Genomic DNA, 55,955 nt, shown 5'->3' with positions numbered 1-55,955 from the left:
GCATGGGCTTCGCCGAGCTGAAGCAGGTCGATCCGCGCGAGTACCGCGCGTTCGCGCGCGAGTTCGGCGAGGTGATGCGGTCGCTGCCGTTCCAGCTGCCGGAGGATCTGCTGCTCATCATCCGCGCCGGCTCCCTCACCTCGGGCGTCTGCAGCGCGCTGGATGCGAGCTTCAACGTGTGGGATGCGGCCGAGCCCTACGCGGCCGGGCTGCTGCGCGACGAGGCCGGCGGGCTCGCTCGCTCGGTGCTCGACGAGGGCGTGGCCGTGGCGCGGATCGCAGCGCGGCTGCCCAGGCGGCTCGACGCGCTCGCCACCCGCGTCGAGGAGGGGCGGCTCGAGGTGACGACGCCGCGACTCTCGAGCCGCGTCGACCGGCTGCAGCGCACGATCGGCCGGCTCTCCTCCGCCGTGGTCTTCGCCGGCCTGCTGCTGGCGGGCGCGCTCGTGCGCCCCGATGACCTCGTGCTCGGCACGGTGCTCATGGTCGGCTCGGCCGTGCCGCTGCTGCACGCCGCTCTCGGCGGACTGCTCGACCGGCGCTGAGGCACTGGCGACGACGCGTTCCGTCGGCCCGCGGTGCCTGGGCGGGTCAGCCTGCGAACGCGCGGACGGGCCGGCCGCGCACGCCCGGCTCGACGACGAAGAGCGCACCGGACTCGGGCTCTGCCTCGACGTCGATGTCCTCCTGCGAGGTGGTGATGAAGAGCCGGTCGAGGTGCTCGCCGCCGAAGGTGCACGCGGTCACCTTCGTCACCGGCAGCTCGATGCGGCCGTCGAGCACGCCGTCGGGCCGGTAGCGCAGCACCGCGCCGCCGTTCGCGACCGCGACCCAGACGCATCCCTCGGCGTCGACCGTCAGCCCGTCCGGGGCGCCGTCGTCGGGCAGGGTCGCGAAGACGCGTCGATCGGTGAGCCCGCGATGGGCGTCGTAGTCGAACACCGACACGGCGCCCGTCTCGGTGTCGTCGTAGTAGGCGAGCGAGCCGTCCGGGCTCCACTCCAGGCCGTTCGAGATCGTCACGCCCGCGAGCACCTCGTCGACCTCGCCCCGCGCATCCAGGCGGTAGAGGGCGGCGGCGCCCGTCTCCTGGTCGTAGGCCATCGAACCGCAGTAGAACCTGCCGTCCGGGTCGCATCCGCCCTCGTTCATGCGGATCGTCGGAGACGACCACAGCTCGGGCAGCGCGCGCACCGAGCCGTCCGGCTCCTCCAGCGCGAAGCCGCGCTCGACGCCGATGACCGCGCCGCCGTCGCGCCGAGGCCGCACCGCCGCCGCGACCGTGCCGACGTGCCGGCGCTCGACGCGCTCGCCCTCGCCGAAGGAGAGGATGTCGCCGGCGAGCATGTCGACCCAGCGGAGCCCGCCCCAGCTGCTCGACCAGCATGGCCCCTCGCCGTGGTAGGCGATCGGGTCGGTGATCTGCTCGGCGCGCATGCGGCGCTCAGGCTCCGGGCGCGAGCGGCTCGACCGTCAGGAACAGCCCGCCGTAGGGCGGCAGGCTCACGCTGAAGCTGTGCAGGTCGTCGACGATGCCGATGCTCTCGCCCTTGGCGGCGTCGATCACCTCGCACTGCGTCGGCAGGGCCTCCGAGTGCACGGTGCCCTCGATCTGCTCGCGCGAGAAGTTGAGCACCGTCACCTGCATGCGCGCATCCTCGGCGCTCGCGTCGCCCTCGTCGAGGCGGTGCACGAGCACGAGCATGCCCGGATGCGCGACGTGCGGCACATCGAGCTGCGTCGCGGTCGCGATGCCTTGCTCGCGGCGGATCGTCAGCACCTCGGCGAGGCCGTTGACGAACGAGTCGGGCTGCTCGATCTGCGAGGGCAGCGAGCCGTAGAGCGAGCGGCCGCGCGGCATGCCGGCGGACGACGTCGTGGCGTCGGGGGAGGCGCCGAGCAGGTCGTGCGCCCCGCGCTCGATCCAGCGGGTGTCGCCCGAGGCGATGAGCTCGTCGACCTCATCCGCGGGCACCGTCAGCATGCCGGTGAGATCCCAGCCCGAGAGCGCGAACACCCCGGGCTGCCACGCGTTGTACTTCGCGAGCAGCAGGTGGGCGTCGCGGATGGCGGGGATCGCCTCCTCCGTGATGTCGTCGAGCCGCTCGAAGCCCTGCGTCGCCGCGATGAGCGAGGTCGTCGTGCACGCGATGCCGTTCTGCGTGAACACCCGGTTGAAGTCGGCGCTGCCGGTGAGCGCCTCCGTCAGCTCTGCCCGGATCACCTCGGCGAGCTCGCCGCCGGTGACCTCCTCGTGGCGGAAGGGATAGACGTCGTCGCGGTGCCGCGTCGCCCAGTGCACGAGCTCGTAGGTGAGCTCGTCGTGGTTCTGCAGGCCGTGCACGAGGCCGACCGGCTCGACGCCCAGCTCGAGCGAGGTCATGAGCGTGAGTCGCAGGAACTCCGTCTCACCGGTCGCGAGCGCGTGGTGGTAGCCGGGCCGGCTGACGAAGTCGTAGGAGAGGTCGGCGCCGACCGCGCTGGTGTCGCGGATGTCCTCGATCGTGAGGTTGAGCTCCTGGAAGGTGAAGCCGCCCACCTTGCGCACCATGCCGGCGATGATGTGGTTCGCCGCCTGCGACAGGGGGTGGCCCTCCGACCAGGCGGGGAGCCCCTCGGCGCTCTTCTCGACGCCGAGGAAGCCGTTGGCGTCGAGGCGCAGCGCGCTCGTGCCGAGGTCGCCGAGCGAGTGCAGCGCATCGCCGATCACGAGCCGCATGCCGGCGAAGGTCGGATCGAGCCAGTTGATCGACGGCTGGCCCTGCTTGAAGTAGTGCAGGTAGACCCAGCGGCGCTGGACCCCGTCCACGCCCAGCACGGGCGCGGTCGCGCTCCAGTTGGTCTCCTTCACGCCCGGCGTGTAGAAGATGACGCGCTGCAGCTCGCCGATGATGTAGCCGCGGTCGCTGAGCTCGCGCTCGCTCGCGGCGTCGAGGTTCTCGGCGTCGCGGCCCTCGCGCACCTCGGGCAGCAGGTGCCAGTCCTCCGGCGGGATCTCCACCATGTGGTAGATCCCGGGGTAGTCCTTGAACGCCATCTCCGCGAGGCGGAAGTCGGCGCCCTTGCCCGTGTGCCCCGGGACGATGTCGTCGATGACGCTGCCGCCGTGCGCATCCGCCACGTCGGAGAGCCGTCGGAACGCTTCCTCGTCGCCGAACGCAGGGTCGATCTGGGTGCTGATGCGGTCGAAGTGGCCGTCGACGCTGGGCGTCTCGCGCCAGTCGGTGATGCCGCCGGCGCGCTTGACGGGGCCGGTGTGGAGGCCCGTGATGCCGATGTGCTCGAACGCCGACCAGAGCGCCTCGTCGCCGAGCGCCTCGAGGAAGGACTGGCCGGGCTGCGTGATCAGCGAGATGGGGTAGGCCGTGAACCAGACGTCGGTGACGCCGATCGCCCGCCGCGCGTCGGGCCGGGCGTAGGGGTTGCGCCACATCGACGGCTGCCCCGAGAGCTGCCGGCTGAGCACGTCGGCGTCCTTGAGCATCGACTGGCGGACGAGCCACTCGATGTAGGAGGGGTTCGAGGCGTTCGCCGTGCGGGGGTCGTTGCTGAACCGCCGCAGGCTGCCGCCGCGGATCTGATCTCGCGGGCGCAGGCGTCGGGGACGAGCGGGGTATCGCTGCTCGTCGTAGGAGATCTCGGTGCTGTGCTGGTCGGGCGCATCCACGCCTGCAGTCCTATCACGCCCGCGCGCGCTGTCGGTGTGCACCGGGCCGGTGCGGAGCGGTGCGAAGGGTCAGCAGAGCTCTCTGCGGGTGATGTCGTGCGACAGCGTGGTCGGGCTGCCGAGCAGCCAGACCTCGGGGCTCCCGAGCCTGGTGTGCGCGGCGACGACGTGCGGCGACAGGCACGTGCTCGGCGTCAGGAAGAGCGGGGCGCCGCGCATGCCCGCCACGGCACCGGTCGCGAGCGCGTCGGGGAAGCCCTGGCCGCTCGCGACGTAGAGCGCCGGCGGCGTGGGGCCGAAGACCCGGTTCACCAGCGCCGCGGTCTCGTAGCGATCGCGGCCGTGGACCCGCGTGAGCGCCCGGCCCTGGCCGAGCTCCTCGCCCTGCTCGGCGCTGACGCTCGGGAGCCCGCCGACGAGGATCACCCGGCTCGTCCCCAGCGCGTCGAGCGCGTCGAGCGTCGCCGCCTCAGCCGGCCTGCCCGCGAGGCCGCTGACGATGAGCACGGGCGCCGCGGCGCGAGCGGCAGCCGGGGCGGAGGCCAGCGCATCGGCGAACAGGCGGCCGCTCGCCACGTACGCGGTCGCCGCGCCCTCGGGGAAGGCGAAGGCTGCGATGGCGGCACTGGTCTCGTAGCGGTTCGCGCCGCCCAAGCGCCGCACCGGCGCGATCTCGGCGAGCTGCTCCTCGACCGCTGCGGAGACCGACGCGGTGCTGCCGGTCAGCACGATGCCCGTGGGGCGCAGGCGGTCGAGCTCGGCCCTCGTGGCGTCGGGCAGCCATCCGTTCGCGGTCAGCAGCAGCGGCGCTCGGCGGTGCGCGGCTGCCGCCCCCGCACCGAGCGCGTCGGCGAAGCCCTGGCCGCTGGCGACCCACACCTCGCTCGCGCCCCTCGGATGCCCCTGGCGCGACACCATCGCCGCCGTCTCGAAGCGGTTGGCACCCGCGAGGCGAGCCGGGGCGGGCATGGTGAGGGAGGCGTCGGTCATGATCGTCGCGCCGCTGGCGCGCAGCGCCGTCTCCAGGTCGACCCAGCTGCACCGGTTGATGCCGAGGTCGTAGCCGGAGGCCGAGATGATGCCGAGCGCGAAGACGCCGCCCTCGGGGCGCGCGCGGAACGCCGGCCCGCCGCTGTCACCCGGGAGGCAGGCGTAGCCGGCGCTCGTCGCCGGCGCGCTCGACGTGGCGCGGAGGATCGAGCACGCCCAGTAGCCGAAGTCGAAGCAGCCGGCGGGCTCCCACGTGCGCGTCGCGGTCCGCTCGCCCTGGCGCGCGCCCGAGAAGTCGACCCGCTGCCCGGGGCCGATCTGGGTCGTGCCGTGCACGGGCGCCTCGGCCGAGCCCTGGCAGGCGCTGCCACGCCACATCGTCGGGCGTGCCGAGGCGGTGCGGATGAGCATCGTGTCGATGCGTGCGGAGGTGGCGAGGAGGTTCTGCGAGACCGCGCCGATGTGCGCGCCGCTGCCGGTGCCGCAGAGCGCGGGAGCGTGGCCGCTGACGACGATCGCTCCGTCGCCCCCGCTGCGGCCCGGGCAGTGGCCCGCGCTCATGACGGCGGGGGCGCCGTCGGCGGTGCGGACCGCGAACCCGGTCGTGCAGGCGAGGCCGAGGAGCCCGCCGCCGGCGCCGACCCGGATGGCGTTGCCGCCGCCCCAGCCGTCGGTGTCGTGGAGGCGGCTGACCGCGGAGTCGGCGCGGTCGGCGATGAGCTCGATCGGCGCCGCGAGCGCCTCGAGGTCGAGCGCGGAGACGAGGTCTGCGGCGGCCGGCGCTGCGGCCTCGCCCTCGGCGGCCTCCGGCAATCGCTGGATCGAGCCGCGCGCAGCGGGCGCCTGGCGCGCGAGCGTCGCAGCGTCGACCCCGATGCGGAGCACGCCCGCGCGATGGTCGACGGCGGCCGAGACGACACCGTCGGCTGCGCCGGTCGTGGTGAGCACGTGATCGAGGCTGTCGCACAGGATGCGGAGCGGCTGCTCGGCCTGCCCCGTGACCGCGACGTCGGACGCCTGCACGAGCGCGCGCGCCGCGGCCGGGAGCGTCGGGACGACGGCGGCAGCGACCCTCCCGGCAGCGCCCGGCTGCGACTCGACGACGTCGAGCCCCACGATCACCCCTCCGGAGCCGTGACGGAGCTCGGCACCGGCCAGCTGCCCCTCCCCGGCAGTGAGCAGCGCGTGCTGGAGCGTGCGCATCGCAGCGGCGCGCGCGACGGCCGCGTCGCCGGCGGGATCCACGGCGACCGGAACGATCGCCGAGCGCATCAGGCACTCGTCGATCTCGGTCGGCGGCACCGACGCCGCGGCGAGGGCGTGGCCCCTCGCGGTGGCGGGTTCGGCCGACGCGGCTGCGCCGGGCAGCGGCACCACCAGCAGGCTGCCGAGCAGCGCGGCAGCGCTGACGAGGCAGAGCGCGGCCCGCCGCCACGGCCGCCGGGTCGACGCGGAGCGCGAGGGCAGCGCCGGTCGCACGGGCACGGAGGGTCGAACCGGCAGGGCAGGTCGCACGGGCATCGGGACTCCTCTGTGCGCGCACTCCACCGTGTCGCGCTGCGCCCGAAGGCTATCGGAGGCGCGCGACCCGCGAGCGACGATGCGCCCGGCAGGACCGAGATCGGGAGCGGCGGCGAGCCGGGCACCCGGTGCCAGACTGGGCCCGTGCGAGTGGCGGATGCGATGGTGGCGCACGTGCGCGGCGACCGGTCCGCGGCGGACGACGCACTGCGCGCGCTCGTCGCATCGCTCGCGGGCGTCGACGACGCATCCGAGATCGTCATCGTGCAGCGCTGCCCCGACTGCGGCGGCGCGCACGGGCGGCCGGTCGTCGCGGCACCCGCGGCTGCGCGCGGGATCGGCGTCTCGCGCTCGCACGCCGGCGCGGCAGGCTCGGCGCACCACGTGGTGGCCGCTGCCCCGGGCGTGCGCGTCGGCATCGACGCCGAGCCGCGGGACGCGCCGGCTGCGCGCCTCGACGCCGTGCGGGCGCTGCTCGCGAGCCCTGCCGAGCCGCTGCGCCGCTGGACGCAGATCGAGGCCGTGCTGAAGGCCGATGGGCGCGGGCTGCGCGTCGACCCCGCCGCGGTGGTGCTGGAGGAGACCGCCGCAGGCCTCACCGCATCCGCCCCGGGGAGCGCCCGCCGCTACGCCGTGCACGACGTCGCCCTCAGGGACGAGCACGACGCGGACGACGAGCCCGACCTCGTCGTCAGCCTGGCGATCGAGGTGCGGCGGCGGTGATCCGTCGACGCTGAGCGAATCGGGCTGAGCGAATCGGGCTGAGCGAATCGGGCTGAGCGACCCGGGCTGAGCGACCCGGGCTGAGCGACCCGGGCGGGAGCGCCGCCTCAGCGCGAGCGACGCGCGCGCCGGCCGCCGGTGCGCGCAGCGGCGCCCGGGAGCGGCGGCAGCGCGGTCTCCTGCAGCCAGGCGTCGAACAGCGCATCGAGCGGCGCGGGCGCGACCTTCGCCGCGAGGGCCCGGAAGTCGGCGGTCGTCGCCGTGCTGTGCGGGTGCAGCGCCGTCCAGTCGTGCAGCAGCCCGAAGAACCGCACGTCACCGAGGGTGAGCCGCAGCGCGTGCACGAGCAGCGCGCCGCGCTTGTAGACCCGGTCGTCGAACATGAGCGCGGGGCCGGGGTCGCCGAGCACGAGATCCTGCGGCAGCCGCCGCAGCCGCTCGTGGTGCTCGCGCGCCAGCGCATCGGTGGTCGCCCCGCCCGCGGCCTCGGACCAGAGCCACTCGGCGTAGCAGGCGAGGCCCTCGTTGAGCCAGATGTGCTGCCAACCGGCCACGCCGACGCTGTTGCCGAACCACTGGTGGGCGAGCTCGTGGGCGATGAGGCGCTCCTCGCCGCCCTCCCCGTCGATGAGGTTCGCCCCGAAGGTGGCGCCGGCGAGGGACTCGAGCGGGATCTCCAGGTCGTCGGCCGTCACCACCACCGTGTAGTCGTCGAAGGGGTAGGGCCCGAAGCGCTCGACGAAGCACGAGAGCATGCGCGGCAGGGGTTCGAGGTCGGCGCGCACGCGCTGCTCGAGGGCCGCCGGGTAGTAGGCGATCACGGGCACCTGCGCCTCGCTCGACGCGCTGCGCATGTAGCGGCCCATCTGCACGGTCGTCAGGTAGGTCGCCGTGGGCGTGCGGCAGTCGAAGGTGCGCGTGGTGCGGCCCGAGCGCGTCGACTCCTCGACGAGCGAGCCGGTCGCGACGACCCGGTAGCCCTGCTCGGTCGTCACGCGGATGCGGTAGGTCGCCTTGTCGCTCGGCCGATCGTTGCAGGGGTACCAGGTGGGGGCGCCGGTGGGCTGCGAGGCGACGATCACGCCGTCCTCCAGCTCCTCCCAGCCGACCAGCCCCCAAGGCGTGCGCCGAGGCGTCGGGGTGCCGGCGTAGGCGATCTCGAGCTCGAAGGCGTCGCCGGCGGCGATGGGCGCCGAGGGCCGCACCACCAGCCGCCCGGGGCGCTGCGCGTGCGCGGTGCGTCGCTCGCCGTCGAGGGAGACCCTGCTGGCGCGCAGCCCCACGAGGTCGAGCGTCAGCTCGGTCAGCGTGCGCTCCGCTCGGCCGGCGATGCGGGCGACGGCGTCGAGCCGGTTCGTGGCCATGCGGTACTGCAGGTCGAGGTCGTAGTGCTGCGCGCTCCACGAGAGGTCGCCGGAGCCTGCCGCATAGGGCTCGCCTCCGCGAGGCGCGGCGGGTGCAGCTGCCGTGGACCCCGCCTTCGCGCCCTTCGCGGGGCTCACGTGCTCACCGCGTGGTAGTCGGCGACGGTGACCTCGCGCCACGGCCCGATCGGGTTGCCGCTCCAGCGGCTGCGATCGGGCACGAGCTCGCCGCGCATCACGAGCGAGGCGGGGCCGACCGTCGCGTGCTCGCCGATGCGCGCCGCGGGAAGGATGACGCTGTGCGGGCCGAGCGTGGCGCCGTGCTCGAGCTCGACGGTGTCGATCGACATGATGCGGTCGTGGAAGAGGTGCGTCTGCACGACGCAGCCGCGGTTCACGGCGGATGCGTCGGCGAGCGTCACGAGGTCGGCCTCCGGCAGCCAGTAGCTCTCGCACCACACGCCGTGGCCGATGCGCGCGCCGAGGCTGCGCAGCCACCAGACGAGCGCGGGCGTGCCCGCCGCCGACTGCGCGAACCACGGGGCCGCGACCATCTCGGTGAAGGTGTCCGCCACCTCGCTGCGCCACACGAACGATGACCACAGCGGTGTGTCGCCCGCGCGGACGCGGCCGATCAGCAGCCACTTCGCGGCCGTGCTGACTCCGGCAGCGACCGCACCGGCGACGAGCATGACGACGCCGCTCAGGAGCACCGCGGCCCAGCCGCCCCACGCATCCGTCACCCACAGGAGCGCCCCCATGACGCCGATGCCGATCGCGACGGTGACGAGGACGGGCACGATCCGGCCGAGCTCCCAGGCTGCGCGCGCGAGGCGCAGCCGCACCGACGGCGCGTAGGTGCGGGCGGCGTCGACCTCGACCGGTGTGCGCCGCAGGCGCACGGGCGGCGAGCCGAGCCAGGATGAGCCCTTCTTCGCCTTCCGCGGCGCCGCCGAGAGCACGGCGACCAGTGCGTCGTTCGGGATGCGGTTGCCCGCGCCCGCCATCCCGGAGTTGCCGAGGAACGCGCGCTCGCCGATCTCGGCGTACGCGATGCGCACGCGTCCGCCGCCCAGCTCGTAGGAGGCGACGAGCGTGTCGTCGGCCAGGAACGCGCCCGTGTGCACCGTGGTCATCTTCGGGATGAGCAGCACGGTGGAGATCTCGGCATCGCGCCCCACGCGTGCGCCGAGCAGCCGCAGCCACATCGGCGTCGCGAGGGAGGCGTAGAGCGGGAAGAGGATGGTGCGCGAGAGGTCGAGCAGTCGCTCGGTCGCCCACACCCGCCAGCCGCTGGCGCTGTGCACCGGGAAGATGCCGGCGGTGAGGCCCAGCGCGAGCAGCCGCACGACGAGCACGATGAGCCCCGCCAGCACGATCCCGGCGACGAGGGTCGCCGGCACGAGCCACGCGAGCGATCGCAGCGCCGCATCTCCCAGTCCGTCGGCGCCGCGGATGCCGGTAGCGAGCACGGCCGCACCCGCCACGAGCGCCAAGAGCGGCAGGAGCGAGAGGCCGATCGCCGAGAGCCCGTAGGCCCATGCCCACGAGGTCGAGCGAGCAGGGCGCTCCTGCGGCCACCACGACCTCGCCGAGCCGACGCGGCGCGCGGGGGAGCCCGACCAGCGCTCGCCCGCGCGCACGCGACCGAAGACGGCGGAACCCGGCTCGACCACGGCATCCTTGCCGATGCGGGTCCCGGGCGCGAGCGTCGAGCGCGCGCCGACGGCGCTGCGGGCGCCGATGCGGATCGCGCCGATGCGCACGAGGTCGCCGTCGATCCAGTAGCCGGTCAGGTCGACCTCCGGCTCGATCGAGGCGCCGTCGCCGATGCGGAGCATGCCGGTCACCGGCGGCACCGCGTGCAGGTCGACGTCGTCGCCGATGCGCGCGCCGAGCGCTCTCGCGTAGAGCGTCACCCAGGGGGCGCCCGCGAGGCTGATCGCGCCCGCCTGCTGCGCCACCTGCTCGGCGAGCCAGAGCCGCAGGTGCACGCTGCCGCCGCGGGGGTAGTCGCCGGCCTGCAGACCGGCGAGCAGCGCGCGCGCCGTCGCCACCGCGATCGCCATGCGACCGAAGGGCGTGGCGAACAGCGCGAGGCCCGCGATGAGCGCGAGCGGATGCGCGCTCGGCAGCGCGTCGAACCCGCTCCACGCCTGCAGCAGGGTCGAGGCGGTGAGGGCAGCCAGCAGCCAGCGCATGCCGCTGAGGATGAGCAGCGGCACGCCCAGCAGCGTCTGGATCCACTGCGTGTTGCGCGGCGTGCGCACGATCTCGTGCGTGGAGGCGAGCCCGCGAGCGGCGGTCGAGGTGCGGGATGCCAGCTCTGCCGCCATCGCGCCGAGCCGCGGATACGCGTAGATGTCGGCGACCGTGAACTCGGGATCGCGCTCACGGATCCGCGTCACGAGCTGCGCTGCCGCGAGCGAGCCGCCGCCGAGGGCGAAGAAGTCGTCATCCGCATCGGTCGCCGGCAGGCCCAGCACTGCCTGCCAGTCCGCGGCGAGCGCCGCGAGCCCCGGCGCCGCGCCGTCGTCGTCGAGCGCGCCGGGCTGCGCGAGCGGCCACGGCAGCGCCCGCTTGTCGACCTTGCCGGAGGTGCGCACCGGCAGCTCGGGCAGCAGCGCGAGCACCGGCACGATGGCGGCGGGCAGCGCCTGGCGCAGTTGGCGGGTGGCCGCGTCGCGGTCGAAGCCCTCCACGTCGCAGCCGAGGTAGCCCACCAGCACCCGGTTGCCCGCATCCGTCTGCTGCACGACCGCGGCCGCTGCGCTCACGCCGGGCAGCGCGCTGAGGGCCGCTTCGATCTCGCCCAGCTCGATGCGGCGCCCGCCGACCTTCACCTGGTCGTCGGCGCGGCCGGCGAAGAAGAGGCCGTCGCGGTCGAAGCGCACCAGGTCGCCGGAGCGGTAGGCGCGCTGCCAGCCGAGCGAGGGGAGCGCGGCGTAGCGCTCGGCATCCTTCGCGGGGTCGAGGTAGCGGGCGAGTCCCACGCCGCCGATGATCAGCTCGCCAGTCTCGCCCGCTGCCACCGGCGCGCCGGCCTCGTCGACGACAGCGAGATCCCAACCGTCGAGCGGGAGGCCGATGCGCACGGGCTCGCCCGGCACGAGACGCGCAGCGCACGCGACCACGGTGGCCTCGGTGGGCCCATAGGTGTTCCAGACCTCGCGGCCATCGGTCGCGAGCCGCTCGACGAGCTCCTGCGGGCACGCCTCGCCGCCGAAGATCAGCAGCCGCACGCTCTCGAGCGACGACGCGGGCCAGAGCGATGCGAGCGTCGGCACCGTCGAGACGATCGTGATGCCGCGCAGCGTCAACCACGGCCCGAGGTCCATGCCGCTGCGCACGAGCGATCGCGGGGCGGGCACGAGGCACGCGCCGTGCGCCCAGGCGAGCCACATCTCCTCGCACGAGGCGTCGAAGGCGACCGAGAGACCGGCCAGCACGCGGTCGCCGGCGCCGATCGGCTCGTCCTGCAGGAACACGCGCGACTCGGCGTCGACGAACGCGGCCGCCGAGCGGTGGCTGACGGCCACGCCCTTCGGCGTGCCGGTCGATCCCGAGGTGAAGATGACCCAGGCGTCGTCCTCCGGTGCCGGCTGCGTCGGGATCGGCATGCCCGCGGTGCTGGGATGCGCGGGAGCGCCTTCGAACAGCCCCGTCGCGGCGCGGGGGTGGTCGGCCGGCACCGGGCTGCCGGAAGCGTCGGCGGGCGTCGGCAGGTAGCTGCCGCCTGCCGTGACCACGCCGCGCACGCCGGCCTCCGCGAAGACGAGCTGCGCGCGCTCCTCCGGGTCGTCGGCGTCGACGGGCACGTAGGCGGCACCTGCCGCCATGATCCCGAGGATCGCGACGTAGAGCTCTCGGGTGCCGGAGGGCATCCGCACCCCGATCCGGTCGCCCGGGCGCACGCCCTCGATCGAGAGCCGGGCCGCCGTGCGGATGACGGCTGCCATGAGCTCCCGGTAGGAGAGGGCACCCGCGGCATCCTCGAGCGCCGAGGCGTCCGGGTGCGCGAGCACGGTCGCCCGCAGCACGTCGAGCAGCGTGCGCGGCGGCGGTGCCAGGTGCCCGCTCGCCAGGACTCCCGCTTCGGTCTCGCTCACTCGTCTCCCGGTCGTCGCACGCGCGGAGGCGCCGCGGATCCCGAGGATATCGCGGCGCCTCCTGCCCGCCGGCGAACGGCGGGTGTCGATCGGATGACGATCAGGGCACGTCGGAGCGGTCGGCGGCTGCCGGCGGCGTGGCTGCAGCCGCAGCATCCGCCTCGCTCGCGCCGCGCGTGGTGCTCTGCGTGACGATCGCCCCCGTGCGCGTGAACTCCTCGTCGACGCCCGCGACATCCTCGGCGGCACCGTTCTTGAGGGTGATGTGGCTGACGACCACGGCGACGATCAGGTTGAAGACGAAGCCGGGCAGGATCTCGTAGAGCGAGAAGACCTCGAAGCCGGCGGTGATCTGGCCCTCGACGGTGTTCGCCTTCTCGATCGCATCCCAGATGAAGACGGTCGCCGCGCCGACGATCATGCCGGCGAGCGCGCCCCAGTTGGTGAGCTTGCGCCAGTAGAGGCTCAGCAGCACGATCGGGCCGAACGCGGCGCCGAAGCCCGCCCAGGCGAAGCCCACGAGGCCGAGGATCGTGCCGGAGCGGTCGAGCGCGATGATGCCGGCGATGAGCGCGACGAGCAGCACGCAGCCGCGACCGAGCAGCACGAGCACGCGCTGCGAGGGCGTGCCCTTGGAGAAGACCTGGTAGAGATCCTCGACGAGCGCGGACGACGTGACGATGAGCTGGCTCGAGAGCGTCGACATGATCGCCGCGAGCACCGCCGCGAGCACGAGGCCGGCGACGAAGGGGTGCAGGAGCGCCTGCGACATGGCGAGCACGACGGTCTCGGGGTTGATGTCGAGCGTGCCTGCCTGCTGCATGTAGGCGATGCCGATGAAGCCCGAGGAGACCGCGCCGACGAGCGAGACGATCATCCACGAGATGCCGATGCGACGAGCGGGCTTCGCGGCGGCCACGCTCTTCAGCGCCATGAAGCGCACGATGATGTGCGGCTGGCCGACGTAGCCGAGCCCCCAGGCGAGCGAGGAGACGATGCCGAGGATCACGAGGCCGGTGAGGTCGGCCGGGAACAGCCCGGTGAGCTCGACGCCCGAATCGGCGATGCCGTCCTGCACGCCCTGCAGCCCGCCGACGGTGAAGAAGGCGATGACGGGCACGGCGATGAGCGCGATCAGCATGATCATGCCCTGCACGACGTCGGTCAGCGATGCGCCGAGGAAGCCGCCGAAGAGCGTGTACAGCAGCGTCACGCCGGCGACGAGCACCATGCCCCACACGTAGTCGAAGCCGTAGGACGACTCGAAGAAGACACCGCCGGCGACCATGCCGGAGGAGACGTAGAAGGTGAAGAAGACCAGGATGATGAGCGCCGAGACGATGCGCAGCATGCGCGAGCGGTCGCGCGTGCGGTTCTCGAAGAAGCTCGGGATGGTGATCGAGTTGTTCGACACCTCGGTGTAGGCCCGCAGGCGGGGCGCGACGAGCTTCCAGTTGAGGTAGGCGCCCACCGTGAGGCCGATCGCGATCCAGCCCTCGATGAGACCGGCGGCGTAGATCGCGCCGGGGAGGCCCATGAGCAGCCAGCCCGACATGTCGGAGGCGCCGGCGGAGAGCGCGGCCGTGAAGGGGCTCAGCTCGCGCCCGGCGAGCATGTAGTCCTCGTGGCTCTTGGTCTTGCGGGCGGCATAGACGCCGATCGCGATCATCGCCGCGAAGTACAGGCCGATGGCCAGCAGCTGGAATGTGATGTCGGACATCGGGGTCTCCTCGGATTCGACTGGCGCCCAGCCTACTCATGGCAGAACCACAGCGCGATCTGCGCCCGTCACGATAGGGCATCGATCGGGGCGCAGGCTCGCACCGCAGCGGCGTCACCCTGCTGGGACGGCCTCCCGGGCTCGCTGCGCGGCCTGCACCAGGCCCCGCAGGCTCGCGACGGTCTCGTCGTAGCCGCGCGTCTTGAGCCCGCAGTCGGGGTTCACCCACAGCAGGCCGTCCGGGATGCCCTCGGTCGCCGTGCGCAGGAGTCGGTCGAGCTCCTCCGCCGCCGGAACGCGCGGCGAGTGGATGTCGTACACGCCCGGCCCGATGCCCCGACCGAAGCCGTGCTCGACCAGCGCGCCGACCACCTCCATGCCCGAGCGCGCCGCCTCGATGCTCGTGACGTCGGCGTCGAGGCCGTCGATCGCGTCGACCACGGTGTTGAACTCGGAGTAGCAGAGGTGGGTGTGGATCTGCGTCGCCGGCCGCGCGCCCGCCGTCGCGAGCCGGAAGGCCCCGACCGACCAGTCGAGGTAGGCGGCCCGCGCCTCGCGCCGCAGCGGCAGCAGCTCGCGCAGCGCCGGCTCGTCGACCTGCACGATGCGGATGCCCGCGGCCTCGAGGTCGGCGATCTCGTCCGCGAGCGCGAGCGCCACCTGGTCCGCCGTCTCGCCGAGCGGCTGGTCGTCGCGCACGAACGACCATGCGAGGATCGTCACGGGGCCGGTGAGCATGCCCTTCACGACGCGATCGGTGAGCGACTGGGCGTAGGCGATCCACTCGACGGTGAAGGCCTCCGCTCGGGAGACGTCGCCCCACAGGATCGACGGCCGAGTCGCGCGAGAGCCGTAGGACTGGACCCAGCCGTGCTGCGTCGCCGCGAAGCCCTCGAGGTGCTCGGCGAAGTACTGCACCATGTCGTTGCGCTCCGGCTCGCCGTGCACCAGCACGTCGAGCCCGAGCTCCTCCTGCAGCTCGATGACGCGGCGCACCTCGGCCCGCAGGGTGTCGCGGTACTCGGTCGCACCGAGCTCGCCCCGCGCGTGCCGGGCGCGCGCCACGCGGATCGCATCCGTCTGCGGGAACGATCCGATCGTCGTGGTCGGCAGCGGCGCGAGGGCGAGCGCCTCCCGCTGCACCGCAGCGCGCTGCGCGTAGGCCGCGCGCTCGCGCGCGTCGGCAGGTAGGGAGGACAGTCGCTGCCGCACCGAGCCGTCGCGCACCCCGGGCGCGGCGGCGCGATCCCGCACCGCGTCGCGGGCAGCGGTGAAGGCCTCCTCGTCGACGGTGCCCGCCAGCGCAGCCGCGAGCACCACGACCTCCTCGACCTTCTGGTCGGCGAAGGCCAGCCAGGATCGCAGCCGAGCCGGCAGCGACTCCTCAGCATCCAGGTCGTGCGGCACGTGCAGGAGCCCCGTGCTGGTCGCGACCGAGACGGGCCCGCGGGCCGCGAGGGCCCGGAGCTGCTGGAGGGCCGCGTCGAGGTCGGTGCGCCAGACGTTGCGCCCGTGCACGACGCCGGCAACGAGCGGCGTCGCCCCCGTGTCGGGCGCCGTGCCCCGCACCAGGTCGACCGCGAGCGCGTCGACGACGTCGGCCAGCGGCTCGACGCGGCCCGCGGCATCCCCGTGGCCGACGTGCAGCAGCACCGAGAGTCCTGCCGCGCGCAGCGCTTCGGCACCGGCGCGCGCGACCGCCTGCAGCTCCCCGACGCTCGCGCTGTCGAGGTCGGCGATCAGCGCCGGCTCATCCAGCTGCACCCAGGTCGCCCCGGCCGCCGCGAGCGCATCCCCGAGCGCGCCGTACGCGGGCACGAGCCGATCGGCGAGCTCGATGGGGCGGATCCCCGTCGCCTTCGCCAGCGCGAGGTAGGTCGCGGGACCGACGATCACCGGGCGACCGTGGACGCCGGCCTCTCGAGCCTCCACGAAGCGGTCGACGATGCGGTGGTCGGCGAGCGCGAACGTCGACTCGGCATCGAGCTCCGGCACCAGGTAGTGGTAGTTCGAGTCCAGCCACTTCGTCATCTCGAGCGGCGCGTCGTCGCCGTGGCCGCGCGCGAGCAGCCACTCGCCGGCCAGGCCCCGGGGCAGCCGCCCGCGGAGCCTGGGCGGCACGGCGCCGAAGGTCACGGTGGCGTCGAGCACGTGGTCGTAGTGCGCGGCCTCGATCGGGATCGAGCCGTCGTCGCCGCGCAGCCCGAGCGAGCGCAGCCTGGCGAGATCCTCGAGGCGATTGGCAGCGGCGGCCGCGTGGAAGGCCGCGTCGTCGATCGTGCCGCGCCAGTGGGCCTCCAGGGCTCGCTTCAGCTGTCGGCGACGACCGATGCGGGGGTAGCCGAGGATGGTGCCGCCGGGGAAGGGCTGCGCGGTCGTGCTGGTCATGATGCTCCTGTCGTCGCGGTGCTGCTGATGGGCAGTGCGCCGACGCCCTCGAGGACGTCGATCGCGGGTCGGTGGTCGTTGAAGGTGTAGAGGTGGACGCCCGGCGGGTCGTGCTCCGCGAGCGCCGAGATCAGCGCGACCGCTGCGTCGACGCCGATGCGGACCGCATCCGTCGGCGTCGCGCGCTCGAGCCGCTCGGCGAGCACGCGCGGCAATCCTTCGCCGGCGAGCTCGGCGCTGCGGACGAGCCGCCGGTGCGATGTGGGGATGGCGACGCCGGGCACGATCGGGATCGTGACCCCCCGCGCACGGGCGAGCTCCACGAAGCGCGCGTAGTCGTACGGGTCGAAGAAGAGCTGCGTGATCGCCATGGTGGCGCCCGCGGCCTGCTTCGCGAGCAGCGCGTCGATGTCGGAGCGGTGCACGCCCGCGCCCGGGTGGCCGTTCGGGAACGCGGCGACCGCGACCTCGGTGGCTGCGCGCCGGGCCGACAGCGACGACGCTCGCAGCCCCGGCAGCCGCACCTCTGCGTAGGGCACCCGCTCGGACTCCACGCGCTGGATGAGCTGGACCAGCTCGGAGGCCGATTGCAGCGAGGTGCGCGGCAGGGGTGCGCCGTCGCGCGGCGGATCGCCGCGGAGGGCGAGGAACCGGGTGACGCCGGCATCGAGGAACTGCCGCACGAGGGTGGCCGTCTCGACCACGCTCAGCCCCGTGCAGGTGAGGTGCGCCATCGGGTTGGCGCCGCCGTCCAGCAGGCGCTGCAGGACCGCGAGCGAGTGGCGAGAGGTCGAGCCGCCGGCGCCGAAGGTGACGGAGACGAACTCGGGCGCGAGCGCGACGAACGCGTCCACGGCGGCGTCGACGCGAGCCGACGCGGCCGGGTCGCGGGGTGGGAACAGCTCGAAGGAGTAGCGCAGGCTCATGACGGGATCCCCTCGAGGGCCTGCAGGAGATCGGCCACGATGTCCTCGGCGCGCTCGAGGCCCACCGAGATGCGCACGAGCCCCGGCGCGATGCCGAGCTCGCGCCGCTCGGCCTCCTCGAGCTTGCCGTGGATGGTGCTGCCGCTGTGGATCGCGAGGGTGCGCACATCGCCGATGTGCGTCATCTGGCTCACGAGCCGCAACCCGTCCAGGAAGGCGCGCGCCGCCTCCACCCCGCCCGCGAGCTCGATCGAGACGATCGAGCCCGCGCCGTCGGGCAGCAGCCGCTCCACGACGGCCGCCTGCCCGTCGTCGAAACCGGGGTGGTGCAGGCGCGTGACGGCGGGGTGGGAGCGCAGCGCCGTCGCGACCGCGTGGGCGTTGGCGACGTGCCGCTCCATCCGTAGCGAGAGCGTCTCGATGCCGTGCAGCAGCAGGAAGGCGCTCGTCGCGGGGAAGCTCGGGCCCTGCTCGAGCACCACCACCGAGCGCAGGTAGGCGACGTAGGCGGCCCGACCGAAGCGCTCGGCGAACGACGGCGCACCGTGCGGCCGGGGCGCGTGCAGGTGGGGGAACCGCTCGGCCGCCGCCGACCAGTCGAAGGTGCCGCCGTCGACGACGGCGCCGCCGATGACCGAGCCGTGGCCGCTGAGCCACTTCGACGTCGAGTGGATGACGATGGCAGCGCCGTGCTCGATGGGGCGACAGAGGAACGGGGTGGCGACGGTGTTGTCGACGACGAGCGGCACGCCCGTGCGCCGCGACACGCGCCCCAGCAGCGCGAGGTCGGCGACCTCGCCCAGCGGGTTCGCGATCGACTCCGCGTAGATCGCTCGCGTCTGCGGGCGCACGGCGGCGATCCAGGCCTCCTCATCGGCGTCGATCGCGACGGCTTCGAACGCGATGCCCTGGCGCCGCAGCGCGCCGCGCATCATCTCGCGGGTGCCCTCGTAGAGCCGGTCGGTCGTGAGCACGTGATCGCCGGCCTGCGCGAGCGCGGCGAGCGCCGCCGCGATGGCGGCCTGCCCGCTCGCGACCAGCACCCCGTCGATGCCGCCCTCGAGGTCGGCGATGCGCTGCGCCGCGACGACGTTCGTCGGGTTGTCGTTGCGGGAGTACGCGCGGCGGGCGCTGCGCCCGGCGAATCGCTCCGCGCCGTCGTCGAAGCCGTCGAAGACGTAGCCCGCGCTCTGGTAGATCGGCGTGACGCGCGCGCCCGCCTCCGCGTCGACGATCGCGCCGGCGTGGATCTGCCGCGTCTCGAAGGCCCACGCGCGCTCGCTCATCGGTCGGCTCCTGCGGCGATGGGCGACAGCGCCGACGCGATGCGGTCGACCGCATCCTCGAGCACGGGCGCGGGGGTGGCGAACACCAGGCGGACGTGCTGCTCGAAGCCGACGCCGCACCGAGCGCCGTCGGTGAGGGTGACCCCCGCGCGCTCGCGCAGCAGCGTCGCCGGGCTGTCGGTGTCGAGACCGAGCCCGCCGAGGTCGAGCCAGGCGAGGTAGGTCGCCTCGGGTGCGCGCCAGCGCACGCCGGGCAGGCGCTCCGCGAGCCGCGCGCCGAGGAGGTCGCGGTTGCGCTCCAGATAGGCGCACGCCTCTATGAGCCACGGCCCGCCCGCTCGGTAGGCAGCGGTCGAGGCGATGACGCCGAGCGTCGAGGCACCGTGCACCACAGCGAAGCCGAAGCGCTCGTAGACGGCCTGATCGGCCGCGTTCGAGGTGATGAGCTGCGCTGCCTTGAGCCCGGGGATGTTCCACGCCTTGGACGCGCTCGTGCCGGTGATCGCGTGGTCGGCGGCGGCCGGCGAGACGGAGGCGTAGGGCACGTGCTCGCGGCCGTCGAAGCGGATGGAGGCGTGGATCTCGTCGGCGAAGACGCGCGCGCCGTGCCGCTCGACGATCTCGGCGATCTGCTCGAGCTCCGCGCGCGGCAGCACGGTGCCGGTCGGGTTGTGCGGGTTGCACAGCACGAGCGTGCGCGCTCCGGCGGCGAACGCCCGATCGATGCCGTCGAGGTCGTGCTGCCACCGACCATCGATCACGATGCCCGGGACCTGCACGACCTCGCGGCCGAGCGTGCCGAGGTAGGTGAGGAAGGGCATGTACGCCGGCGTCGGCACGATGACCGCCGAGCCCGCCGGGGAGTACTCCTCGACGGCGACCCCGAGCGCGGCCATCACGTCGGAGACCGCGTGCACCCGCTCGGGATCGACGTGCCAGCCGAACTGCTGGGCCTGCCACGCGGCCGTCGCCTCGCTGAGCGCCGCAGCGGTCGCAGGGGACAGGTAGCCGAGCACGTCGTCGTCGATCGCCCGTCGCAGCGCCTCGCGCACGGGCGGCGCGGTGCCGAAGTCCATCTCCGCCACCCACGCGCCGATCGTGCCGGGGTGCAGGCTCCACTTGCGGCTCGAGGGCCGCTCGAGGTCGACCGCGCTGATCTCATCCCACGCGTGCTCGCCGCCATCCTGCGTCGTCATCGGAGCCTCCCCTCGGTGCCGTCGCCTCAGCGTCGCACCGGGGCGCCGCCGGCGACCAGGGCGCAGGTAACGCGGCGACACACGAGGGCGGTGCGGAGCGCGAACCCGCGGTCCAGCGCTCGCCGCGACGGGGCTCAGCCCTCGCAGCCCCGGGCTCAGCCCTCGCCGCGACCGGGCTCAGCCCTCGTGGTGCCCGGCGCTGCGCAGGCTCCAGGCGAGCAGCCACAGCGCCACGACCACGACCGCGGTCGATCCCGCGGCCCACGCGCCAGCGGCAGCGCCGACGACCACCTCGAAGATGAACGCGGTCACCCCGACCACGAGCGCCGAGACGACCACGAGGGTCGCGATCAGGAAGCGGTTGCCGACCTGCACGATGTCGGCCTTCATGCGGCGCGCGAAGTGGAGGCGGTGCACGACCACCGGGGTCATGCCGAGGAGGGTGGCGAGCGCTGCGATCGCGACCAGCACCAGGTAGTGCGCGACCTCGACGCCGTCGAGGTCGCGGAACCCGCTCTGGAAGGCGACCGCGAGGAGGAAGCCCGAGATCAGCTGGGTGCCGGTGAGCACCACCCTGAGCTCCTGGAGGATGTCGGCGAAGTTGCGATCGGCGCGCTCCTCCGGCGTCTCGTCGCGGTCGCGCGCGGCAGTCGGCACCGCGGTCTCCTCCCGCGTCGGCGGCCCTCGGGCTCAGTGGTTGCGGAGCCTGTCGATCAGCTCGTCCTTCTTCAGGTCCGAGTAGCCCTCCAGGCCGAGCTCCTTCGCGCGCTGGCGCAGCTCGTCGACGGTGCGGTCCTCGTAGGACTCCGCGTCGCCGCCGCGCTCGCCCACGTCGGAGCGCCCGTCGCGGGCTGCGGCGTTCGCGATCCTCGCCGACTTCTCCTTCGAGTTGCCCTCGTCGCGCAGCTTCTCGTAGAGCTCTTCGTCCTTGATCCGCGGGTTCGGCATGGGCGCCTCCTTCGTGGTGGTCGGTCCGGTGGATCCGACGGTACTCCGCGATCTCGGCGCGTCAAGCGGCGGGCGCACAGACAGCAGCCCGATGCCCAGCGCGACCACCGCGAGGCCGAGCCAGCCGAGGGGGCCGGGCCGCTCGCCCACGACCGCCACCGCGAGCGCGGTCGCCACGACCGGCTCGAGGAGCGCGATGGTGGTGGCGCTCGAGGACGCGAGCGTGCGCAGGCCGAAGCCGAACAGGAGGTAGGCCAGCGCCATGGGCACGAGCCCGAGGTAGCCGATGGTCGCGAAGCCGGCGGTCGACGCGAGCGGCCCGAGGCCGATGACGGCGAGGCCCGCGAGGCAGACGAGCCCGCCGACCAGGAAGAGCGCGCCCATCGCACCGGAGGACGGCGCGCCGCGGCCGATGAGCTTCGCCCCGGCGTAGGCGTACAGCGCGTAGCCGAATCCGGCCACGAGCGCGAGCGCGACGCCCACGGGGGCGAGCGACGCATCCCTCGTCGTGCCCGCTGCGCCGGCAGCGTCGCCGCCGCCGACGGCGAGCAGCACGATGCCCGCCGTCGCGACGCCGGTCGCGAGCGCCCAGCGCAGGTCGGGCCTGCGCCGGTCGACGAGCCACTCGAGCAGTGCGGCGAAGATCGGCCCGGAGCCGAGCGCCACGACGTTGCCGACCGCGACGCCGGCGAGCGCCATCGAGGGGTAGTAGCACGCGGGGTAGAGCACGACGCCGACCGCGCCGGCGAGCACCCATCCGAGCTGGCGGCGCTGGCGCAGCACGGCCAGCACCCGGCGCGCCGAGATCGCTGCGAGCACGATCCCCCCGATGCCGAAGGTCGCCAACCCGATCGCGAGCGGGTCGGAGCCCGGCGGGGCGAAGTGCGCGACCGTGCCCGTCGTGCCCCACAGCGCTGCCGCGAGCAGCACCGCCATCGCGTGCGCCGGGCGCGCCGCTGAGGGCTGGGCGGCTGCTGGCACCCGCCGATCGTATCGAGGCGCATCGCGCCCCTCGGGTCGCCGCCGGGGCGCCCGGGCGAGGCGACGGGGGCGAGGCGACGGGGCGGTCGTGCCAGCATGGGCGCATGCGGCATCGGATCTCTGAGCTCCTCGCGGGCGCTGCCCTGCTCCTGCGCGGCTTCGGCACCTGGGCGACGAGCCCCGCCCTCATGGCCCTCGGGGCCGTGCCGGCGCTCATCGTGGGCGCGCTGATGCTGGCGCTGGTGATCTTCCTCAGCTTCCAGGTCGGCGGATGGGCGGTGTGGCTCACGCCGTTCGCCGACGGATGGGCGGCGGTGTGGGCAGAGCTGCTGCGCGGCGCGCTGGCGCTCGGTCTGCTGGTCGGCGTGGTGGTGCTGTGCGTGCTCACGTTCGCCGCGATCACGCTCGCCGTGGGCGACCCGTTCTACGAGCGCATCTCGCGCGCGGTCGAGCAGCGGCTCGGCGGCATCGAGCCGGTCGAGGAGCGCGGCTTCTGGGCGTCGCTCGGCAAGGGATTGCGCGACGCCGTCGTCCTGATCGGCATGGCGATCGGCACGGGGCTCGTGGTCTTCGTCGTCGGGCTCGTGCCGGTGGTGGGCACCGTGCTCGGCCTCGTGCTCGGCGCCATCCTCGGCGGGCGCGCGCTCGCGCGCGAGCTCACCGGCTACGCCGGCGACGCCAGGGGCCTCACGCTCGACCAGCGCCGCGAGCTGCTGCGCGGTCGCTCGTGGCGCGCGCTCGGCTTCGGGATGGTCGCCTACCTGCTGCTGCTCGTACCGGGCGTCGCGGTGGTGGCGACGCCGGTCGCCGTCGTGGGCGCGACCCTGCTGGTGCGCGACCTGCGCGGCGAGCCGACGACCGCCCCGCACCCCGCGTCGTAGGCTGGGGGCTCCGCCAGACCGAGAGGTTCCATGCCCACTGCAGCTTCCGTCCGCCGCGCCTCCTCCGACGAGATCGCCGAGTGGGATGCGCTCATCGAGGCGAACCCGGACGGGGGCCACATGGTGCAGTCGCTCGCGTTCGCCGAGACGAAGCGGTTCGACGGGCTCGAGCCCGTGTTCCTCGTGATCGACGCCCCGGTCGGCGACGGCGCGACCGAGCGCATCCACTCGCTCGCGCTCGAGGGGAAGGTGTCGCTCGGGCGCTACTGGTACCTGCCGATGGGCCCCACGGCGACCGACATGGCCGCGGTGATCGACGGCCTGCGGGAGTTCGGGCGCCGCGAGCGCGGACTCCTCGTCGTGAAGGTCGAGCCGCACCTCGAGCGCACGCCCGAGCGCAGCAACGAGCTGGTCTCGCTGGGCCTCGAGCGCAGCCGCGACATGCAGGTCATGACCCACACCGTCGTGCTCGACCTGACGATGGGCGAGGAGGAGCTCTTCGCCTCCTTCTCGCAGATGATCCGCCGGCAGGTGCGCGGTGCGACGAGGAAGGGCTACCGCATCGAGCGGGCCGAGCCGAGCCAGGCGACCTTCGACCGGATGCACGCGATGATGCTGACCGTCGCCGGCGGCAAGGGCATGGCGGGCATGCGCGAGCGCGAGTACTACGACGCCTTCTGGCGCAGCTTCACCGAGCGCGGCACCGGCCGCTTCTACTTCGGCTACGACGACGAGGGCGACGAGCCGCAGGCCGGCATCTTCGTCACCACCGCCGGCCGCACCGCCGTCTACAAGGACGGCGGCTCGCGCCCCGACCGCAAGATCAACGGAGGCTCGGCGCTGCTGCTCTGGACCGCGATGCAGGACTGCATCGCCGAGGGGAAGCTCGCCTTCGACCTCGCGGGCACACCGCCGCCCGAGCGCGCGGACGACCCGACGCACCCGTTCCACGGGCTCGCGCAGTTCAAGCTGCGCTTCGGGCAGATCTCGAGCTTCCTGCCGTCGTTCGACCTCGTGCTGCACCCGCTGCGGCACCGCCTGTGGGAGCGCGTCGTGCGGCGCGTGGAGTGGCGCATCAGGAAGGGCCCGGACACCCTGCGATGACGAGCGGCCAGACGACCACGGTCCGCTTCGCGACCGACGACGAGATCGCCCGGTGGGATGCGCTGATCGAGCAGAACCCGGACGGCGGGATCATGACGAGCGCCCGCGCCATGGGCGAGATCAAGCGCTACGACCGGCTGACCCCTCGGTTCCTGGTCCTGGAGGGGCAGCAGACGGTCTACGCGCTCGCGCACGAGGGCACCGTCTGGCTCGGCCGCTACTGGTACATCCCGCTCGGGCCGACGACCGACGACCTGGAGGGCATGGTCGCGGCGATCCGGGCCTTCGGCCTGCAGCAGCGGGGCCTGCTGGCCATCAAGGTCGAGCCCCACCTGCTGCGCAGCCCGGCGCTCATCGCGCGCATGGAGGCGACCGGCGCCGTGCGCAGCCGCGACATGCAACTGCTGACCCACACCGTCGTGCTCGACCTCACGCTCGGCGACGAGCTCATCATGCAGTTCCAGAAGAAGCTGCGGTCGTCGATCCGCGGCGCCGAGAACAAGGGCTACCGCGTCGAGCGCATCGAGGCGCACGACGCCACCGAGCACGACTTCGAGCGCTTCTACGAGCTGCTGAAGACGATCAACGGCGGCAAGGGCGTCGCCGCGATGCGCGAGTACGCCTACTACCGGCTGTTCTGGGGCGAGTTCGCGAAGACCGGCAACGGCCGCTTCTACTTCGGCTACGACGACGACTCCGGCGAGGCGCAGGCGGCGATCTTCGTGACGCTCGCCGGCCGCACGGCGGTCTACAAGGACGGCGGGTCCCGGCCCTCGCGCGCGATCGCCGGCGGCGCGGCGCTGCTGCTCTGGCGCGCGATGCAGGATGCCGCCGCCGACGGCAAGGCGGCCTTCGACCTCTGCGGCACGCCGAAGCCGGAGAGCATGGAGGACGAGACGCACTGGTACTACGGCGTCGGCCAGTTCAAGAAGAAGTTCGGGCCGGTGGTGAGCTACCTGCCGTCGTTCGACATCGTCCTCCGACGCGTCCGCCACGCGCTCTGGGAGCGCGCGGTGCGCCGCATCGAGTGGCGCATCAAGCCCGGGACGGATGCCCTGCGATGACCGCTCGACCGAACCAGGAGGAGGCCGCGATGCGCGCCCCGTGGACGATCCGTCGTGCCCGACAGGAGGAGCTCGCCGACTGGGACGCGCGCGTCGAGGCGAACCCCGACGGCGGGCAGTGGACCCAGGGCCTCGCCTATGCGCGGCTCAAGTCGACCGAGCGCCTGCACCCCGTCTTCCTCGTGCTCGAGCGGCAGGGGAGCGCGGAGCCCGCGACCGCGGTGCACGTCCTCGCCCTCGAGCACCGCAGCCTCGCGGGCCGCTTCTGGTACCTCCCGCTCGGCCCCGGCGCCGCGTTCGACGACCTGCCGGGCATCGCGGATGCGCTGCGCGCGGCCCGCGGCGACGTCACCAAGGGCGTGTTCGCCGTGAAGGTCGAGCCGTACGAGCTCGACACGCAGGAGCGCCGCGACGCGCTCGCAGCCGCCGGCTTCCGCGCGGCGAACACCGTGCAGCAGAACATCCACACCGTGCTCGTCGACCTCACGCCGCCCGTCGACGACATCTTCGCCGGCTTCAGCAAGAAGCTGCGCAACCACATCCGCAACGCCGTGAAGCACGGGTACCGGGTCGAGAAGGCCGAGCCCGGCGAGCAGACGTTCCGGCAGATGTACGAGCTGATGCAGACGGTCGCGGGCGGCAAGGGCGTCGCGACCATGAAGCCCTACGCGTACTACCGCACCCTCTGGGGCGAGCTGTGCGATCGCGGCCAGGGCCACTTCTGGTTCGGCTACGACGGCGCGCACGACGGCCCGCAGGCATCCGCCTTCATGATCGGCTTCGGCCGCTACGCCCTCGCGAAGGATGGCGGCTCGGTGCCCGACCGCGCGATCCGTGGCGGTGCGCACCTGATGCGCTGGACGGCGATGCAGTGGTTCAAGGAGCAGGGCCGCGAGGTGTACGACACCTACGCGACCCCGCCCTCGTGGCTCGCCGACGACGAGTCGCACCGCATGCACGGGCCCGGCATCTTCAAGCGCCTGTTCGGGCCGATCGTCGACCACCTGCCGAGCCACGACCTCGTGCTCGACGAGCAGCGCTACCGCGCGTTCCTGCGGGTGCTGCTGCCGATCGAGCGCCGCGTGCGCCGGCGCCCGTGGGGCATCTGGTAGCTGCGGTCAGACGACCCGGCGACCGCAGAGCTCGTCGAGGTCGACGCCCAGCAGCCCGGCCGTCTCGCGGTACATCGCCACGAGCCGCTTGCGCGTCGCCTTGTCGGGCAGCGCGTCGAGCCTCCACTCGAGCGCGTTGTCGCGCAGGTCCGCGAGCTTCACGGTCGTCGCCAGGCGGGATGCGCGCACGCGCTCCACGTACTCCGAGAGCGACTCGCCGCGACGCTTCGTGAGCGCATCGACGGCATCGACGACGCGCTTCGGGAACTTCGCGCTGGCGAACTCGCGCAGCGTGATCGTGCCCCACTCGAAGACGTCGTGGAGGAGCGCCACCGCACGCTCGTCGTCGGAGTCGACCGCGAGCATGACCCTGATCACATGCGCCGCGTAGGGCTCGCCCTGGCGGTCGACGCGGCCGTCGTAGGCCTTCGTCGCCACCTGGATCGCCCGCTCGAGGTCGTGGTTCGCCATGACGCGAGCGTATCCGGTGGCTATCCTGAGGGCATGTCACGCGTCGCCGATCCCGCTGAGCTCGCTCGGCTGCTCCGCGGCACCTGGGCGATCCGCGCGACCACCTTCCCGTACTGGACGCACGAGGCGCGCAAGAACCCCCGGGTCAGCTTCGAGCTGGTGCGCAACTCGCCCCTGCAGCTGCGCGAGGTCTACGAGTACCACCGCCCCGACAAGGGCGATCGCGAGGTGATCGCAGAGGCCGCCTGGGCCGGGCGGCACTTCTCCTGGCGCATGCTGGGGCGCTCCCGGCTGCTCGCGAGCGCCTACGTGGTCTCCGACACGCCCGCGACGCCCGACATCATCGCGATCCACTACGGCCGGTCGACGCTCCTGCGGCAGCCTGCCGTCACGATCCTCGCTCGGCCGCACCTCGACCCCGACCAGGTGCGGCGTTCCGTCTCGATCGACACCCACTCGTTCGAGCTCACGGCTGAGGAGTTCTGGCGGCTGCAGTGGCTCGTGCCCTACACCGCCTCGCCCTCGGCGAGCGACTCCCTCGCCTGACGCAGATCCTCCAGCAGAGCGCCGATGAGCACCCAGTGGCGCGGGTTCGGCTCCGGCACCTCGATGGGCGTCGTCAGCAGCTCGCCGTCCAGTCGCGGCATCGTGCTGGTGCGCCCGTCGTCGAGCGCCTGGCGGTCGACGAGCGCGCGCACCTCGTGCGCGATCCGGCGCGCCTCGATGCCGATGCGGCGCACGGTCGGGTCGTCGGCGACGGATGCGTCCAAGCGGTCGGCGAGGGAGCGCGACATCCCGATCACCCGGTTCGCGAGCACGGTGAGCGTCAGCAGCAGCCGTTCGTCGCGCTCGAGCCGCTCCCGCAGGCGCCGGGCTCGCGGATTCAGCAGAGTCGACTCCTCGAGCGCATCCATCGCGGCGCGCGCCCGCTGCACCCTCCCGCGCAGCGCACGGGCATCCTCGAGCAGCTGCGGGCTCGGCGCGCCGGCGACGAGCGAGCGGTCGACCCGGTCGTAGGCGTCGGCGATCGCGTGGGCGAGCTCGCGCATCGCTCGCTCGGCGGGCTCGTGGTGCACAGGGGGCACCACGACGAGGTTGATGAGCAGCGCGACGACCGCGCCGATGACGGTCTCGACGATGCGCTCGAAGCCGAACAGCGGCCCCGAGCCGGCGCCCAGCGCGAGCAGGATCATGGCGCTGATCGGCAGCTGGCTCGCCGCCATCGGCGCGAGCCGCAGCAGGCGCGCGACGACGACGGCGAGCACCGTCACGGCGAGCACGAACAGCGGCCCCGGCGGCAGCACGAGGCTCGCGAGCCAGGCGAGCACGACACCGCCGAGCGTGCCGATGGAGCGCTCGATGCCCTTCCCGACCGACTGGCTGACGCTCGGCGCCACCACCAGGATCGCGGCGATGGCCGCGAAGATCGGCAGCTCGACCCCGAGCAGCAGCTGGCTGGCGAACCACGCGAGGGCCGTCGCGACGACGACCTTGAGCACCTGCAGCCAGGAGTCCTGCTGCTCGGCCATCAGTCGTCGCAGCCAGCGCATGACACCACGATACGCGCGGCGATGCCGACGGATGCGGCGCTGGGGTGTTGGATGGTGCCCATGCTCGACAACGCCGCCGCCGTGCTCACGCGGCTCCTCGCCGCGAGCGGCCGCGAGCTGGTCGACTTCGTGCAGAAGGATGTCGAGCCGGTCAACGAGGGATTCATCATCGGCTTCTCCTGCGGCGTGCGCACGCAGCAGGACGCGATCGAGCGGGTCACGATCTACGTGAACACGTCGCCGAGCGCACCGACCGACGAGCACACGGTCGAGCTCGCCGACGCGTCGGGCCGCAGGCTCACCGCCTGGGTCTACCCGCAGGACCCCTCCTTGCCCTCGCTGCCGGCCGTGTCGTACCCGGAGGCGGCAGGGGTCGTGCTGGCGAAGTTCGGCATCGCGGCGGAGGGCGCGAGCCTGCGCATGGAGGCGTACCGGCCGGGCAAGCGCGCGGTGCTGCGGGTCGACACCGCGACCGACAGCTGGTTCGCCAAGGTCGTGCACCCGACGCTCGCGAGCTCCATCCACGACCTGCACGAGCGCTTCGCGGCCGCCGGCATCCGCGTGCCGCGCTCGCTCGGCTTCTCGGACGCCGGGCTCGTGCTGCTGGGCGAGCTGCCCGGCGTGCCGGCGATCGACGTCTTCGAGCGCATCGATCGCGCGCGCTTCGCCCGCGCCCTCGAGGAGCTCACGCAGCAGGTGGCCGGCGTGCCCGTGACGATCGGCGCGCGCGAGTCGCTCGCGCGCCGCGTCGAGTGGTACGCCGAGCGCATGGAGGAGACCGCTCCGGTCTTCGCCCGCCAGACGGCGCGGCTCGCGGCGCTCGTCGCGCAGCGCTACGCCGCGACGCCGGTGCCCAAGCCGGTGACGATCCACGGGGATCTGCACCTCGGACAGGTGTTCGTCGACGAGCGGGATCCGAGCGTCATCACCGGCATCCTGGACATCGACACCGCGGGTCTCGGCGATCCTGCCGATGATCGGGGCGCCCTGTTCGGGCACGTGGTCGTGTCGTCGATCGAGCGCGCGCCGTCGGCTGCCGCGGCGCAGGCGCTCGCCGCGTTCGCCGATGAGCTCGAAGCCGGCTGGCTCGACGATCAGCGGGTGCGGGCCATCGCGGCGACGCACCTGCTGGGGCACGCGCTGGCGAACGCCGGTCGCTCGGACGACCGCGGAGCCTCGGCGGCCCAGCGCCTGCTGGATCGCGCCGAGGCCGTGCTCGGCTAGCCTGCGCTGGCTGTCCCAGCGCCGGTCGACCCAGCGCCGGTCGACCCTGCGCCCGTCGACCCTGCGCCGACCGCCTCCTCGCCGAGCAGCGCGCGCACGCGCGGGATGACCTCGCTGCCGAACAGCTCGATCGAGCGCAGGTTGTCGGCGTGGCTGGTGCCCGAGTCGTACTTCAGGTCGAAGCGCTCGACGCCGAGCGTCTCGACGGCCCAGGCGATCTTCTGCGCGACCGTCTCGGGGCTGCCGGCGAACATCGCGCCGTGCTCGGCCACCTGCGCGTCGAACTCGCGCTCGGTCGCATCGCCCCACCCGCGCTCCCGACCGATCCGGTTCCGGAACACCATCCACTGCGGCATGAGGATGCGCTTCGCCTCCGCATCGCTCTCCGCGACGAGGCCGGGGGAGTGCATGCCGACGCGCCCGAGCGGTGCGCCGTCCGCCCCGACGTGGCCGAACTGCTCCATCGCCTTGCGGTAGAGCCCGGCGAAGGGGGCGAACTGCGCGGGGCTGCCCCCGATGATCGCGAGCATCATGTCGAAGCCGTGGCGCGCGGTGCGGATGACCGACTCGGGGGAGCCGCCGACACCGACCCAGACCGGCATCCTGCCTCCCTGGGTCGCGGCGTGCGAGCGCGGGTGCACCGGCTGCTCGGTGAGCGGTGAGCGCAACCGCCCCGACCAGGTCACGGGCTCCTCGCGCACGAGCGCGGCGAGCAGCTCGAGGCGCTCCTCGAAGAGCTCCTCGTAGTCCTCCAGGCGCAGGCCGAACAGCGGGAACGACTCGACGAACGAGCCGCGGCCCACGATCATCTCGGCGCGACCGCTCGAGATGCCGTCGAGCGTCGAGAACTGCTCGAAGACCCGCACGGGGTCGTTCGAGGACAGCACGGTCACGGCGGTGCCGAGGCGGATCCGCTCGGTCACGGAGGCGAGCGCGCCCAGCACGATCTCGGGGGCGCTCGCCGCGAAGTCCTCGCGGTGGTGCTCCCCGATGCCGAAGAAGGCGAGCCCCGCGCGGTCGGCGGCGATGCCCTCCTGCACCACGTCGCGCAGCACCTGCGCGTGGTCGATGGGGTCGCCGTCGACCGCGGGGACGGCGGCGAAGGTGTGTGCTCCGAACTCGATGGTCATGGTGTCCTCTCCACTGCTGGTCAACGCGGCAGCGCTCGGAGCATTCCTTCGAATCTCAACGACTCGTCGGCACGAGCGCGGGCCCGACGACGGAGCGGGGGCCCGGATGACCCGGACCCCCGCTCTTCCACGACCCGTCGCGGGTCAGTGGTGGTCGTGCTTCGCAGCCTCGATCTCGGTGCGCGTGATCGGCGCGATCCGATCCTCGAAGAACCAGCGCGAGAACGCGGAGCGCAGGTGCGTGCCCGCCGTGATCTTGCCCTTGGCGTTCGGGCGCACCATGACCGGCTCGTAGCTCTCGTAGGCCTTGAGCTTCCACGACTGGTACTCGTCGAGCTGCTCGTGCACCTCGATGTAGGCCCCGCCGGGGAGCCGGCGGATGTTGCCCGACTCGTAGCCGTGCAGCAGGATCTCGCGATCCTTCTTCTGCAGGCCGATGGCGATGCGCTTCGTGAGCCAGTACACGATGACCGTGCCGACGATGAGCGCCGCCTGCAGCGCCCACGTCACCTGGAAGACGTTGAGCGAGAAGTGCGTCGCGATGAGGTCGGAGGAGGCAGCTGCCCAGAGGATCGCGTAGAACCAGACGCCTGCCGCGCCGATGGCCGTGCGCGTCGGGTTGTTGCGCGGGCGCTCGGCGATGTGGTGCTCGCGCTTGTCGCCCGTGATCCACGCCTCGATGAAGGGATAGAACATCACGAGCACGATGAACAGCCCCAGCACCGCGATCGGCAGCAGGATGTTCCAGGAGAGCGTCAACCCGAAGATCTCGGACTCCCAGCCCGGCGCCAGTCGCAGCGCACCGTCGGCGAAGCCGATGTACCAGTCGGGTTGGGTTCCTGCCGAGACGGGGGATGGGTCGTAGGGCCCGAAGTCCCAGACCGGCAGGATCGTGAAGGTCGAGCCGATCGCCACCAGCACGCCGAAGACGATGAAGAAGAACGCACCTGCCTTGGCAGCGAACAGGGGCATGATCGGCGCGCCGACGACGACGTCGTTCGTCTTGCCGGGGCCGGCGAAGTCGGTGTGCTTGTTGACGATCAGCAGCACCATGTGGATGCCGATGAAGGCGATGACGAGCGCCGGCAGCAGCATGATGTGCAGCACGAAGAGCCTCGGCACGATCTCGTGCCCGGGGAAGATGCCGCCGAACAGGAGGTAGGAGATCCAGGTGCCGACCACCGGGATGCCCTTGACCATGCCGTTGATGATCGCGAGGCCGTTGCCCGAGAGCAGGTCGTCGGGCAGCGAGTAGCCGGTGAAGCCCTCGGCGAGCGCCAGGATGAAGAGGATGAAGCCGACGACCCAGTTGATCTCGCGCGGCTTGCGGAACGCGCCGGTGAAGAACACGCGCAGCATGTGCAGCCCGATGGCGGCGACGAAGAGCAGCGCCGACCAGTGGTGCACCTGGCGCATCAGCAGGCCGCCGCGCACGTCGAACGAGAGGTTGAGCGTCGACGCGTAGGCCGCCGACATCTCGACGCCCTTCAGCGGCACGTAGGAGCCCTCGTAGTGCACGGCGGTCATCGACGGCTCGAAGAAGAACGTCAGGAAGGTGCCGGAGAGCAGGATCGCGACGAACGAGTACAGGATGATCTCGCCGAGCATGAACGACCAGTGGTCGGGGAAGACCTTCCGACCGAGCGCAGCGACCATCGACGAGATGCTGGTGCGCTCATCGAGGTAGTTGGACGCCTTCGCGGTCAGAGAGGGACGCGTGGCGGTGGCGGTCATGCGCGGGTCTCCGTCTCAGCGGCCGACAGCGGCACGTGTGCTTCGTCGTCGACGTGGTGGAGGCGCTCGAAGAACGATGCGCCGATGGGTTCGGTGAAGTCGCGCCGAGCGACGAGGAAGCCCTCGTCGTCGACCGTGATGGGCAGCTGGGGCAGCGGCCGCTTGGCCGGACCGAAGATGACCTTGGCGTGCTGCGTGACGTCGAACGTCGACTGGTGGCACGGGCACAGCAGGTGGTGCGTCTGCTGCTCGTAGAGGGCGACAGGGCATCCGACGTGCGTGCAGATCTTGGAGTACGCGACGATGCCGTCGTACGACCAGTCCTCGCGGCCCGGCTGGATCTCGAGCCGCTCGACGGGCACGCGCACGAGCAGCACGGCGGCGAGCGCCTTCTGGTCGAGGTAGCCCTCGTTGTGCCCGATCTCCTTGAGCGGCTCGGGGATGACGTGGAAGGCGGAGCCGATCGTGACGTCCGACGCCTTGATCGGCGTGCCGGAGGGGTCGAGCGCCAGTCGCATGCCCTCGCGCCACATGGTGTGCGCGATCGCCTGGGGCGCGTCCTGCGCGGGGGCGAGGTCGCGGAAGAGCACGACAGCCGGGAGCGGCACGAGCGCGACCGCGCCGATGAGCGTGTTGCGGATCAGCGAGCGGCGCGTGAAGCCCGACTCCTCGTCGCCGAGCTTGAAGATCTCGACGGCGCGAGCGCGGGTCGGCTCGGAGCCGCGCGTGGGGTGGCGCTCCTCGACGACCTCGTGGCTGCTCATCAGCTGCCGCGCCCAGTGCATGGCGCCGAAGCCGATGCCGAGCAGCGCGAGGGCGATGGCCAGACCGAGGAAGAGGTTGTTGGCGCGGACGCTCGCCATGTTGCCGATCTCGATCGGCACGGCGATGTAGGCGACGATCGCGAGCACGGAGCCGAGCATCGACAGCAGGAACCAGCCGACGACCTGGCGCTCCGCCCGGCGCTCCTTGTGCGGGTGCAGATCCGTCTGGCGCGGGCGGTGCGGGGGCAGGCCCGGGTTCTCGAACGCGTCTGCCTGCTCGATGGCTGCGCCTCGGTCGACGACGACCAGCTCGTGGTCCTCAGCGCCGGTGCGGCCCGGAGCCGACTGGTCTTCAGCCGACATGCTGTTCCTCTCTGTGTCCTGCGCCATGGATCAGTTCGGCCTCGACGTCAGCCAGACCGTGACCGCGACGATGCCGCCGAGGCCGAAGATCCAGATGAACAGGCCTTCGGACACCGGGCCGAGGGCGCCGAGGTCGAAGCCGCCGACGGACGGGTTCTCATCCAGGTAGTGCAGGTACGCGATGATCTCGCGCTTCTGCTCGGGAGCGATGTTGTTGTCGTTGAAGACGGGCATGTTCTGCGGGCCCGTCAGCATCGCCTCGTAGATGTGGGCCGCATCGATGTCGCGCAGGTGCGGCGCGAACTTGCCCTCGGTCAGGGCGCCGCCGGCGCCCGCGAGGTTGTGGCACATGGCGCAGTTGATGCGGAAGAGCACGCCGCCGTTGGCGACGCCCTCGTCGTCGACCTGGGCGGTGTCGAGCCACTCCTGGTCGGGACGATCCGGGCCCGGGGCGAGCGAGGCGATCCAGTCGCCCATCGCGTCGGACTGCTCCTGCGTGAACTGGGGGTCGCGCTGCAGCGCCTGCGGGCCCTGGAAGGCCATCGGCATGCGACCGGTCATCACCTGGAAGTTCACGGATGCTGCGCCGACGCCGATGAGGCTCGTGCCGTTCTCGGTGCCCTCAGCGTTCAGGCCGTGGCACGAGGCGCAGTTCGCGCGGAAGAGCTCTGCGCCGTCCTGCATCGTGAGCGCCTGCGCGTGCGCCGCGCCGCCCGTGGGCTCCGCGTTCGCCACGGTGCTCACCGCTGCGGAGGCGCCGCCTGCTGCGACGAGCCCGATGATCAGCAGCGCAGCGCTCGCCAGCGGGTGCCTGCGGCCGGTCTTCTTGCGTGTTGCCAACGTAATTCACCCAACCGTTACTTGAGCCAGTAGATGACGAGGTACAGGCCGATCCAGACCACGTCGACGAAGTGCCAGTAGTACGAGATGACGTGCGCGCTGGTCGCCTCCTTGCGACCGAAGCGCTTCACCGCGTACGCGCGCCCGATGACGAACAGGAAGGCGAAGAGCCCGCCCGTCACGTGCAGGCCGTGGAAGCCGGTGGTGATGTAGAAGGCAGACCCGTAGGAGTTCGACGAGATCGTGATGCCGTGGTGGATCAGCTCGAGGTACTCGAAGACCTGCAGGACGACGAAGATCGCGCCCATGGCGTAGGTCAGGTAGAACCACTCGATCATGCCCCACTTGGAGAACTCGAGCGCACCGCCCGTGCGCCGCGCCTGGTGGTGCTCCGCAGCGTTCGCGCCAGCCTGGCACGTGAAGCTGGAGGCCAGCAGGATCGTGGTGTTGATCGTCGCGAAGATCACGTTCAGCTGCTCGGCCTCGGTCGCGAACAGGTCGCCGGACATCGAGCGGAGCGTGAAGTAGATGGCGAAGAGGCCCGCGAAGAACATGACCTCGCTGCCGAGCCAGACGATCGTGCCGACCGCAACGGTGTTCGGCCGCCTGATCATCGGCGCCGATGCAGGCGACGTGGAGAGCGCAGTAGTGGACACGACATCCATCCTAGTGACAGTGGCGGGCAGGCCTCGACCCGTCGGACAGCGTGCCGCAAAAAGATAGGCTGACCCCATGGATCGCCTCTTGACCTGGCCAGTCGTGCTCGAGACGCTGCTGGAGGGGGAGGACCTCGCGATCCGCCAGGCGGAGTGGGCGATGGCCGAGATCGTGGCCGGCAGCGCGACCGAGTCGCAGACCGCCGGCTTCCTCATCGCGCTGCGGGCGAAGGGCGTCGTGGCGGAGGAGCTCGTGGGCTTCCGCGACGCGATCCTCGAGGCGGCGGTGCCGCTCCCGGGTGACACGCGCGTGGTCGACATCGTCGGCACCGGCGGGGATCGCCAGCACACCGTGAACATCTCCACGACCGCGAGCATCGTCGTCGCGGCGGCAGGGGTCCCGGTGCTCAAGCACGGCAACCGCGCGGTCTCCTCGTCCTCCGGAGCCTCGGACGTGCTCGACGCGCTCGGCCTCGTGCCCGCGGACGACGACCCGGCGCGCGTCCGCCGCATCCTCGAGGAGGCGGGCATCTCGTTCGCGTGGGCCACCCGGTTCCACCCGGGGTTCCGCCACGCGGCGCCCGTGCGGCAGCAGCTGGGCGTGCCGACCGTCTTCAACTACCTCGGCCCGCTCGTCAACCCGGCGCGGCCGGAGGTGTCGCTGGTCGGGGTCGCCGACAAGCACGTGATCGAGCAGTTCGTCGGCGTCTTCGCGACCCGCGGCGCGACGGCGCTCGTCGTGCGCGGCGAGGACGGGCTGGACGAGCTGACGACGACGGGGCACTCGGAGCTGTGGGAGGTGTCGCGCGGCGACGTCGTCGAGCACGACATCGACCCGCGCGAGCTCGGGATCCCCCGCGCGTCGCTCGAAGACCTGCGCGGGGGCACGCCCGAGCACAACGCGAAGGTGCTGCGCCGCACGCTCGACGGCGAGCCCGGTCCGGTGCGCGACATCGTGCTGCTGAACGCGGCGGCGGCGCTCGTCGCGTGGCGGCTGGACGGCGATCCGCGCCAGAAGGACCGGCCCATGAAGGAGCGCATCGCCGACGAGCTCGTGGTCGCGGCAGCGGCGATCGACTCGGGTCGCGCCGCGCGCACGCTCGAGGCGTGGCGACGAGCCGCGGGCTGATGGCGTGACCGACGCGCTGATCCCTCGAGCGCAGCGCCAGACGAGCTGGTCGGGCGACGAGGTCTGGCACACGTGGCCGCTGCGCTGGGCCGATCGCGCCTCTCGGTCGCTGCTGCTCGTCGCGCTCGCCGTCGGCGGACTGCTCGCGTGCTACGCCCTGCCGCTGCTGCTCCACCACCCGCCTGCCCTGTCGCCGTCGCTGACGCTGAGCAGCATCGGCGTGCTGCTGCTGCTGCTGGCCGCGTTCGTCGCACCCGCCTCCCGCGGCTACCGCGTCGCCGCGGTCTACTGCCTCGTGCTGTTCGCCGCCGCGACCTCCGTGCTCGTGATGATGCAGTCGACCAGCCTGCTCGGGGCGACCACCTACGGCGCGCTCAACGCCGTCGAGTTCACCGCGGGCGCCGCGCTCGTGGTGGCCTGGATGCTCGTCAGGATGCGGCATCCGCTCACCATCCTGATCGTGCTGCTCGGCTACGCGGCGGCGGCTGCCGCGCTGTACGCCCGTGCCGTGCCCGCGCTGCGGGACCGGATGGCCGCCAACCCCTGGGAGGAGGCCGCGACGGGTGCCGACGAGGCGGTCACGCGCGCGGTGCTGCTCCTGCTGATCTTCGGGCTCATCGTGCTGGGCTGGTGGCTCGACGGCTGGATGCGGGCGCTGCTGCCGGTCGCCAACGTCGCCGAGCCCCACGCATCCGGCCGGGCATCGCGCACGGGGGAGCAGCAGCGGCTGCGGTACGCCTTCGTCTCGATGCTCGTCGGGCTCGACGTGATCGCGATCGCGGTGGCGATCTCGGCGAAGCAGCCCGTCGCGCGGGGCAGGCTCTCGGACGAGGACGACTGGTGGGCCTCCATCGTGCTGGCCGTCTCCACCTCGCGCGTGGCCATGCTCATCGTGGTGATCTTCGCCGCGATCATCTGGCTGAGCGATCCGGCCGCCCGGGCGACCTGACCGCGTCGAGCATCCGGCCAGCGTCGCGCGCCGTCGCACGACGGAGGGGGCGGCCGCAGCCACCCCCTCCGCATCAGCCCGTCGCGGTCAGCCGCTCACGAGCGCGACCGCCGCAGCTCACTCGACGTCGTCGTCGACCCAGTCGAGCGTCTTCTGGACGGCCTTCTTCCAGTTGCGATACGTGCGGTCCCGCGACTCCTGATCCATCTGCGGCTCCCAGCGGCTGTCCTCCTGCCAGTTCTGGCGCAGCTCGTCGAGCGAGCCCCAGAACCCGACCGCGAGGCCGGCGGCGTAGGCGGCTCCCAGCGCCGTCGTCTCCGCCACCACGGGGCGCACGACCGGCACGCGCAGCATGTCTGCCTGGAACTGCATGAGGGTGTCGTTGGCGATCATGCCGCCGTCGACCTTGAGCTCCGTCAGGTCGACGCCGGAGTCGGCGTTGACGGCGTCGACGACCTCGGTCGTCTGGAACGCCGTCGCCTCGAGCGCCGCCCGAGCGATGTGCCCCTTGTTGACGTAGCGCGTCATGCCCACGAGGGCACCGCGCGCATCCGGTCGCCAGTACGGCGCGAAGAGGCCGGAGAACGCGGGCACGAAGTAGGCGCCGCCGTTGTCCTCCACCTGCTTCGCGAGCGTCTCGACCTCGGGCGCGTCCTTGATGATGCCGAGGTTGTCGCGCAGCCACTGGATGAGCGAGCCCGTCACGGCGATCGACCCCTCGAGCGCGTAGTGGGTCGGCTCGTCGCCGATCTTGTAGCCGACGGTGGTGAGCAGCCCGTTCTTCGAGTGCACGATCTCGGTGCCCGTGTTGAAGATCAGGAAGTTGCCCGTGCCGTAGGTGTTCTTCGCCTCGCCCTGGTCGAACGCGGCCTGGCCGAAGGTCGCGGCCTGCTGGTCGCCGAGGATGCCCGTGATCGGGGTCTCGCGCAGCAGCGACTCGGAGGCGGCTATACCGAACTCGCCCGAGGACGCCTTGATCTCGGGGAGCATCGACTTGGGCACCCCGAAGTCGGCGAGGATCTCGTCGTTCCAGGAGGTCGTCTCGAGATCCATGAAGAGGGTGCGCGAGGCGTTCGTCACGTCGGTCGCGTGCACGCCGCCGTTGACGCCGCCCGTCAGGTTCCAGAGCACCCAGGTGTCCGTGGTGCCGAAGATGAGGTCGCCCGCCTCGGCGGCCTCGCGCGCCCCCTCGACGTTTTCGAGGATCCAGACGATCTTCGTGCCGGAGAAGTAGGTCGCCAGCGGCAGGCCCACCTTCGCCTTGTAGCGGTCGGTGTCGCCGTCGGCGAGCCGGTCGACGATCTTCTGCGTGCGGGTGTCCTGCCAGACGATGGCGTTGTAGACGGGCTCGCCGGTGGTCTTGTTCCAGACCACCGCGGTCTCGCGCTGGTTCGTGATGCCAATGGCCTTCACGTTGTGGCGCGTGACGTTCGCCTTCGAGAGCGCCTGGCCGATGACCTCGCGCGTGTTGTTCCAGATCTCCATCGGGTCGTGCTCGACCCAGCCGGCGTGCGGGAAGATCTGCTCGTGCTCGAGTTGGCCGGTCGAGACGACGCTGCCGGCGTGGTCGAAGAGGATGGCGCGAGTCGAGGTCGTGCCCTGGTCGATGGCGATGACGTAGTCGTTCACCGTGACTCCTTCATTGGATGGTGGATGGTGCTGTCTGCTGGAGGGCGAGAGCGAGGAGGAGGGGGCGGACCCCTCCTCCTCGTCGTCAGGCCGTCGCCATCGCGGCGATCAGGACCGGTGCCGAGAGACCGGCGATGATGCCGCCGATGATCGGGCCGGCGACCGGCACCCAGGCGTAGCTCCAGTCGCTCGAGCCCTTGCCCTTGATCGGCAGGATCGCGTGGGCGATGCGCGGACCGAGGTCGCGAGCGGGGTTGATGGCGTAGCCGGTCGGGCCACCGAGCGAGGCACCGATCGCGATGACCACGAGCGCCACGGGCAGGGCGCCCAGCGCGGCGAGGCCGCTCGCGTCGCCGTTCGCGCCGAAGCCGATGACCACGAAGACGAGCACGAAGGTGCCGATGATCTCGGTCACGAGGTTCCAGCCGCTGTTGCGGATGCCGGGGCCGGTCGAGAAGGTGCCGAGCTTGTTGGCCGGGTCCTCCTCGATGTCGAAGTGCTGCTTGTAGGCCAGCCAGCAGAGCACGGCGCCGAGGAAGGCGCCGATCATCTGCGCACCGAGGTAGACGGGCAGCGAGGCCCAGTTGTACTCGGCGCCGGTCGAGAGCGCCTGCGACATCAGGCCGAAGGTCACGGCGGGGTTGAGGTGCGCACCGGAGTAGCCGGCGACGATCACACCGGAGAAGACCGCGAGGCCCCAGCCGAAGTTGATCATGAGGAAGCCGCCGCCATAGCCCTTGTTGCCCTTCAGCACGACGTTGGCGACGACGCCGCAGCCGAGGAGGACGAGCATTGCCGTGCCGACCAGCTCAGAGAGGAATACCAGCCCGAGATTCACATCCACAGGTCCCTGCTTTCTCGTTCCCGGGCCGCTCTGCCCGGACCGCCCACTCGGGTGGTACGCACACCCTAGCCATGCCGGATGGCCGGGGGAGCGAACCGGCCGCGCATTTCTCGATCGCGTCGAATTCCGAGCCGCCGGGGCGTACCGTGAGGATCGTCGCACCACCAGTGATGGACGGATGGCGCAGGAGCACCGGCGCCGGATCACCGCGAGGAAGAGGCCAACCGTGAAGAAGCTCATCAACGACCCGAAGAAGACCGTCGACGAAGGCGTCGCGGGGTTCGCGGCAGCCCATCCCGACCTCGTGCGCGTGGTCGTCGACCCGCCGTTCGTCGTCGTGCGGGCGGATGCGCCGGTCGCCGGCAAGGTCGGCCTGGTCTCGGGCGGCGGCTCCGGCCACGAGCCCCTGCACGCCGGCTTCGTGGGCTTCGGCATGCTCGACGCCGCCGTGCCCGGCCCCATGTTCACCTCGCCGACGCCCGACCCCATCGTCGAGGCGACGAAGCAGGTCGACGCCGGCGCCGGCGTGCTGCACATCGTCAAGAACTACACCGGCGACGTGCTGAACTTCGAGACCGCGGCAGACCTCGCGCTCGCCGAGGGCATCGAGGTGCAGTCCGTGGTCGTCGACGACGACGTCGCGGTCAAGGACTCCCTCTACACCGCCGGCCGCCGCGGCGTCGCCGGCACCCTGCTGGTCGAGAAGATCGCGGGCGCCGCAGCCGAGCGCGGCGACACGCTCGACCAGGTGGCAGCGGTCGCCAGGCGGGTCACCAGCCAGGTGCGCACCATGGGACTCGCGCTCGCGCCCTGCACCGTGCCGCACGCGGGCGAGCCGAGCTTCGAGCTCGCCGACGACGAGGTCGAGATCGGCATCGGCATCCACGGCGAGCCCGGCCGGGAGCGCATCGCGCTCGAGCCCGCGGACCGGCTGGTGGATCGCCTGCTGGAGCCGATCCTCGAGGATCTGCCGCTCGCGACCGACGACCGGGTGGTGCTGCTCGTGAACGGCATGGGCGGCACGCCGCAGTCCGAGCTCTACATCGTCTTCCGCCGGGCGGCCGAGGTGCTCGCGGAGCGCGGCATCACGCTCGCTCGCTCGCTCGTCGGCTCCTACGTCACGAGCCTCGAGATGCAGGGCGTGTCCATCACGCTGCTGAAGCTCGACGACGACCTCCTCGACCTCTACGACGCGCCCGTGCAGACCGCTGCGCTGCGCTGGGGCCGCTGACGTGGCAGGCGAGCGCGCCCTCGACGGCGCCTGGACCCGACGCTGGATCGAGGCGATCGCCGCGCAGGTGGGCGAGCGCAAGGCCGAGCTGACCTCGCTCGACCGCGCCATCGGGGACGCCGATCACGGCGAGAACCTCGACCGCGGCTTCCAGGCCGTGCTGGGCAAGCTCGACTCCCTCGACGCCGATGCGACCCCCGGCGCGGTGCTGAAGCTCGTGGCGACCACGCTCATCTCGACGGTCGGCGGGGCGGCGGGCCCCCTCTACGGCACCGCGTTCCTGAAGGCAGCCATGGCTGCCGGCGACCGCGAGCAGCTCGACGCGGCCGGCCTCGTCGAGGTGCTCGGCGCTGCCCGTGACGGCATCGTCGCCCGCGGCAAGGCCGAGCTGCAGGACAAGACGATGGTGGACGCGTGGACCCCGGCGGTCGATGCTGCGGCGGCGGCCGGCTCCGACGTGCGCGCCGCCCTCGAGGCGGCCGCCGCTGCCGCGGCCGAGGGCGCGGTCGCGACCGAGCCGCTCGTGGCGCACAAGGGACGCGCGTCCTACCTGGGCGAGCGCGCCGTCGGGCATCGCGATCCCGGTGCGGAGTCGACGGCGCTCATGCTGCGCGCCGCGGCGGACACGCTGTGACGGTCGGCCTGCTGATCGTCTCGCACTCCGCGAAGATCGCCACGGGTGTCGTCGAGCTGGCGGCGCAGATGGCGCCGAGCGTGACGCTCGTGGCTGCCGGCGGCACCGAGGACGGCGGCATCGGCACGAGCTTCGACGCGGTGCAGGCCGGGCTGCTCGAGGCCGAGACGGGCGATGGAGTGGTGGTGCTGTGCGACCTCGGCTCCGCCGTGCTGACGACCGAGACCGCGCTCGACCTCGCCGACGACACCGAGCGCATCCGCATCGCCGACGCACCGATCGTCGAGGGCGCCGTCGCCGCCGCGGTCGCCGCGGAAGCCGGTGCCGACCTCGCCGCGGTCGTCGCGGCGGCGGAGGATCGCTCCCCGGGCGATCGAGCCGCCGGGGAGGCGACGCAGGATCCCTCGGACGCCGCTCGGCACGAGGGAGCCGGCCCCGACGCCGATCGCTCCTCGCTCGAGGTCGAGCTGCGCAACCCGCACGGCCTGCACGCACGGCCGGCGGCCGAGCTGGTGCGCACGGCGAGCGGCTTCGACGCGCGCGTCACCGTGAACGGGGTCGACGCGACGAGCATGCTGCGCGTGCTGGCGCTCGGGCTCGACGCGGGGACGACGGCGCGCTTCGAGGCGACGGGGCGCGAGGCGGAGGCAGCGATCTCGGCGATCGCGTCGCTCGCCGCGACCGACTTCGGCGAGTCGCGCCCCTAGCCGGCCGCGCTAGCGCTGCACCACGTGCACCGCGAACTCGTCGGCCTTGGCGCGCGCGACCACGAACGAGCAGATCGGTCGGATCCGCTTCCCCTCGGCGATCGTCGATCGCAGGGCGTCGTCGACGAGCTGCGACCCGACGCCGCGGCCGCCGAAGGCCGGGTCGATCTCGGTGTGCGTGAAGGAGCGGACGCCGTCGGCATCGACGTAGTCCGCGAACCCGGCCAGCGCACCGTCGATGTGCGCCTCGTAGCGGGAGGCCTCGGTCTCGTGCACGATCTCGATCGCGCTCTGCTGCTCGCTCATGCGCCCACGGTAGCGGCTCGGGATGCGCGCGCGGCAGGTCAGCGCAGCCGCGCGGGCGGAGTGCGGCATGCTTGGTGCATGCAGCTCGACCCGCGACGCATCCTGATCTTCCGCACCGTCGCGCGCGAGGGCTCCGTCTCCGGCGGGGCGCGCGCGCTCGGCTGGACGCAGCCTGCCGTGAGCCAGCACATCCGCCTCCTCGAGGAGGAGGTGGGTCAGGCCCTGCTGCTGCGATCGTCGACGGGCGTCACGCTCACCGAGGCGGGCGAGCGACTGCTGCGCCACGCCGACGGCGTGGCTGGCCTGCTGGCCTCGGCCGAGGCCGAGCTCGCCTCGCTCGCCGAAGGCGCCGGGAGCGTCACGATCGCCGCGTTCCCCTCGGCGCTGGCAGACTTCGTGCCCCGCGCGATCGCCGCCGCTCGGCTGGCGGTGCCGCGGCTGAGCGCGCGCGTCATCGAGCTCGAGCCGCCGGAGGCGATCGAGGCCGTGCTCGCCGGCGATGCCGACGTCGCGGTGGCGTTCGAGTACGACGAGCTCCACGACGACGTGCAGCTCGCTCGCGTCGAGCTGGGCTTCGACGCGACGTGCATCGTGCTGCCGGCGGATCACGAGCTCGCCGCCGGGGGAGCGGTCGACATCGCGGCCCTCGCCGGTGCCGACTGGGTGGGCGGGTGCACGCGCTGCCGCTCGCACCTCGAGGCGCTCGCGACCGACGCCGGCTTCGCGCCCACCATCCAGTTCGAGACCGACGACTTCGTCGCGGCGCAGTCCTTCGTCGCCGCGACCGGCTCGGTGACGCTGCTGCCATCGATGGCGCTGCGAGTGCTGACGCGCGACGACGTCGTCGTCGCCCCGCTCGCCGACCGCTCCGGCCGCACCGTGTCGCTGCGCTACCGCCATGGCGCCGAGCGCGTGCCGGCGGTCAGCACGGTCATCGAGGCCATGCGGACGCGGTGGGAGCAGACCGCTCGCTGACGGAGCGGGGCGCAGCGGTGGGCTGCGCCGTCAGCGGTTTGCGGCGAGCGGCGGCGGAGCCAGCGCGTCGGCGGCGAGATCGCCCAGCGCGATCCGCGACAGCGCATCGGCGTGCGCCTGGCAGGAGTCGAGCAGCGGCACCTCGGCGTCGCTGGCGTCGACGAGGAGCATGATCTCGGTGCACGCCAGCACGATCGCCTCCGCGCCCTCGGCCACGAGCGCGGCGAACGCCTGCCGGTAGACCGCGCGCGCCGCCTCCGACACCACGCCCTGCGTCAGCTCGTCGAAGATGATGCGGTCGAGCTCGGTCTGCGCGGCGGCTGGCGGCACGACCGCGGCGATGCCGTGCGCCTGCAGCCGCTCGGCGTAGAACGCCTCCGACATCACCCACTGGGTGCCCACGATCCCGAGCGTGCGCGCTCCGACGCGGCCCGCTGCGGCTGCCACCGCGTCGCCGATGTGCACGAGCGGCACCCGGACGCGCGACTCGACCGCGGGTGCCACCTTGTGCATCAGGTTGGTGGCGATGGCGATCGAGGATGCTCCGGCGCGCTCGAGCGCGGCCGCCTCACTCGCGAGGAGCTCGCCCGCGGCGAGCCAGTCCTCTCGCAGCTGGCATGCGCGCACCTCGGCGAAGTCGAGGCTCGAGAGCAGGATGCGGGCGGAGGCGTGGCCGCCGCGCTCGGCCGCGACGCGCTCGTTGATGGCCCGGTAGTACTCGATCGTCGAGTGCCAGCTCATGCCGCCGAGGATGCCGATGGTCTGCATGCACCGATCCCATCATCCGCCGGGATAGAAGTCCAGCCTGTATGATTGATGCTTGCTAGTCGGTGCGGTGATGGCCGGACGGCGTTCGAAGCGCGGCGCCGGCGCGGCGCGGAGCCGCAGCCGCGCCCGCGCGCAGACCGAGGCGCTGCTGCAGGCTGATCGCCAGCAGCATCTGCGCGCCGAGGTAGGGGATGAGCACGGCGAACGTGCGCAGCGGGTCGGGGATGTCGAGCACGAACAGACCCAGTCCCAGCACGAGGTCGCTCACGAGGAACAGCAGCCCGCCGAGCAGGCCCGGGGTGTCGATCGCGGCGAAGGCGGCCATCGCCGCCAGCACCAGGGCGTAGAGGAGCACCGGCACCGCGAGGGCACCGGCGTTCGCGGCGGTGATGCCACCGGCGATCACGGCGATGATCGCGTAGCCGATCGCCGCCGGGCCGAGGGCCAGCGAGCGCCGGCGGGTGGGCCACAGCGCCGCCAGGTAGGCGAGGTGGCCGAGCAGGAACGCGCCGAGCAGCACGATGGTGATGCCTGTCGACGCGCCCAGGCCGTCGCCGAGCCAGCACAGCAGCACGGCGAGCACATGCCAGGCGCCGACCCCGTGGCGCAGCGCCCCGATCCGCACGAGCGCGATCGCGATGGGGGGCAGCATCGCCCACATCAGCGCGACGCGAGCGGTGTCCAGCGCCTGAGCGTCACCGACCTCGAGCCCGATCAGCACCGCGGCCAGCAGGTTGAGCGCGAGCCCGGCGCCCGAGATCGCGAAGCCCAGGCGCAGTGCGCGGGGCATCGGCGTCGAGGTCATGCACCCATCGTTCCACGCCTCGCCGCCGCCTGAGCGGCGCGGATGCCCCGCAGTGGCAGAGTGGGCTCGTGCACGACAACCCGTTCCGGCCCGGCTTCGGGATCTCCCCGCCGATGCTCGCGGGCCGCGATGCCCTGCTGGACGAGTGGCGAGAGGTCTTCGGCCTCGGCTCGTGGTCGCCCTACCGGGCGTCCCTGGTGACCGGCATGCGCGGCGTCGGGAAGACCGTGCTGCTCAACGCGGTCGAGGATGCGGCGCTGGCGCGCGACTGGTCGGTCGTGCACGGCACGCTGCACTCCGCGCTCATCGAGGGCCTCGAGCGCGACAGACTGCCGGCGATGCTGCACCAGCAGGATCCGGAGGCGCGCACGCGGGAGGTGACGGGCGTGACGCTGCCGCAGGTGGGCGGGCTTCGCACCGAGGTCACGGAGCGCTACCAGCGCGAGCCTCGGCTCGAGAGCATGCTCGCCCGGCTCGTGGAGCTCGCGGAGGAGCGCGGCGCAGGCCTGCTCGTCTCGCTCGACGAGGTCGCGAAGGAGTCGCTCGACCAGCTGCGCCGCATCGCCATCGCCGTGCAGCACCTCATGCGCGAGGATCGCCGCATCGCCATCGTCGCCGCAGGGGTGCCCGCCTCGATCGCGGCCGCACTGGACGCGGACGGGCTGACCTTCTTCCGCCGCGCGCAGCAGGTGCGGCTCGACACCCTCACCCTGGGCGAGACGCGCGCCGCGCTGGCCGAGCCCGTCCGCACCCGCGGGCGCACCATCGGCGAGCAGGCGCTGGACCGCGCCGCGCGCGCGAGCGAGGGGTATCCCTACCTCGTCCAGTCGATCGGCGCGAGGGCGTGGGAGTACACGCCCTCGACCACGGAGATCACGACGGATGCGGTGCAGCACGCCGTGGCGGTCGCCCACGCCGCGATGGGGGAGAGCGTGATCGTGCCGGCGCTGCGCGGGCTCTCGAGCCGCGATCGCGACTACCTGCTGGCGATGGCGGAGGACGACGGCCCGGCCTCGACGGCCGCGGTGGGCGAGCGGATGGGCGCCACGCCCGGCAACGCGGGGCGCCAGCGCGCGCGCCTGCTCGACGCAGGCATCATCGTGGCGCCCGCGCGCGGGGCGGTCGACTTCGCCATCCCGCTCATGCGCGAGCACCTGCGGAGCCACCCGGGCGATGCGCAGCTCGGCCTGCCGACGAAGGCGCGCGACTCCTTCCGCGACTGACCGATCGTTCGGTATATTCGCACGGTCAGGCGCTCACGCGCCGGTCTCGAGAAATGGGACCACGCGCAGTCGCGCGCGACACACATGGACCCCATCGACGAGGTTCCGTGCCGTGTCGCCGAGCGCGCCGCCGGGGCCTCCTGCCCACCGGAGCGCACCCATGCCTGACACCACCCCCTCCGCCGCGACGCTGCCCGACTCGGTCGGCTCCCTCGCAGCCGACCCGTCGGCGCCGAGCGCTGCAGCAGCCACCAGCGTGTCGGCCGCGATCGCCGCCGAGCTCGAGCAGCACGCGACCCACGTCTTCGCCCTCATGGGGAACGGCAACGCGTGGTTCCTCGACGCCGTGGTGCGCCGCGGCGCGATGCGGCTGATCACCGTGCGCCACGAGACCGCCACGGTCGCCGCAGCCGACGCCTTCGCTCGCGCGAGCGGCGAGCTGGCGGTGGCGAGCACGACCTACGGCCCCGGCTACACGAACGCGATCACCTCGCTCGCAGAGGCTGCGCAGGCGCGGATCCCGCTCGTGCTCGTCGTCGGCGACCAGCCGACCGGCGGGCCGCGCCCGTGGGACATCGATCAGGCCGCCGTCGCGACCGCGGTCGGCGCCGCCACCATCGTGGTCGGGCGCGACGACGCGCGCGCCGCTGCCCGCCGCGCTGCCGAGATGGCGCTGGTCGAGCGACGGCCGGTCGTGCTCGCCATCCCCTACGACATCGGTCACGCCCCGCTCGACGGCGACGGTGCGCGCATCGATGCGCTGCCCGCCGTGCAGGAGGCCTTCGCCCCGCTCGACGGCGAGCAGCTCGCGCAGGTCGCCGCGCTGCTGCGCAGCGCTCGGCGCCCGCTCCTGCTCGCCGGCCGCGGGGCCCACCTGGCGGGCGCCGCAGATGCGCTCCGCGCGCTGGCCGCGCGGCTCGGGGCGCGCACCGCGTCCAGTGCGCTCGGCAGCGGCATCTTCGAGTCGGGATCGCGGCACCTCGGCATCTGCGGCGGCTTCGCCTCGGAGCGCGCAGCTGCGGCCATCGAGCAGGCTGACGTCGTGCTGGTCGTCGGGGCGGGTCTCAACCAGTTCCAGCTGCGGTTCGGCGACGCGTTCGCCCCCGAGGCCCGTGTGCTCCAGGTCGACGTGGTCGACGCTGCCACGAGCCCGCGCGTCGACGAGCTGGTGCGCGGGGATGCGCGTCGCGTGACAGAGGCGCTCCTGGCGCTGCTCGAGGGCGATGCCGACGCTGCTGCGGCAGCAGACGCGCGCTGGGAGGCCGCCGGCTTCGGCGACGTCGCCGGCATCCACCTCGAGCGCGAGCCCGGCGACGTCGCGGCCCCCGACGGGCGGCTCGACCCCCGCAGCCTCTTCCACGCGCTGGAGCGGATCCTGCCCGCCGACCGCGTGATCGTGCAGGACGGCGGCCACTTCATCGGCTGGGCGCCGACGCACCTCTCGGTCGCGGATCCGTCGCGCCTGCTCATGGTCGGCACCGCGTTCCAGACGATCGGACTGGGCTTCCCGAGCGCGGTCGGCGCTGCCGCAGCGCGCCCTGACTCGACGCTCGTGCTCGTCACCGGCGACGGCGGTGCGCTGATGGGGCTCGCCGACCTCGACAGCGTGGTGCGCACCGCTCGCCGTGCCGTGGTGATCGTCGTGAACGACGCCGCCTACGGCGCCGAGGTGCACCAGTACGCGGTGCGGGGCGTCGCCGAGGCGCCGATGCTCATCGATCAGGTCGACTTCGCCGCGCTCGGGCGGGGACTGGGGGCCGAGGCCGCGGTGGTCGACGCGCTCGACGACCTCTGGGAGCTGGAGGCGTGGCTCGGCTCCGGCGCCGAGGGCGTCTTCGTCGCCGACTGCCGCGTCAGCCAGCAGGTGGTCGCGCCGTACATCGTCGAGATCCGCGAGGCAGCGATGCGCGCGTCACGCGCCGCCTAGCCCCGCACGGCCCGGCTCCGGTGCAGCGTCAGTCGATCAGGGCACCTCGGGATCGTCGCCGAGCTCCGCCGGCTCGTCGCCGAGCTCCAGCAGGCGGCGGAACAGCGCCAGCACTTCCTCGGGCAGCAGCGGCTCGGCGACCGTCACGTCGCACCTCGTCTCGACCGTCACCCGCCAGAGCGGCGCATCGGGCAGCGTCTGCTCCTCGAGCTCCTCGAGCACACCGGAGGCGACGAGCGTGTCGAGCCGGTCGCGGTCGTCGCCGGGGATCACCTCGAGCTCGAGCACGGCAGCGCGCGTGCGGCCCAGCATGCCGCCCGTGCGGGCGAGCCGCACCGCTTCCTCGGTCGCTCCCTCGGTCGTCGGCTCGCCCTCGGTGACGCCGACCGCTGCCCACGCGGCGCGCACTGCAGCCGTCTCGGGTGCGTCGGCGCCGAAGCGCGCCTCGGCCGCCTCGACCGTCGCGGCGGCGAACGTCGCGAAGTCGGCCGTGGTCGAGAGCCCGCTCGTCAGCGCGTCCATCCAGATGAGTCCCGGAGCCTCCCAGGCATTGCCGCCGATGGCGGTCGCTGCCAGGTGGAACGCCTTGTTGGGGATGCCGGAGTTGATGTGCACGCCGCCGAGGTCATCGCGCGTCACCACGAAGTCGCGCATGTGCGCCGGTTGCGGATCCGTGCCGAGCGCCGGGTCGTCGTAGGCGGTGCCGGGTGCTGCCATGGAGCGCAGCGCCACGCCCTGCACTCGGTCGGTGAAGACGCCGGAGCCGATCAGCCAGTCGGCGTCGTCGGCGCCCTGGCCGAGCGCGTGCTGCTTGACGAGCGATCCGAGCACGTCGGCGATCGACTCGTTGAGCGCGCCCGGCTGGTCGCGGTACACGAGGTCGGCCGTCGATGAGATCACCCCGTGCCCCAGCTCGTGGCCGATGACGTCGATCGCTCGGGTGAAGCCGGCGAAGATCTCGCCGTCGCCGTCGCCGAACACCATGCGGGTGCCGTCCCAGAACGCGTTCGCGTACTGCTGGCCGTAGTGCACGGTCGCGAGCAGCGGCATGCCCGCACCATCGAGCGAGTCGCGGCCGAACGCCTCCATCAGCATCGCCCACGACGCGCCGAGGCCGTCGTAGGCCTCGTCTGCGGCGGGGTCGCCCGTCGCCTCGTCGCCCTCCGAGCGCACGAGGGCGCCCGGCAGGGCGGTCGTCCCCTCGGCGTCGCTGATGCGCCGGTCTGGCGAGGGCTGCTCGCCGGGCACGCGTGCGGGCGCGTCGGGCAGCAGCCCTGGCTGCGGGTGCGGGTGCGGGTGCGCTTCGCGCGCATCGCGGATGCCGCGGTCGAGCCCGAGCGTGCGCTCGGCCACGATCGACGCGGTCGAGAGGTCGGCGGCGGCCAGCTGTTCGAGCAGGTAGGGCGGCACGATGCCTCGCCGGACCGCGCTCAGGCTCGGCTCCCGCCATGCCGCCGAGCGCTCCAGCGCTGCGGCGATGCGCGGCGCCACGACGCTCGACCAGAGCTCGTAGCCGGCGGCGGAGGGGTGGAAGCCGTCTGCCGCATGCTGCTGGGGCTCGACGATCGCAGGGGTCGGCAGGTGGAGCACCCGAGGGTCGGAGGCCGCGATGCGCTGCTGCTCGTCGTCGAGCGTGCGGGCGTGGCCGCCGATGAGGGATCGGATGGGCTGCGGCAACCAGACGAAGGTGTCGATCTGCGGAGTGCCCGTGATGCCGATGACGCCGTCGGGGGAGAGGTGCTCGCCCAGGCCCGCGACGAGGCGGCGGATCGTCCTGCCGAAGGGGCCGCGGCCGACGAGCTGGAGCGCGTCGTTCGCGCCCACCAGCAGCAGGATCGCATCCCACTCGCCCTCGACCTCCGGCAGGTGCCGCTCGAGCACCTGTGCGGCGGTCAAGCCCTCGAGGCCGACGATGCGCCACTGCACCGGACGTGAGAATCGCTGGGCGAGGCGCGCCGCCGACTGCAGGACGAGGCCGTCCTCCAGCCGCTCGGCGCCGACGCCGGTCGCCGTCGAATCCCCGATGGCGAGGAGCCGCAAGGGTTCCTGCGCCGCCGAGGCCGCGCCGGCGGGTGGGGCGAGCGTGCCGTGGCGCTGGCCCTTCGGCTCCGGCAGCCACACCAGGTCGCGCTGGAGCTGCTTCCCCTGTCGCAGCAGCACGGGGGCGAGCGCGATGGCGGCGGGCTTGGCGAGCCTGTGCACGAGGCGCTCCGTGGTCTTCGATGCATCTGCCGCGATGGCGCCGATGCGTGCCGCGATCTCCATGCCGCTCCCTCCGCCGCGGTGCTCGCCACCGCAGGCGCCGCTGATCGTACTCGTGGCCTCTGACGCGGCCCCTCAGCGACCGCCGCGCAGCAGCGCAGCCGACCAGGTCGCAGCCGCGCTCACCCGAGGCGCATCCGCGCCGTCACCTCGTCGCCGACGCCCACGCCCTCCGCGCGCTGCACGGCGACCTTGATCGGCAGCAGGTAGCCGGCGTCGCGGGGGAAGAGCGAGGTCGTGAACTCGGTGCCGCCGATCGTCGCGGCGACCGGGATCACGCCCCAGCCGTAGGTGAGCTCCCGCGCCGCGCCCCGGATCAGCTCGGACTCGTCCGGCGGCAGCGGGAGGAAGACGAACGGTGCAGGGCCTCGCCACTCGATGGCGACGGCGGTGAACTCGAGCTCCACGATGCCGAGGCTACCCCTCGCGGTCGGGGCCGCCGCCCCGGCTCGATAGCCTGGGAGCATGTCGAAGAACGCAGCAGTCAGCATCGCCGCCGTCGTCGGAGCATTCCTGCTCATCATCGGCGTCGCGCTGCTGGTGGTGCGGCCGTGGGAGAGCGCTGGCGCTTCGGCCGACGATGTGGAGCTGATCGACGAGAGCACCCACGTGCTCGACGACGCAGGGGCGGATGCGCCGCAGCTGGTCGAGTTCTTCGACTACGAGTGCCCGACGTGCGGGCAGTTCCACCCGGTGATCGAGGATCTGCGCGAGCGCTACGAGGGCCAGGTCACCTTCGCCGTGCGCTACTTCCCGCTCTCGGGCCACGAGAACGCGGTTCCCGCTGCCGCGGCCGCCGAGGCAGCTGCGCAGCAGGGCGAGTTCGAGGCGATGCACGACCGGATCCTCGAGACGCAGGCGGAGTGGGCAGGAACGGAGGACGCCGCAGCGACGTTCCGCTCGTACGCCGAGGAGCTGGGCCTCGACCTCGCCGCCTACGACGCGGCCCTGACGGCGGAGGCGACCGCCGACCGCATCGCGCACGACTTCGACGCGGGCGTGGAGGCGGGAGTCACCCAGACGCCGACCTTCTTCCTCGATGGCGAGCGCCTCGAGCTGCAGGACTTCGGCGACGTCGAGGCGGCGATCGTGGACGCGCTCCAGCAGTAGGGCACGGTCGGGTCACCCGCGAAGCCGAATCCTCGTGGGCGCAGTGCCCCTCGACGTGGAGGGTTCGTGGCGGCTCGACGTGAAGGGCCGCTGGCGGCTCGACGGGGAGAAGAGCCACCAGCGGCGGTGGCGCCAGGCGTATGCGGGTACAGCCCGGGGCCGGACCTACCATAACGCTGTCACGGAACCGCGTCGATGGGGAGAACTCCCCATGGACGTACGATGCCATCGTGAGTGACGCTCCGCCCCCGCTGCAGCGCGACGACCTGCCCCGCGACCGCGACCTCGATCGGGGTCACCCCGTGCAGGCTCGCCCTGCAGGCGTGATCGCCGATGCGCCCGATGGCGGTCCTGCTGCCGAGCGCGTCGACGGTCCTGCTGCCGCGGATGGGCCTGCGGCTGCGCACGACGGGGCTGCCGGCGCGCCCGACCGCCTCGCGGCATCCGCCATGTGGCAGGCGTACGCGGCGGCGCATCCCGAGGCGGTGCGCGCTGCTGCAGAGCACACGGTGGAGCGGTTCGGCGACTCCGAGCGGCTGTCGGACGAGCTGCTGGAGATCGTGCTGAGCGGGCGCAAGCGAGCGACCTCGTCGCTGGTGGCCGACTTCGTCGCCGATGGCGAGCAGCTGCCGCGCATCGGCTCGCACTGGATCGCGTGCGACGGCCGCGGCGCGCCCCGCATCGTCATGCGCAGCACCGATCTGCGCATCGGCGCGTTCGACAGCGTGGAGCCGACCTTCGCGGCCGCCGAGGGTGAGGACGACGGCTCGGTCGAGTCGTGGAAGCGCGAGCATCGCCGCTATTGGCAGCGCACGACCGCAGCGCGCGGCGAGCACTGGTCGGAGGCTGACGAGATCGTGTTCGAGCGCTTCACGGTCGTCTGGCCACCGGAGCACGCCGACTGACGCGTGCCGAGCCGGTCCGCGGCGCGAGCGCGTCAGGAGGGCAGTGCGGCCGGTGGTGCCCGTGCAGCGTGGGCCGTGCGCCGGGCCGGCGGTCAGGCGGGCCGCACCGTCAGGGTCTGGGAAGCCCGGCCGACGTGCCCTCGCTCGTCGTGCAGCTCGGTGCAGGTGATGCCCTGCCCGCTCGGACCGAAGACGACCGCGGTGTCGAAGCCCACCCATCCGCCCACGGGCTGCCGGTGCAGGTGGATGGTCAGGTCGAGGTTCGGGAACATCCACTCGTCCGGTCGCTCCCGCACGGCGATGCCGTTCGCGCCGTCGATGAGGCCGATCCAGCCGGCGAGCGGCACCACCCGCTCGCCTGAGACGAGCGGGTGGTGGGTGCGCTGCCATGCCCGGTTGCGGCCGGGCGTGCCCTCGCCCGACTCACGCAGCTCCACCGATCGCACGTAGCCCCCGCCCCATCCCTCGGCGAAGTCGGCCACCTGCATCGCTTCCGGCGCAGGCAGCGGCGCCGCCGCGCCTCCCTCGACGCCCGCCGTGTCGACCGCCACGCTGTGCCACGCTCGCGCGACCGCGACGTCGCGGCCGGCGATGGATGCCGTGGCCTCGGTCAGCTCGATGGTGCGCCCTGCCCGACGGGTCTCGACCCGCACCTCCGTCTCCTCGAGCGCGAGGAACCCGAGGATGTCGAAGGCCACGCGGGCCAGCAGCAGGGGAGCGCCGCCCGACGCGGCACGGTGCTGCTCGATCGCGTGCGTCAGCAGCCCTCCGAGCGGCGCGAAGTGCATCTCGCCCGGCTGCCACGCGCCGCCCGCCTGCTCGGTGGGGCGGTAGCGGCCGCCGCCGAGCGCGACGAAGTAGGGCGAGGGCTGGGCGGCATCGGCAGGCATGCCACCGATCCTGCCAGCAGCACGGTGCGCCGGCTCGCAGGGCCGCGGGGCGCGGCTACGCGCCCTGCGGCGGGTGCAGCAGCAGCTCCGCGAGATCGGCCAGGTAGCGCTCCAGCTCCACCGGAGCATCCCGCCCCCATCGCACCCACGCGCGGCCGCCGTGCACGACGAGCGGCCCGGGCCCGTCGATCAGTGCTTCGTCGAGCGCGATGGGCACGATGCCGTGGTTCACCGTCTCACCCATCGGGAACCCGCCCTGGATCGCCGCGGCACGGTAGGCGCGCCTGATCTCGACGGATGCGGTGTGGTGCTGCGGGCGGCCGGGCTCGGCGACGCGGGTCGACAGGCCCGTCGCCCAGACCGACCCCTCCGCGGTCAGCAGCAGGGCACCCAGCCGCCACGCGCGACCGAGGGGGCGCATCGTCGGCCGCCGCGGCAGCACTCCGAGCACCGGCTTCGGCTCCTCGTAGCGCGCGAGGGCTTCGTCGCGGGCACCGGCCTGCGCGAGCGTCGCCGCGGTCGTCTGCAGCAGCGCGCGTGCCAGCTCGATCGCCGCAGCGTCCTCAGCGCTCGTCATCGCGCCCCCGCAGCTCGACACGGGGCGCGCCGGGAGTGTTCCAGGCGAAGAGCGTCAGATGCCAGAGCCCCGGCCGCTGCCGCGAGGGGTCGACGAGCCCGTGCGCGCCCAGCTCCACCAGTCGATCGCGCACCGCCCACGAGGGCGGCTCGATGCCGGCCTCGATCGCGCCCTGCCAGGGCGCTGCGGCGTGGGCGGGATCGATGCCCGCTGCCGCGAGCGCCTGGTGATCTCGCAGGTCGACGATCCCGCGCGCATCCACGTCGATCTCGACGACGACCGGCTCGGCGGTGCGCTCGCCCCGATGCGCGATCATCGCCGCGGCCACGCCCTCGGGCGACGAGCTGAGGTAGAGCGTCGGCTGGTGCGCCCGCGAGTACCTGCCGTGGGACCGCGACCCCGCGAGGGCCTCGGCTCGGTGCGCCGGATGGACGGCTCGGAAGCACCGCCCGACGACAGCTGAGGTGAGCGCGTCGACCCGCGTCACCCTTGCCTGCACCATCCGGGCTCCCCTCGTCACCATCCGCCGGTCCTCGTCATGAGGTGCTCAGCCATCAGTGCCCCGTCCGCGCGCACCGCACCGGTCAGTGCGCGAGCGGCGGCGGGACGTCGTCCCAGCCCTGCTGCGGCGTCTCGCACGTGTCGCGGAACAGGATCTGCGAGGGCCGCTTGCGCTCCGAGCTCGACCAGTCGATGCGCGGGCGACGCCGATCCTCCGGCACGTAGCCGATGCGGTAGACCGCCATCAGCTCGAGGTGGTCCGGCACCTTGAAGAGCTCGACGAGGCGCTCCCACTGACCGGGCACCTCCATCGGGAAGGAGACGAACTGGATGCCGAGGCCGAGCTCGACGGTCGTGAGCCACACGTTCTCCATCGCGGCGCCCATGCTGAACAGCGAGTAGAACGAGGAGAGCTCGCCCGGTCGGTGCTCCTCGCGGTCGAGCATCACCGCGAGCAGCAGCGGCGCGCCCGCGACGAGCTTGCGGTTCTCCTCGCCGAGCGTCTGGGGCACGCGCAGCGCGTTCATCATCTTCTGGCCGCGCGGCGTCATCGCCTGGCTCGTGAAGGGCCGCAGCGGCGCCGGCAGCCGGTCGAAGAGCATGCCGTCCCGTCGCTCGTCCATCTCCTGCTGCGAGAAGCGGAAGTAGCGCTTGTATCGCTCGAAGAAGGTGCCGTTCGACATCGCCTCCGTCATGCTGGCGCCGCTGATCGCGGCGACCTGCTCGATCTTCGCCCGATCCTCGGTGATCACGAAGCGCCACGGCTGGCTGTTGAGCTGCGAGGGCGCCCTGCCCGCCAGCTCGATGAGCAGCCGCTGGTGCTCCTCCGAGACGGGGTCGGGGAGGAAGGGGCCGTTCGTGGTGCGGCGGCGGCGGATCGCGTCGATGAGCTCCATCGGGTTCCTATCTCGTTCTGCGGATGACGGCGGCAGCGAGCCAGGGCGCTGCGGCGAGGGCGATGGCGGGGTGCCGCCGGGACCGCGTCGAGACGCGAGGCAGCAGGGCGAGCGGCACCAGCGCGGCGGCGGCGCAGGCGGCGCGGACGCGGTCGGTGCGCGCGCTGGTCACGACCGTGCCGACCGTGAGCGAGACCGCGGCGATGTAGCCGACGTGGTGGATCCAGCGGTTGCGGCGGTTGCGCCAGAGGCCGGTGGCGAGCCCGACGCCGAGCAGCGCGGTGGTCCCGTAGACGGCGACGGCGCCGGTCGCGAGCCCTCGCGCGGCGCGGTCGGGCCAGGGGGCGGCATGCCGCTTCACCACTGCGTGCATCGCGTCCTCGGGCTCCTCGCAAGCTGGCCGACGGTCTCGTCGCGAGCCTAGCGCCGGCTCGCTGGGCGAGGCCGCCGTCCACCGCTCCACGGCCCGCGTGCCGCGACCCCCGCCGCGCTCAGCGGGGCGTCTGCACGAGGACCACGTCGCGCAGCGCGCCGCGGTCGACGATCCCGGTCATCACGGTGCCGACGGGCTGGCGCCTGCGGTCCGTGGGGGAGCCGGGGTTGAGCAGCCGCAGGCCGCCGTCCGTCGTGGTGTCCCAGGGGATGTGCGAGTGACCGAAGACGAGCACGTCGGCGGGCGCCTCGGAACCCGCACCGAAGCGCGCATCGCAGCGGCGCTCGCGCCCGGCGGCTGCGCCGGTCTCGTGGATCACCGCGAAGCGCACGCCGTCGATCTCCTCCGTCGCGAGCTCCCCGAGCCGCTGCCACAGCTCGGGGCCGTCGTTGTTGCCGGCCACGCCGATCAGGCGCCGAGCCCTGGCGCTCAGCTCGTTGAGCAGCGCGACATCCACCCAGTCGCCGGCGTGGATCACCACATCGGCCTCCTCCACGAGCCGCCAGACCTGCTCCTGCAGCGCCTTCGCGCGGACGGGCAGG

Annotated in this window: 50 protein-coding genes and 1 pseudogene (2 of these 51 only partly in view); 18 read left to right on the top strand and 33 right to left on the bottom strand. The window is 72.9% G+C overall.

Annotated features, from left to right (window positions below):
* Window positions 1-545, top strand: the final stretch of a protein-coding gene (locus tag AA0Z99_RS05660) for an ABC1 kinase family protein (RefSeq protein WP_413320275.1). The gene continues 1,177 nt to the left of window position 1, outside the view; the window shows 545 of its 1,722 coding nt (coding positions 1,178-1,722); the start codon falls outside the window, past its left edge; its stop codon occupies window positions 543-545.
* A 46-nt stretch (window positions 546-591) separates the two neighbouring features.
* Here AA0Z99_RS05660 and AA0Z99_RS05655 read toward each other — a convergent pair whose 3' ends face one another.
* From AA0Z99_RS05655 to AA0Z99_RS05645, 3 genes are all read right to left on the bottom strand, one after another.
* Window positions 592-1,437, bottom strand: coding sequence for an SMP-30/gluconolactonase/LRE family protein (locus AA0Z99_RS05655; protein WP_413320273.1), 846 nt, complete (start codon window positions 1,435-1,437; stop codon window positions 592-594).
* A gap of 7 nt (window positions 1,438-1,444) precedes the next feature.
* Window positions 1,445-3,667: a maltose alpha-D-glucosyltransferase gene (treS, locus tag AA0Z99_RS05650; protein ID WP_413320272.1), complete on the bottom strand. Its 2,223-nt coding sequence runs from the start codon at window positions 3,665-3,667 to the stop codon at window positions 1,445-1,447.
* A gap of 69 nt (window positions 3,668-3,736) precedes the next feature.
* Window positions 3,737-6,178 carry a cell wall-binding repeat-containing protein gene (locus tag AA0Z99_RS05645; protein WP_413320271.1) on the bottom strand — a complete coding sequence of 814 codons (2,442 nt, stop codon included), beginning with the start codon at window positions 6,176-6,178 and terminating at the stop codon, window positions 3,737-3,739.
* A 144-nt stretch (window positions 6,179-6,322) separates the two neighbouring features.
* On the opposite strand from AA0Z99_RS05645, the gene AA0Z99_RS05640 reads away from it, so the two are divergent.
* On the top strand, window positions 6,323-6,901 hold the full coding sequence (locus tag AA0Z99_RS05640) for a 4-phosphopantetheinyl transferase (protein ID WP_413320270.1): 579 nt from the start codon (window positions 6,323-6,325) through the stop codon (window positions 6,899-6,901).
* Between the two features lie 107 nt (window positions 6,902-7,008).
* Here the strand turns inward: AA0Z99_RS05640 and AA0Z99_RS05635 are convergent, their stop codons facing one another.
* The 10 genes and pseudogenes from AA0Z99_RS05635 to AA0Z99_RS05590 form a co-directional block, all read right to left on the bottom strand.
* Window positions 7,009-8,403 carry a M1 family metallopeptidase gene (locus AA0Z99_RS05635; protein WP_413320269.1) on the bottom strand — a complete coding sequence of 465 codons (1,395 nt, stop codon included), beginning with the start codon at window positions 8,401-8,403 and terminating at the stop codon, window positions 7,009-7,011.
* Entirely contained in the window at window positions 8,400-12,374 is a 3,975-nt protein-coding gene (locus tag AA0Z99_RS05630; protein WP_413320267.1) for a Pls/PosA family non-ribosomal peptide synthetase, read from the bottom strand. Before AA0Z99_RS05630 ends, AA0Z99_RS05635 begins: the two co-directional genes overlap by 4 nt.
* Before the next feature lie 100 nt (window positions 12,375-12,474).
* On the bottom strand, window positions 12,475-14,094 hold the full coding sequence (gene putP, locus AA0Z99_RS05625; RefSeq protein WP_413320265.1) for a sodium/proline symporter PutP: 1,620 nt from the start codon (window positions 14,092-14,094) through the stop codon (window positions 12,475-12,477).
* A 114-nt stretch (window positions 14,095-14,208) separates the two neighbouring features.
* A complete protein-coding gene (metE, locus tag AA0Z99_RS05620) occupies window positions 14,209-16,482 on the bottom strand; it encodes a 5-methyltetrahydropteroyltriglutamate--homocysteine S-methyltransferase (protein ID WP_413320263.1) in 2,274 nt (757 codons plus the stop codon).
* Window positions 16,479-17,408 (bottom strand): methylenetetrahydrofolate reductase, encoded by a 930-nt coding sequence (locus AA0Z99_RS05615; protein ID WP_413320261.1) that lies wholly within the window; start codon window positions 17,406-17,408, stop codon window positions 16,479-16,481. Before AA0Z99_RS05615 ends, metE begins: the two co-directional genes overlap by 4 nt.
* Entirely contained in the window at window positions 17,405-18,694 is a 1,290-nt protein-coding gene (locus tag AA0Z99_RS05610) for an O-acetylhomoserine aminocarboxypropyltransferase/cysteine synthase family protein (protein ID WP_413320259.1), read from the bottom strand. The genes AA0Z99_RS05615 and AA0Z99_RS05610 overlap by 4 nt, the downstream gene beginning before the upstream one ends.
* Window positions 18,691-19,890, bottom strand: coding sequence for a MalY/PatB family protein (locus tag AA0Z99_RS05605; protein WP_413320257.1), 1,200 nt, complete (start codon window positions 19,888-19,890; stop codon window positions 18,691-18,693). Before AA0Z99_RS05605 ends, AA0Z99_RS05610 begins: the two co-directional genes overlap by 4 nt.
* Before the next feature lie 177 nt (window positions 19,891-20,067).
* Entirely contained in the window at window positions 20,068-20,547 is a 480-nt protein-coding gene (locus tag AA0Z99_RS05600; protein WP_413320255.1) for a DUF6328 family protein, read from the bottom strand.
* A 33-nt stretch (window positions 20,548-20,580) separates the two neighbouring features.
* Window positions 20,581-20,838: a Rho termination factor N-terminal domain-containing protein gene (locus AA0Z99_RS05595; RefSeq protein ID WP_413320782.1), complete on the bottom strand. Its 258-nt coding sequence runs from the start codon at window positions 20,836-20,838 to the stop codon at window positions 20,581-20,583.
* 90 nt (window positions 20,839-20,928) lie between these two features.
* Window positions 20,929-21,774: pseudogene (locus AA0Z99_RS05590) on the bottom strand (DMT family transporter); the annotation flags it as partial.
* 149 nt (window positions 21,775-21,923) lie between these two features.
* On the opposite strand from AA0Z99_RS05590, the gene AA0Z99_RS05585 reads away from it, so the two are divergent.
* From AA0Z99_RS05585 to AA0Z99_RS05570, 4 genes are read left to right on the top strand one after another with little or no spacing between them, the layout of a single operon-like run.
* The gene (locus AA0Z99_RS05585) at window positions 21,924-22,700 is read left to right on the top strand and encodes an EI24 domain-containing protein (protein ID WP_413320253.1); all 777 of its coding nucleotides are present in this window, start codon (window positions 21,924-21,926) and stop codon (window positions 22,698-22,700) included.
* A 30-nt stretch (window positions 22,701-22,730) separates the two neighbouring features.
* The gene (locus tag AA0Z99_RS05580; RefSeq protein ID WP_413320251.1) at window positions 22,731-23,804 is read left to right on the top strand and encodes a lipid II:glycine glycyltransferase FemX; all 1,074 of its coding nucleotides are present in this window, start codon (window positions 22,731-22,733) and stop codon (window positions 23,802-23,804) included.
* Window positions 23,801-24,868, top strand: a complete 1,068-nt coding sequence (locus AA0Z99_RS05575; RefSeq protein WP_413320249.1) for a lipid II:glycine glycyltransferase FemX — start codon at window positions 23,801-23,803, stop codon at window positions 24,866-24,868. Before AA0Z99_RS05580 ends, AA0Z99_RS05575 begins: the two co-directional genes overlap by 4 nt.
* Window positions 24,865-25,980 (top strand): lipid II:glycine glycyltransferase FemX, encoded by a 1,116-nt coding sequence (locus AA0Z99_RS05570; protein WP_413320247.1) that lies wholly within the window; start codon window positions 24,865-24,867, stop codon window positions 25,978-25,980. The genes AA0Z99_RS05575 and AA0Z99_RS05570 overlap by 4 nt, the downstream gene beginning before the upstream one ends.
* Window positions 25,981-25,986: 6 nt before the next feature.
* Here the strand turns inward: AA0Z99_RS05570 and AA0Z99_RS05565 are convergent, their stop codons facing one another.
* The gene (locus AA0Z99_RS05565) at window positions 25,987-26,451 is read right to left on the bottom strand and encodes a phosphohydrolase (RefSeq protein ID WP_413320245.1); all 465 of its coding nucleotides are present in this window, start codon (window positions 26,449-26,451) and stop codon (window positions 25,987-25,989) included.
* A gap of 33 nt (window positions 26,452-26,484) precedes the next feature.
* On the opposite strand from AA0Z99_RS05565, the gene AA0Z99_RS05560 reads away from it, so the two are divergent.
* The gene (locus tag AA0Z99_RS05560) at window positions 26,485-26,997 is read left to right on the top strand and encodes a hypothetical protein (RefSeq protein ID WP_413320243.1); all 513 of its coding nucleotides are present in this window, start codon (window positions 26,485-26,487) and stop codon (window positions 26,995-26,997) included.
* Here AA0Z99_RS05560 and AA0Z99_RS05555 read toward each other — a convergent pair.
* A complete protein-coding gene (locus AA0Z99_RS05555; RefSeq protein ID WP_413320241.1) occupies window positions 26,958-28,001 on the bottom strand; it encodes an FUSC family protein in 1,044 nt (347 codons plus the stop codon). The genes AA0Z99_RS05560 and AA0Z99_RS05555 overlap by 40 nt on opposite strands.
* A gap of 60 nt (window positions 28,002-28,061) precedes the next feature.
* On the opposite strand from AA0Z99_RS05555, the gene AA0Z99_RS05550 reads away from it, so the two are divergent.
* On the top strand, window positions 28,062-29,225 hold the full coding sequence (locus AA0Z99_RS05550) for a phosphotransferase family protein (RefSeq protein WP_413320239.1): 1,164 nt from the start codon (window positions 28,062-28,064) through the stop codon (window positions 29,223-29,225).
* Here AA0Z99_RS05550 and AA0Z99_RS05545 read toward each other — a convergent pair.
* The 5 genes from AA0Z99_RS05545 to AA0Z99_RS05525 all read right to left on the bottom strand — a co-directional run bounded on the left by AA0Z99_RS05545 (window position 29,222) and on the right by AA0Z99_RS05525 (window position 34,721).
* Window positions 29,222-30,355, bottom strand: coding sequence for an LLM class flavin-dependent oxidoreductase (locus AA0Z99_RS05545; RefSeq protein ID WP_413320237.1), 1,134 nt, complete (start codon window positions 30,353-30,355; stop codon window positions 29,222-29,224). The two genes, AA0Z99_RS05550 and AA0Z99_RS05545, sit on opposite strands and share 4 nt — an antisense overlap.
* Before the next feature lie 144 nt (window positions 30,356-30,499).
* Window positions 30,500-32,089 carry a cytochrome b gene (locus AA0Z99_RS05540; RefSeq protein WP_413320235.1) on the bottom strand — a complete coding sequence of 530 codons (1,590 nt, stop codon included), beginning with the start codon at window positions 32,087-32,089 and terminating at the stop codon, window positions 30,500-30,502.
* Window positions 32,086-33,216: a Rieske 2Fe-2S domain-containing protein gene (locus AA0Z99_RS05535; protein WP_413320233.1), complete on the bottom strand. Its 1,131-nt coding sequence runs from the start codon at window positions 33,214-33,216 to the stop codon at window positions 32,086-32,088. Before AA0Z99_RS05535 ends, AA0Z99_RS05540 begins: the two co-directional genes overlap by 4 nt.
* A 30-nt stretch (window positions 33,217-33,246) precedes the next feature.
* Entirely contained in the window at window positions 33,247-34,056 is an 810-nt protein-coding gene (locus AA0Z99_RS05530; RefSeq protein WP_413320231.1) for a cytochrome c, read from the bottom strand.
* 17 nt (window positions 34,057-34,073) lie between these two features.
* Window positions 34,074-34,721 (bottom strand): heme-copper oxidase subunit III, encoded by a 648-nt coding sequence (locus AA0Z99_RS05525; protein ID WP_413320229.1) that lies wholly within the window; start codon window positions 34,719-34,721, stop codon window positions 34,074-34,076.
* 67 nt (window positions 34,722-34,788) lie between these two features.
* Here AA0Z99_RS05525 and trpD point away from each other — a divergent pair, with 67 nt between their 5' ends.
* Together trpD and AA0Z99_RS05515 are read left to right on the top strand one after the other, a co-directional pair.
* Window positions 34,789-35,841, top strand: coding sequence for an anthranilate phosphoribosyltransferase (gene trpD / locus AA0Z99_RS05520; RefSeq protein WP_413320227.1), 1,053 nt, complete (start codon window positions 34,789-34,791; stop codon window positions 35,839-35,841).
* A 4-nt stretch (window positions 35,842-35,845) separates the two neighbouring features.
* Window positions 35,846-36,790: a hypothetical protein gene (locus AA0Z99_RS05515; protein WP_413320225.1), complete on the top strand. Its 945-nt coding sequence runs from the start codon at window positions 35,846-35,848 to the stop codon at window positions 36,788-36,790.
* A gap of 117 nt (window positions 36,791-36,907) precedes the next feature.
* Here the strand turns inward: AA0Z99_RS05515 and glpK are convergent, their stop codons facing one another.
* A complete protein-coding gene (gene glpK, locus AA0Z99_RS05510; protein WP_413320223.1) occupies window positions 36,908-38,419 on the bottom strand; it encodes a glycerol kinase GlpK in 1,512 nt (503 codons plus the stop codon).
* 85 nt (window positions 38,420-38,504) lie between these two features.
* A complete protein-coding gene (locus AA0Z99_RS05505) occupies window positions 38,505-39,212 on the bottom strand; it encodes an MIP/aquaporin family protein (protein WP_413320221.1) in 708 nt (235 codons plus the stop codon).
* A 277-nt stretch (window positions 39,213-39,489) separates the two neighbouring features.
* On the opposite strand from AA0Z99_RS05505, the gene dhaK reads away from it, so the two are divergent.
* Genes dhaK through dhaM form a run of 3 tightly spaced genes read left to right on the top strand, consistent with a single transcriptional unit; the run spans window position 39,490 to window position 41,835 of the window.
* Window positions 39,490-40,494, top strand: a complete 1,005-nt coding sequence (gene dhaK / locus AA0Z99_RS05500) for a dihydroxyacetone kinase subunit DhaK (RefSeq protein ID WP_413320219.1) — start codon at window positions 39,490-39,492, stop codon at window positions 40,492-40,494.
* Window position 40,495: 1 nt separating this feature from the next.
* The gene (gene dhaL, locus AA0Z99_RS05495; protein ID WP_413320217.1) at window positions 40,496-41,128 is read left to right on the top strand and encodes a dihydroxyacetone kinase subunit DhaL; all 633 of its coding nucleotides are present in this window, start codon (window positions 40,496-40,498) and stop codon (window positions 41,126-41,128) included.
* Complete coding sequence (gene dhaM / locus AA0Z99_RS05490; protein ID WP_413320215.1) at window positions 41,125-41,835, top strand: dihydroxyacetone kinase phosphoryl donor subunit DhaM; 711 nt, start codon at window positions 41,125-41,127, stop codon at window positions 41,833-41,835. The genes dhaL and dhaM overlap by 4 nt, the downstream gene beginning before the upstream one ends.
* A gap of 9 nt (window positions 41,836-41,844) precedes the next feature.
* Here dhaM and AA0Z99_RS05485 read toward each other — a convergent pair whose 3' ends face one another.
* The gene (locus AA0Z99_RS05485) at window positions 41,845-42,141 is read right to left on the bottom strand and encodes a GNAT family N-acetyltransferase (protein WP_413320213.1); all 297 of its coding nucleotides are present in this window, start codon (window positions 42,139-42,141) and stop codon (window positions 41,845-41,847) included.
* A 78-nt stretch (window positions 42,142-42,219) separates the two neighbouring features.
* Here AA0Z99_RS05485 and AA0Z99_RS05480 point away from each other — a divergent pair, with 78 nt between their 5' ends.
* On the top strand, window positions 42,220-43,116 hold the full coding sequence (locus tag AA0Z99_RS05480; RefSeq protein WP_413320211.1) for a LysR substrate-binding domain-containing protein: 897 nt from the start codon (window positions 42,220-42,222) through the stop codon (window positions 43,114-43,116).
* Between the two features lie 30 nt (window positions 43,117-43,146).
* On the opposite strand, the gene AA0Z99_RS05475 is transcribed toward AA0Z99_RS05480, so the two are convergent.
* Together AA0Z99_RS05475 and AA0Z99_RS05470 are read right to left on the bottom strand one after the other, a co-directional pair.
* Window positions 43,147-43,884 (bottom strand): aspartate/glutamate racemase family protein, encoded by a 738-nt coding sequence (locus tag AA0Z99_RS05475; protein WP_413320210.1) that lies wholly within the window; start codon window positions 43,882-43,884, stop codon window positions 43,147-43,149.
* A 55-nt stretch (window positions 43,885-43,939) separates the two neighbouring features.
* Window positions 43,940-44,689 (bottom strand): lysoplasmalogenase family protein, encoded by a 750-nt coding sequence (locus tag AA0Z99_RS05470; RefSeq protein WP_413320208.1) that lies wholly within the window; start codon window positions 44,687-44,689, stop codon window positions 43,940-43,942.
* A gap of 68 nt (window positions 44,690-44,757) precedes the next feature.
* Between AA0Z99_RS05470 and AA0Z99_RS05465 the strand changes: the two genes are divergently transcribed.
* Together AA0Z99_RS05465 and AA0Z99_RS05460 are read left to right on the top strand one after the other, a co-directional pair.
* Window positions 44,758-45,912 carry an AAA family ATPase gene (locus AA0Z99_RS05465; RefSeq protein ID WP_413320206.1) on the top strand — a complete coding sequence of 385 codons (1,155 nt, stop codon included), beginning with the start codon at window positions 44,758-44,760 and terminating at the stop codon, window positions 45,910-45,912.
* 160 nt (window positions 45,913-46,072) lie between these two features.
* Window positions 46,073-47,839 carry a thiamine pyrophosphate-binding protein gene (locus AA0Z99_RS05460; protein ID WP_413320204.1) on the top strand — a complete coding sequence of 589 codons (1,767 nt, stop codon included), beginning with the start codon at window positions 46,073-46,075 and terminating at the stop codon, window positions 47,837-47,839.
* A gap of 36 nt (window positions 47,840-47,875) precedes the next feature.
* Here the strand turns inward: AA0Z99_RS05460 and AA0Z99_RS05455 are convergent, their stop codons facing one another.
* Together AA0Z99_RS05455 and AA0Z99_RS05450 are read right to left on the bottom strand one after the other, a co-directional pair.
* Window positions 47,876-50,104 carry a protealysin inhibitor emfourin gene (locus tag AA0Z99_RS05455; protein WP_413320202.1) on the bottom strand — a complete coding sequence of 743 codons (2,229 nt, stop codon included), beginning with the start codon at window positions 50,102-50,104 and terminating at the stop codon, window positions 47,876-47,878.
* 119 nt (window positions 50,105-50,223) lie between these two features.
* Window positions 50,224-50,508, bottom strand: a complete 285-nt coding sequence (locus AA0Z99_RS05450; RefSeq protein WP_413320200.1) for a DUF1905 domain-containing protein — start codon at window positions 50,506-50,508, stop codon at window positions 50,224-50,226.
* Window positions 50,509-50,566: 58 nt separating this feature from the next.
* On the opposite strand from AA0Z99_RS05450, the gene AA0Z99_RS05445 reads away from it, so the two are divergent.
* Window positions 50,567-51,211, top strand: coding sequence for a DsbA family protein (locus tag AA0Z99_RS05445; RefSeq protein ID WP_413320198.1), 645 nt, complete (start codon window positions 50,567-50,569; stop codon window positions 51,209-51,211).
* 449 nt (window positions 51,212-51,660) lie between these two features.
* Window positions 51,661-52,116, top strand: a complete 456-nt coding sequence (locus tag AA0Z99_RS05440) for an ASCH domain-containing protein (protein ID WP_413320780.1) — start codon at window positions 51,661-51,663, stop codon at window positions 52,114-52,116.
* 92 nt (window positions 52,117-52,208) lie between these two features.
* Here AA0Z99_RS05440 and AA0Z99_RS05435 read toward each other — a convergent pair whose 3' ends face one another.
* The 6 genes from AA0Z99_RS05435 to AA0Z99_RS05410 all read right to left on the bottom strand — a co-directional run.
* A complete protein-coding gene (locus AA0Z99_RS05435) occupies window positions 52,209-53,006 on the bottom strand; it encodes a thioesterase family protein (RefSeq protein ID WP_413320196.1) in 798 nt (265 codons plus the stop codon).
* A 55-nt stretch (window positions 53,007-53,061) separates the two neighbouring features.
* On the bottom strand, window positions 53,062-53,583 hold the full coding sequence (locus tag AA0Z99_RS05430) for a hypothetical protein (protein WP_413320195.1): 522 nt from the start codon (window positions 53,581-53,583) through the stop codon (window positions 53,062-53,064).
* Window positions 53,570-54,085, bottom strand: a complete 516-nt coding sequence (locus tag AA0Z99_RS05425) for an RES family NAD+ phosphorylase (RefSeq protein ID WP_413320193.1) — start codon at window positions 54,083-54,085, stop codon at window positions 53,570-53,572. Before AA0Z99_RS05425 ends, AA0Z99_RS05430 begins: the two co-directional genes overlap by 14 nt.
* Window positions 54,086-54,167: 82 nt before the next feature.
* Window positions 54,168-54,980, bottom strand: coding sequence for a nitroreductase family protein (locus AA0Z99_RS05420; protein ID WP_413320191.1), 813 nt, complete (start codon window positions 54,978-54,980; stop codon window positions 54,168-54,170).
* A 7-nt stretch (window positions 54,981-54,987) separates the two neighbouring features.
* Window positions 54,988-55,353 carry a hypothetical protein gene (locus AA0Z99_RS05415; protein ID WP_413320189.1) on the bottom strand — a complete coding sequence of 122 codons (366 nt, stop codon included), beginning with the start codon at window positions 55,351-55,353 and terminating at the stop codon, window positions 54,988-54,990.
* A 118-nt stretch (window positions 55,354-55,471) separates the two neighbouring features.
* On the bottom strand, window positions 55,472-55,955 hold the 3' portion of the coding sequence (locus AA0Z99_RS05410) for a metallophosphoesterase family protein (RefSeq protein WP_413320187.1). The gene runs 35 nt beyond the window's last position; the window shows 484 of its 519 coding nt (coding positions 36-519); its start codon lies off the right edge, out of view — the gene reads right to left on this strand; it ends in the stop codon at window positions 55,472-55,474.

The sequence above is a fragment of the Agrococcus phoenicis genome (genome assembly GCF_047302415.1).
Classification (GTDB): domain Bacteria; phylum Actinomycetota; class Actinomycetes; order Actinomycetales; family Microbacteriaceae; genus Agrococcus.
Note: the sequence above shows the minus strand (reverse complement) of the source record. Positions and strands in the feature narration are given on the sequence as shown.

Bases quoted from the DNA above. Each gene is read 5' to 3' on its own strand.
- AA0Z99_RS05560 (WP_413320243.1), top strand. From the start codon at position 26,485: ATGTCACGCGTCGCCGATCCCGCTGAGCTCGCTCGGCTGCTCCGCGGC.
- AA0Z99_RS05470 (WP_413320208.1), bottom strand. From the start codon at position 44,689: ATGACCTCGACGCCGATGCCCCGCGCACTGCGCCTGGGCTTCGCGATC.
- putP (WP_413320265.1), bottom strand. From the start codon at position 14,094: ATGTCCGACATCACATTCCAGCTGCTGGCCATCGGCCTGTACTTCGCG.
- AA0Z99_RS05440 (WP_413320780.1), top strand. From the start codon at position 51,661: ATGTGGCAGGCGTACGCGGCGGCGCATCCCGAGGCGGTGCGCGCTGCT.
- AA0Z99_RS05615 (WP_413320261.1), bottom strand. From the start codon at position 17,408: ATGAGCCTGCGCTACTCCTTCGAGCTGTTCCCACCCCGCGACCCGGCC.
- AA0Z99_RS05415 (WP_413320189.1), bottom strand. From the start codon at position 55,353: ATGCACGCAGTGGTGAAGCGGCATGCCGCCCCCTGGCCCGACCGCGCC.
- AA0Z99_RS05540 (WP_413320235.1), bottom strand. From the start codon at position 32,089: ATGACCGCCACCGCCACGCGTCCCTCTCTGACCGCGAAGGCGTCCAAC.
- AA0Z99_RS05480 (WP_413320211.1), top strand. From the start codon at position 42,220: ATGCAGCTCGACCCGCGACGCATCCTGATCTTCCGCACCGTCGCGCGC.
- AA0Z99_RS05555 (WP_413320241.1), bottom strand. From the start codon at position 28,001: ATGCGCTGGCTGCGACGACTGATGGCCGAGCAGCAGGACTCCTGGCTG.
- trpD (WP_413320227.1), top strand. From the start codon at position 34,789: ATGGATCGCCTCTTGACCTGGCCAGTCGTGCTCGAGACGCTGCTGGAG.
- AA0Z99_RS05580 (WP_413320251.1), top strand. From the start codon at position 22,731: ATGCCCACTGCAGCTTCCGTCCGCCGCGCCTCCTCCGACGAGATCGCC.
- metE (WP_413320263.1), bottom strand. From the start codon at position 16,482: ATGACCAGCACGACCGCGCAGCCCTTCCCCGGCGGCACCATCCTCGGC.
- AA0Z99_RS05485 (WP_413320213.1), bottom strand. From the start codon at position 42,141: ATGAGCGAGCAGCAGAGCGCGATCGAGATCGTGCACGAGACCGAGGCC.
- AA0Z99_RS05505 (WP_413320221.1), bottom strand. From the start codon at position 39,212: ATGCTCGTCCTCCTCGGCTGCGGCGTCGTCGCCAACGTCGTGCTGAAG.
- AA0Z99_RS05645 (WP_413320271.1), bottom strand. From the start codon at position 6,178: ATGCCCGTGCGACCTGCCCTGCCGGTTCGACCCTCCGTGCCCGTGCGA.
- AA0Z99_RS05585 (WP_413320253.1), top strand. From the start codon at position 21,924: ATGCGGCATCGGATCTCTGAGCTCCTCGCGGGCGCTGCCCTGCTCCTG.
- AA0Z99_RS05595 (WP_413320782.1), bottom strand. From the start codon at position 20,838: ATGCCGAACCCGCGGATCAAGGACGAAGAGCTCTACGAGAAGCTGCGC.
- AA0Z99_RS05575 (WP_413320249.1), top strand. From the start codon at position 23,801: ATGACGAGCGGCCAGACGACCACGGTCCGCTTCGCGACCGACGACGAG.
- AA0Z99_RS05535 (WP_413320233.1), bottom strand. From the start codon at position 33,216: ATGTCGGCTGAAGACCAGTCGGCTCCGGGCCGCACCGGCGCTGAGGAC.
- AA0Z99_RS05445 (WP_413320198.1), top strand. From the start codon at position 50,567: ATGTCGAAGAACGCAGCAGTCAGCATCGCCGCCGTCGTCGGAGCATTC.
- AA0Z99_RS05655 (WP_413320273.1), bottom strand. From the start codon at position 1,437: ATGCGCGCCGAGCAGATCACCGACCCGATCGCCTACCACGGCGAGGGG.
- AA0Z99_RS05545 (WP_413320237.1), bottom strand. From the start codon at position 30,355: ATGACCATCGAGTTCGGAGCACACACCTTCGCCGCCGTCCCCGCGGTC.
- AA0Z99_RS05430 (WP_413320195.1), bottom strand. From the start codon at position 53,583: ATGACGAGCGCTGAGGACGCTGCGGCGATCGAGCTGGCACGCGCGCTG.
- AA0Z99_RS05565 (WP_413320245.1), bottom strand. From the start codon at position 26,451: ATGGCGAACCACGACCTCGAGCGGGCGATCCAGGTGGCGACGAAGGCC.
- AA0Z99_RS05550 (WP_413320239.1), top strand. From the start codon at position 28,062: ATGCTCGACAACGCCGCCGCCGTGCTCACGCGGCTCCTCGCCGCGAGC.
- AA0Z99_RS05460 (WP_413320204.1), top strand. From the start codon at position 46,073: ATGCCTGACACCACCCCCTCCGCCGCGACGCTGCCCGACTCGGTCGGC.
- AA0Z99_RS05455 (WP_413320202.1), bottom strand. From the start codon at position 50,104: ATGGAGATCGCGGCACGCATCGGCGCCATCGCGGCAGATGCATCGAAG.
- AA0Z99_RS05570 (WP_413320247.1), top strand. From the start codon at position 24,865: ATGACCGCTCGACCGAACCAGGAGGAGGCCGCGATGCGCGCCCCGTGG.
- AA0Z99_RS05420 (WP_413320191.1), bottom strand. From the start codon at position 54,980: ATGGAGCTCATCGACGCGATCCGCCGCCGCCGCACCACGAACGGCCCC.
- AA0Z99_RS05610 (WP_413320259.1), bottom strand. From the start codon at position 18,694: ATGAGCGAGCGCGCGTGGGCCTTCGAGACGCGGCAGATCCACGCCGGC.
- AA0Z99_RS05435 (WP_413320196.1), bottom strand. From the start codon at position 53,006: ATGCCTGCCGATGCCGCCCAGCCCTCGCCCTACTTCGTCGCGCTCGGC.
- AA0Z99_RS05475 (WP_413320210.1), bottom strand. From the start codon at position 43,884: ATGCAGACCATCGGCATCCTCGGCGGCATGAGCTGGCACTCGACGATC.
- AA0Z99_RS05425 (WP_413320193.1), bottom strand. From the start codon at position 54,085: ATGGTGCAGGCAAGGGTGACGCGGGTCGACGCGCTCACCTCAGCTGTC.
- AA0Z99_RS05605 (WP_413320257.1), bottom strand. From the start codon at position 19,890: ATGACGACGCAGGATGGCGGCGAGCACGCGTGGGATGAGATCAGCGCG.
- AA0Z99_RS05525 (WP_413320229.1), bottom strand. From the start codon at position 34,721: ATGGATGTCGTGTCCACTACTGCGCTCTCCACGTCGCCTGCATCGGCG.